38 protein-coding genes and 1 pseudogene (2 of these 39 running past the window's edge) are annotated in these 57671 nt (G+C 31.4%); 29 read left to right on the plus strand and 10 right to left on the minus strand.

What is annotated here, in order from left to right:
• From BFJ87_RS14785 to galE, 7 genes are all read right to left on the minus strand, one after another.
• Positions 1–531 carry the beginning of an efflux RND transporter periplasmic adaptor subunit gene (locus BFJ87_RS14785; protein ID WP_077406325.1) on the minus strand. 600 nt of this gene lie to the left of the window's left edge, so only the first 531 of its 1131 coding nucleotides appear in the window; the start codon lies at positions 529–531; the stop codon falls past the left edge of the window.
• 13 nt (positions 532–544) lie between these two features.
• Positions 545–1036: a GbsR/MarR family transcriptional regulator gene (locus BFJ87_RS14790; RefSeq protein WP_077406328.1), complete on the minus strand. Its 492-nt coding sequence runs from the start codon at positions 1034–1036 to the stop codon at positions 545–547.
• A gap of 366 nt (positions 1037–1402) precedes the next feature.
• Entirely contained in the window at positions 1403–2947 is a 1545-nt protein-coding gene (locus BFJ87_RS14795; protein ID WP_077406331.1) for a RagB/SusD family nutrient uptake outer membrane protein, read from the minus strand.
• Between the two features lie 18 nt (positions 2948–2965).
• On the minus strand, positions 2966–5998 hold the full coding sequence (locus tag BFJ87_RS14800; RefSeq protein ID WP_077406334.1) for a SusC/RagA family TonB-linked outer membrane protein: 3033 nt from the start codon (positions 5996–5998) through the stop codon (positions 2966–2968).
• A 661-nt stretch (positions 5999–6659) separates the two neighbouring features.
• A complete protein-coding gene (locus BFJ87_RS14805; protein ID WP_077406337.1) occupies positions 6660–10793 on the minus strand; it encodes a hybrid sensor histidine kinase/response regulator transcription factor in 4134 nt (1377 codons plus the stop codon).
• Positions 10794–10950: 157 nt separating this feature from the next.
• On the minus strand, positions 10951–11937 hold the full coding sequence (locus tag BFJ87_RS14810; protein ID WP_077406340.1) for a LacI family DNA-binding transcriptional regulator: 987 nt from the start codon (positions 11935–11937) through the stop codon (positions 10951–10953).
• Positions 11937–12968: a UDP-glucose 4-epimerase GalE gene (galE, locus tag BFJ87_RS14815; RefSeq protein WP_077406343.1), complete on the minus strand. Its 1032-nt coding sequence runs from the start codon at positions 12966–12968 to the stop codon at positions 11937–11939. The genes BFJ87_RS14810 and galE overlap by 1 nt, the downstream gene beginning before the upstream one ends.
• Before the next feature lie 117 nt (positions 12969–13085).
• Between galE and BFJ87_RS14820 the strand changes: the two genes are divergently transcribed.
• The 12 genes from BFJ87_RS14820 (at position 13086) to BFJ87_RS14875 (ending at position 34042) form a co-directional block, all read left to right on the plus strand.
• Positions 13086–14084 (plus strand): winged helix-turn-helix domain-containing protein, encoded by a 999-nt coding sequence (locus BFJ87_RS14820; protein ID WP_077406523.1) that lies wholly within the window; start codon positions 13086–13088, stop codon positions 14082–14084.
• A 1-nt stretch (position 14085) separates the two neighbouring features.
• On the plus strand, positions 14086–15234 hold the full coding sequence (gene galK / locus BFJ87_RS14825) for a galactokinase (RefSeq protein WP_077406346.1): 1149 nt from the start codon (positions 14086–14088) through the stop codon (positions 15232–15234).
• 23 nt (positions 15235–15257) lie between these two features.
• On the plus strand, positions 15258–16277 hold the full coding sequence (locus tag BFJ87_RS14830) for a UDP-glucose--hexose-1-phosphate uridylyltransferase (protein ID WP_077406348.1): 1020 nt from the start codon (positions 15258–15260) through the stop codon (positions 16275–16277).
• Positions 16278–16321: 44 nt separating this feature from the next.
• Complete coding sequence (locus tag BFJ87_RS14835) at positions 16322–17083, plus strand: hydroxypyruvate isomerase family protein (protein ID WP_077406351.1); 762 nt, start codon at positions 16322–16324, stop codon at positions 17081–17083.
• A 56-nt stretch (positions 17084–17139) separates the two neighbouring features.
• Positions 17140–21276 (plus strand): hybrid sensor histidine kinase/response regulator transcription factor, encoded by a 4137-nt coding sequence (locus tag BFJ87_RS14840; RefSeq protein ID WP_077406354.1) that lies wholly within the window; start codon positions 17140–17142, stop codon positions 21274–21276.
• A gap of 240 nt (positions 21277–21516) precedes the next feature.
• Positions 21517–24330: a PQQ-binding-like beta-propeller repeat protein gene (locus tag BFJ87_RS14845; protein ID WP_077406357.1), complete on the plus strand. Its 2814-nt coding sequence runs from the start codon at positions 21517–21519 to the stop codon at positions 24328–24330.
• A 126-nt stretch (positions 24331–24456) separates the two neighbouring features.
• Positions 24457–25947, plus strand: a complete 1491-nt coding sequence (locus tag BFJ87_RS14850; RefSeq protein ID WP_077406360.1) for a sulfatase family protein — start codon at positions 24457–24459, stop codon at positions 25945–25947.
• A 19-nt stretch (positions 25948–25966) separates the two neighbouring features.
• Positions 25967–27778, plus strand: coding sequence for a right-handed parallel beta-helix repeat-containing protein (locus tag BFJ87_RS14855; RefSeq protein WP_077406363.1), 1812 nt, complete (start codon positions 25967–25969; stop codon positions 27776–27778).
• Positions 27768–30050: a beta-galactosidase gene (locus BFJ87_RS14860; RefSeq protein ID WP_077406366.1), complete on the plus strand. Its 2283-nt coding sequence runs from the start codon at positions 27768–27770 to the stop codon at positions 30048–30050. Before BFJ87_RS14855 ends, BFJ87_RS14860 begins: the two co-directional genes overlap by 11 nt.
• Positions 30051–30058: 8 nt before the next feature.
• Positions 30059–30928 (plus strand): sialate O-acetylesterase, encoded by an 870-nt coding sequence (locus BFJ87_RS14865; RefSeq protein ID WP_077406368.1) that lies wholly within the window; start codon positions 30059–30061, stop codon positions 30926–30928.
• 6 nt (positions 30929–30934) lie between these two features.
• Complete coding sequence (locus BFJ87_RS14870; RefSeq protein ID WP_077406371.1) at positions 30935–32458, plus strand: sulfatase family protein; 1524 nt, start codon at positions 30935–30937, stop codon at positions 32456–32458.
• A 3-nt stretch (positions 32459–32461) separates the two neighbouring features.
• A complete protein-coding gene (locus BFJ87_RS14875) occupies positions 32462–34042 on the plus strand; it encodes a sulfatase (protein ID WP_077406374.1) in 1581 nt (526 codons plus the stop codon).
• A 67-nt stretch (positions 34043–34109) separates the two neighbouring features.
• Here the strand turns inward: BFJ87_RS14875 and BFJ87_RS14880 are convergent, their stop codons facing one another.
• Complete coding sequence (locus BFJ87_RS14880) at positions 34110–34739, minus strand: chloramphenicol acetyltransferase (RefSeq protein ID WP_077406377.1); 630 nt, start codon at positions 34737–34739, stop codon at positions 34110–34112.
• A 171-nt stretch (positions 34740–34910) separates the two neighbouring features.
• On the opposite strand from BFJ87_RS14880, the gene BFJ87_RS14885 reads away from it, so the two are divergent.
• The 9 genes from BFJ87_RS14885 to BFJ87_RS14925 all read left to right on the plus strand — a co-directional run bounded on the left by BFJ87_RS14885 (position 34911) and on the right by BFJ87_RS14925 (position 48228).
• Positions 34911–36839 carry an FAD-dependent oxidoreductase gene (locus tag BFJ87_RS14885; RefSeq protein WP_077406380.1) on the plus strand — a complete coding sequence of 643 codons (1929 nt, stop codon included), beginning with the start codon at positions 34911–34913 and terminating at the stop codon, positions 36837–36839.
• Positions 36839–37978, plus strand: a complete 1140-nt coding sequence (locus BFJ87_RS14890; protein ID WP_077406383.1) for a hypothetical protein — start codon at positions 36839–36841, stop codon at positions 37976–37978. The genes BFJ87_RS14885 and BFJ87_RS14890 overlap by 1 nt, the downstream gene beginning before the upstream one ends.
• 11 nt (positions 37979–37989) lie before the next feature.
• Entirely contained in the window at positions 37990–39411 is a 1422-nt protein-coding gene (locus tag BFJ87_RS14895; protein ID WP_077406386.1) for a carbon starvation CstA family protein, read from the plus strand.
• A 201-nt stretch (positions 39412–39612) separates the two neighbouring features.
• The gene (locus tag BFJ87_RS14900; RefSeq protein ID WP_077406389.1) at positions 39613–42258 is read left to right on the plus strand and encodes a PQQ-binding-like beta-propeller repeat protein; all 2646 of its coding nucleotides are present in this window, start codon (positions 39613–39615) and stop codon (positions 42256–42258) included.
• A gap of 280 nt (positions 42259–42538) precedes the next feature.
• Positions 42539–44089, plus strand: a complete 1551-nt coding sequence (locus BFJ87_RS14905) for a TlpA family protein disulfide reductase (RefSeq protein WP_077406392.1) — start codon at positions 42539–42541, stop codon at positions 44087–44089.
• Positions 44090–44247: 158 nt separating this feature from the next.
• Entirely contained in the window at positions 44248–45408 is a 1161-nt protein-coding gene (locus tag BFJ87_RS14910; RefSeq protein WP_245799648.1) for a DmpA family aminopeptidase, read from the plus strand.
• A 163-nt stretch (positions 45409–45571) separates the two neighbouring features.
• Positions 45572–46360: a hypothetical protein gene (locus tag BFJ87_RS14915; protein ID WP_077406395.1), complete on the plus strand. Its 789-nt coding sequence runs from the start codon at positions 45572–45574 to the stop codon at positions 46358–46360.
• Between the two features lie 279 nt (positions 46361–46639).
• On the plus strand, positions 46640–47851 hold the full coding sequence (locus BFJ87_RS14920) for a leucine-rich repeat domain-containing protein (RefSeq protein WP_077406398.1): 1212 nt from the start codon (positions 46640–46642) through the stop codon (positions 47849–47851).
• A gap of 188 nt (positions 47852–48039) precedes the next feature.
• Positions 48040–48228 (plus strand): hypothetical protein, encoded by a 189-nt coding sequence (locus tag BFJ87_RS14925; RefSeq protein WP_077406401.1) that lies wholly within the window; start codon positions 48040–48042, stop codon positions 48226–48228.
• 86 nt (positions 48229–48314) lie between these two features.
• Here BFJ87_RS14925 and BFJ87_RS17045 read toward each other — a convergent pair.
• Positions 48315–48560: pseudogene (locus BFJ87_RS17045) on the minus strand (IS110 family transposase); the annotation flags it as partial.
• Positions 48561–48706: 146 nt separating this feature from the next.
• On the opposite strand from BFJ87_RS17045, the gene BFJ87_RS14935 reads away from it, so the two are divergent.
• From BFJ87_RS14935 to BFJ87_RS14965, 7 genes are all read left to right on the plus strand, one after another.
• Positions 48707–49186 (plus strand): hypothetical protein, encoded by a 480-nt coding sequence (locus BFJ87_RS14935; RefSeq protein WP_139344262.1) that lies wholly within the window; start codon positions 48707–48709, stop codon positions 49184–49186.
• Positions 49187–49334: 148 nt separating this feature from the next.
• Entirely contained in the window at positions 49335–49874 is a 540-nt protein-coding gene (locus tag BFJ87_RS14940) for a dihydrofolate reductase family protein (protein WP_077406408.1), read from the plus strand.
• Positions 49875–49965: 91 nt separating this feature from the next.
• Positions 49966–50730, plus strand: a complete 765-nt coding sequence (gene map, locus BFJ87_RS14945) for a type I methionyl aminopeptidase (protein ID WP_077406411.1) — start codon at positions 49966–49968, stop codon at positions 50728–50730.
• A gap of 179 nt (positions 50731–50909) precedes the next feature.
• Entirely contained in the window at positions 50910–51809 is a 900-nt protein-coding gene (locus BFJ87_RS17050; RefSeq protein WP_077406414.1) for an energy transducer TonB, read from the plus strand.
• A gap of 289 nt (positions 51810–52098) precedes the next feature.
• Positions 52099–52662 (plus strand): Crp/Fnr family transcriptional regulator, encoded by a 564-nt coding sequence (locus BFJ87_RS14955; protein WP_077406529.1) that lies wholly within the window; start codon positions 52099–52101, stop codon positions 52660–52662.
• A 94-nt stretch (positions 52663–52756) separates the two neighbouring features.
• Complete coding sequence (locus BFJ87_RS14960; RefSeq protein ID WP_077406417.1) at positions 52757–53146, plus strand: RidA family protein; 390 nt, start codon at positions 52757–52759, stop codon at positions 53144–53146.
• A gap of 160 nt (positions 53147–53306) precedes the next feature.
• Positions 53307–53756 (plus strand): hypothetical protein, encoded by a 450-nt coding sequence (locus BFJ87_RS14965; protein WP_139344263.1) that lies wholly within the window; start codon positions 53307–53309, stop codon positions 53754–53756.
• Between the two features lie 113 nt (positions 53757–53869).
• Here BFJ87_RS14965 and purU read toward each other — a convergent pair whose 3' ends face one another.
• On the minus strand, positions 53870–54715 hold the full coding sequence (gene purU, locus BFJ87_RS14970) for a formyltetrahydrofolate deformylase (RefSeq protein ID WP_077406424.1): 846 nt from the start codon (positions 54713–54715) through the stop codon (positions 53870–53872).
• Between the two features lie 144 nt (positions 54716–54859).
• Here purU and BFJ87_RS14975 point away from each other — a divergent pair, with 144 nt between their 5' ends.
• On the plus strand, positions 54860–57671 hold the 5' portion of the coding sequence (locus tag BFJ87_RS14975) for a methylmalonyl-CoA mutase family protein (RefSeq protein WP_077406427.1). The gene runs 638 nt beyond the window's last position; 2812 of the gene's 3450 nt are visible here — the first part of the coding sequence; its start codon is at positions 54860–54862; its stop codon lies off the right edge, out of view.

Below are 57671 nucleotides of genomic sequence, written 5' to 3' on the forward strand. Positions count from 1 at the left end.
AGCGCCCTCTCTAAAATTTATAGCACCAACGTAGCCGTCTACAGGGCTTTTAATTGTAGCGTAACCAATATTGGCACTTACGCTGCTGTAATTAGCTTTTGCTTGTGCTAAATTAGCTTTTGCAGTTTCTAACTGTACAGGGCTAATAATATTTTTTTCTACTAATGGTATTAATTTGTTAACCTCTACCTGAGCTACATTAATACGTGCTTTAGCAGCACCAGCATCTTGACTTAAAGATTGTGTTTCTAGTCTAAATAGTACCTGACCCTTGCGTACTTTTTGTCCTTCATCTACTAAAACTTTTTGTATATATCCAGAGGTTTTTGCTCTAACGTCACTATTTACTATACCTTCTATGGTAGTAGGATACTCTGCATAACTTGTTACCGTTTTAGGTTGTAATTGTGCAACCGGAAATGGTGATGGTGGTGCCTGTGGAGCTTGTTGTTCTTGCTTGTTTCCACAGCTAACAATGACAAGGAATGCTGCCACTGGAATTATAATTCTACTAATAGTTCTCTTTTTCATCTTTATTTTGTCTTTATAGGTTAATGTTGTCCACGTTTAGTTTTGAGATGGACGTAATTGCTTGGTTTAAAAATTGTATGTAATTGTTATGAAATGTTAAATCAAATTTTTCATTTTCTTGGGTGTTTTCTAAATCATTAATTTCCTTTTTGTAGTCCCTAACTTCCTCGTGTAATTCTCGCTCTACTTCCCATTTCTGAATCATATTAGAAATGTGACTTTTTATTTTATTGGAAGTAATAACGTAGTACTTTTTACGGTCTCCCGTTTTTGTAAAATATTCTATCTCCTTTATATCTGATAAGTAATTTAATTGAGTAGATATTGTGCTTTTACTGGCACATAACAATTGTACTAAGTCTTCAAAAGTGGTTCCTATTTTTCCTGTAAGAATTATATATGCAAGCACCCTAGAGGCTATAGGAGAATATCCGTTGTTAGTCTCTATATGTACTCCTAATTTTTCTACAAGAGCACCTTTTTTACTACACATGTTCTTCTTCATTAGCTATTTTTTAAAAGTTCTTGTTTTTTATATTTTTTGCGATAAAAATAAGTGGCAAAGATACGCTTGGTTCGGTATGTTCCGAACTAAACGAAGTTAATTAATTGTTAAAGCAATATTTTTATTTAAACATCATAAAAACAGCACTTTATATTGTTTAATTGCTAATAAGTGGTCTATTTTTTTGTTAATATTGTGAAGTATAAAACGCTTGTTTTTTATATATTAACCCTTGTATATGCAAAAAAACCGGATAGAGCGTAAAAATTATACTCTATGCGATTTTATGTTAAAATAATTTTAAAAAAAATACGGCGGCATAAGATAACTTATACCGCCGTATTACATGAACTAAAAATCTAACTACTAATAACCAGGATTCTGATCTGCTTGTGTTAATTCAGAATTCTTTTCTATTTCTGTTTCAGGAATAGGGAATAAATCATTTTTAGATGTATAACCTGTACCTGCCAATTCTGTTGCGGCTTTACCCCAACGAACTAGATCCCAAAAACGTTGTCCTTCATGTGCTAGTTCTAAAAACTTTTCGTTAACAATAGCTTCAAACAAATCTTCACCAGCTAAAGATGCATCTACATCTGGTAAGCCAGCTCTATTTCTAACCTTGTTAAGTTCTGTTCTTGCTTCTGCATCTTTATTGTCTTTATTGTAAGCTTCTGCAGCTAATAATAACAATTCTGCGTAACGGTATAACCTATAGTTAGTGCCATAGTTTAATTCTTTTACACCATCAGAACTTGTATCTTCTTCTTTTGTAGCGTATTTAATTCTAATACCACCTTCATAATCCCAAACAGAACCACCAGTAGCAGCACTTTGGTCTACATTACCACCTGCAGCAATAAGTTCTTCTTCTGTCATTACAGTAGCTAATTTACGATCTGTGTCACCAGCAGCTTCAAAAGCATTTAAAAGTTTAGCCGTTGGTAAGTTAAATCCCCAACCATTAATTAAACCAACTGGAGATACATCAAAAATACCATCACCACGTGGTCCCATTAACTGTATGTGTATATTGTTTTCATTTCTTCCGCCCCAAGCAAAGTTACCCCAGTCTCTTCCGGTTGTAGAAATAAAACCAATTTCAAATAAAGATTCTTTTCCAAACTCATGGTTAATACTCCACGCGTCTTCTGGGTTATCTTCTAAATCGTGTGCTGGATTAGAAATTACCGCTTCAAAAAACGGAATGGCTTCTCCGTATAGGCCTTCAAAAACCAATACTTTACCCATTAAAGCTTGTGCGGCACCTTTAGAAACTCTAAAATCTTGAGCTAAAGCAGTCTTGTCTGGTAAGCCAGCAATTGCATCTGTTAAGTCTGCTTTTACTTGTGTGTAAATATCTGCTCTAGGAGATTTAGCAATACCAAACTCATCTGCTGTAGAAGGTATAGTTAGTCTTAAAGGAATATCACCAAACATAGTGGTAAGCTCAAAATAAGACCAAGCTCTTAAAAACTTTGCTTCAGCTAAAGCTAATTCTTTATTACTTAAATCACTTTCTTTAATGTTTTCTATAACTAAGTTAGATAATGAAATTGTTCTGTAAAACAAGTTCCAAACACTTTCTATAGACTGGTTAGATGTAGATACGTTTGCGTAATCATCTATATCTTGTAATTGTGGTTGATCTCCACTGTTACCACCAGCAGCATTCATATCATCACCAGGTAATTGTTTTACTAAAAATGCACTATGCCAGTCTACAGAGTAGGTGTGTTGCATTAAGTCATAAATACCAATTATTGCTGCATCTACGTTTTCTTCTTCAAGAAAAAATGTTTCCAAATCTTCTCCGTCTTCTCGCGGATTTGTTGTAAAATCCTCACTACATGCAGTAACTCCTCCAATAAAAAGGATAGTTACCATTGCGATTATAATTTTTTTCATAATACTATATCTATTTTATTAAAAGTCTAATGATAAACCAAATACTGTTTTAGCAGCTGTTGGATAAAAACCTCTATCTACACCAATAGAATTAAAGCTAAAGTTACCTATTTCAGGATCTAAGCCTTTGTAATCTGTAAATGTAAAGTAGTCATCTAAAGATACATAAAGTCTTAAATTGTTTATTTTTAGTCTTTCTGCAATCTTCTTTGGTAATGTATAACCAAATTGTATTTGTTTAATTCTCATGTAAGAGCCATCTTCTACCATTAAATCTGTGTCATAAGAATCTATGACATTAGCAGCACCAGGAAAAGTAGCTACATCACCAGGTTGTGTCCATCTTTCATTATAAAAGTGTACAGGTTTGTTGGTGATAGGTCTAGATGGTTGGTGGTAGGTAGCAAAAATATCATTACCAATGGTACCTTGAAACTGTAAGTTAAAATCAAAAGCTTTGTAGCCTAATGCAATATTACCACCAAACAATACATCTGGGTGAGGAGAACCTACCTTTACTTTATCTGCATTGTTTACAATAGTATCTCCGTTGGTATCTACTTTAATAACTTCTCCTGTTGCAGGGTCTATACCATCTGTTTTATAACCATAGAAATACCAAGATGGCTGACCTTCTGTAAAACGAGTAACACCATCTGGATTTTGTTGTGCCCCAGCACCAATAATAGAAGCACCTTCAGGAACAAATAATATTTCTGTTACTTCATTTTTTAAGGTAGATAAGTTAGCGTTTATATCATATCTAAATCCGCCGCTAGTTGTATCTCCATAGCCAAGTTCAAACTCCCAACCTTTATTTTCTATAGTACCAGCATTAAATTCATTAGATTGAAAACCAGCAGAACCAGGTGTAATTAAACCACCGTTGTTTACTATGGCATCTTTTGTAGTTTTTTTATAGTAATCTACAGAAAAATTTAACCTGTTTTCAAAAGCTCTAAAGTCTGCACCAAAATCTAATTGCTCAGAAGTTTCCCAAACTAAGTTAGGGTTAGAGTATCCAGAAATTTGAGCGCCTGTTTGTCCTTCGTAATTAATATCTACACCATTAATAGCTCTAATAACATAGGTTTTGTCTGCATTACCTATTAAGTTGCTTCTACTACCATTTTGTCCCCAACTAGCTCTTAATTTAGCATAGTTTAGTTTAGAGTCTTCTTTCCAGAAATCTTCTTTAGATAGTACCCAACCAGCAGAAAAAGCAGGGAATGTACCAGCCTTGTTTGCTTCCGGGAACTTATCAGACTTATCTCTTCTTATTGATGTTTCAAATAAATACTTACCAGCAAAATCATAAGATAATCTACCATACATAGACACCATATTATCTGGTGAAGGTAAAATATCTTTAACCTCTACTGTATACCCAGGTAAATCCAAATCAAAACCAGTAAATTGGTCTATGTCTACAGATCCGTTTCTAGATAAAACAGTCTCAAATCTAGTTTGCTCTGCAGAGTACCCTGCTAATACAGTAAAATTATGATCGTTTAATGACTTTGTATAAGATGCAAAGTTTTCCCATAACCACTTTTTAGTTTCATACTTAGTTTGTGATGTAGTGTACTTTGTGTTTGCAGCTTCAGAAGAAACATAGTAAGGAATTACATTGTTTCTAACTTCAGTTTTTCCGTTTTCATATCCAAATCTAGATGTAAAAGAAAAACCTTCAAATAAATTAAATTTTAAATATGCAGATCCTAAAAACTGATCTGTATCTGTAATTGTTTTATTAATGTCATTAGCAAAGGCTACAGGGTTAATAACCTCACCAGTAGAATAACTTGGGTAACCATATACTCTGCCATTACTAGATGTTAATACAGGAACACCGTTATCTGCAGACCTATCTAAAACAGATTGTGGTACTTGGCCATCTGCATAATAAACAGGAGTTAATGGATCTATAATTAACATATTTTGTATTACACCTCTGGTATCACTATTTTCTTGAATACCGTTTTTATCTGTAATAGAATAAGTAGCGTTAACACCAGCTTCTAACCATTTAGTTATGTCTGCCTTTATGTTAGCTCTAAAAGTAGAGCGCTCAAAAGAAGAATTTCCTTTACCAACAATACCGTCTTGGTTTAGGTTAGATGCAGACATATAGTATGATAATTTTTCTGTTGCACCAGAAAGGTTGATATCATTTCTAAACATTAACGCATTATCAAATGTTTCGTCTATCCAATTAGTATCATAACCATTTAAAGCAACATTGGCTTGTCCGGCTTCATTCATATACTGTACAAACTGTTCAGCATTCATTAATTCCATATCTGTTTTTACAGACTGTATTGCAAGTTGCGAGTTAAAACCAACTTTTAAGCCACCTTGTTTACCTCTTTTTGTTGTAATGATTACAACACCGTTTGCACCTTCTGTACCATAAATAGCTGCAGAAGCGGCATCTTTTAAAATTTCTAAATTAGCAATATCACCAGGAGCAATATCTACAATTGAAGAAGTTTTCATACCATCTACAATATATAAAGGATCTGAATTACCACTAGAGCCAGCACCTCTAATTCTAATTTTTGCTCCAGAACCTGGTGCACCAGAAGAGGAAGAAACAGTTACACCAGAAGTTCTACCTTGTAAAACTTGCTCTACCCTTTGGCCAGATGTGCTTTTTATATCTTCACTATCTATACTAGAAATGGCACCTGTTACCAAGCTCTTTTTCTTAGTTCCGTAACCTACAATTACAACCTCGTCTAAGGCTTGTGCATCTTCTTGCATAGTTACATTTATGGTAGTTTTGCTGCCAACAGTTATAGTTTGTGGTACCATACCAATGTAAGTAAAGTCTAATTTGTCTGTAGATTTAACGTTGTCAATGGTGTAATTCCCATCAAAATCTGTACTGGTCCCATTTGTGGTTCCAGATACAATAACGGTAACACCACCTAATGGTATACCGGCTTGGTCTGTAACAAGACCGCTAACAGTCTTTGTTTGCGCAAATGCTGTTTGTGTAATAATAATTACAAGTGTAGCAATCACGTGTTTTAACCTTATTATCATATTAAAAAGTTTAAGTTAGTAAAATAGTTTTGTGTTAGTTTATTGTGTTAGTATTGTGTTGTTAGTTTTTCATAAATTTTCCTTTCTTTTTTATGTGTTGTTAGTAATTAGTTGCGAGTGTTTTTTTGTTTAAATATATAGTTGTTATTTAAAAAGCTAGAATATGTATATTATAATAAATATGAGCAGTGCAATTATTGCAGCTATTAAGCCTATTTCTACTAGGCGTCTCATTTTAGAGTAGTTAATTTTCATACAACCAAATATACCTACAGTTCTAAATTAGTTGTTAAAACATTTAAAGCGTTCACTACAAAATATGTAGCAAACACTTGTAAACACAGTTATTTGCAACATTTGTTGCATATGGTACAACATACGTTTTATTTCCAGTGGTATTGTTGTAGTATTGTAGTATTTTAAAATGTTAAAGTTTTGCGTAAACCCTATTCTAGTTTGCTATTTTTTGCTTTATATGTTATAGTTAAAAGACTATAAGTTGGTGTTTTTAACTTATAATTTGTAATCTTTATAGCAAACTATGGTTACTTTTTTATGATAAAATTAATAACTATTTGTGCTAGTTATTAATTTAAGGTGGTGATTTCTTTTGTTAAAAAGAGTGCCTTTTGTAGCTTAGTTTAATACATTATTTATACTATTATGCATTAGTAGGTTTAACATCTGTAGGCAGCATATCAAAATAGTTTTTAAAGCATTTTGTAAAGTATGAAGGTGATGAAAAACCAACCTTAAATGATACGTCACTAATGTTTGTATTGCCCATCTCAATAATTTGCTTTGCTTTTTGTAATCTTATATTACGTAAAAACTCGCTAGCTGTTTGGTTGGTTAATGCTTTTATTTTACGGTAAAACTGACTTCTACTTAAATTTAATTCAGATGCTAGAGACTCTACATTTAATTCTGGGTCATCTATATTTTTATTAATATAAACCAATACCTTTTGTATAAATTCTTTATCTAATGATGTAGTGTTTATGTTTTTAGGTACATCATTTATTAAGCTAAAATATTTATTAAATATAAGTTGCCTACTGGTTATTAGTTGTGATACTCTTAGTTTTAAAAGTCGCATATCAAAAGGTTTTACCATATAGGCATCTGCACCAGTTTCTATGCCCTCTATACGGTCATCAATCCTTGCTTTTGCTGTTAACATTAGTAAAGGAATATGGCTAGTTCTAAGGTCGTTTTTAATACTTTTGCAAAATTTATAGCCATTCATTTCTGGCATAATAACGTCTGTAATAATAACATCTGGTAAAGATTCTTTAGCAATTTTTAGTCCCTCGGTACCATTAACAGCGGTTAGTACTTTGTATATGTGTTTAAATTCATTTTTAATGTAGTTTCTTAACTCGGTATTATCTTCTACTACTAAAAGCGTGTGTAGGTTTGTACTATTATCTACATTTTCTGGAGGTAAATTAGTGTCACTAGTATTTTTAACTTTGTTATTGGTAATTGTTGTGCTTGCTATATCTGGTACAATTTCATCTTTAGAAAAGTGTGCATTGCCAGCGGGTAGTATTATTTTAAATTTTGTGCCTTTACCTACAGTACTATTTACTTCTACTTTACCTTTATGTAGTTGTACAAAACTTTTTACCACTTCTAGGCCTATGCCAGTACCGTCATAATACGTTTTATTTAAATTGTCTACTTGATAAAAACGCTCAAAAATACGCTTTACTTGTTCCTTTTTTAATCCAGGACCAGTGTCTGATACTGTTATTTTTATTGCCTTTACAGGTGATATTGGGTTTACTAATGGTAGTATTGTTAGCTTATTTTTTGGCTCTAATTTTATTTTAATTGCACCACCATTTGGCGTAACCTTCATAGCATTAGAAAGAATGTTAAAAATAATTTTTTCTAACTTATTTTCATCTGCCCAAATAGGTAAATCTTCTATAACAGAACTTACCCATAGATTAATGTTTTTAGAGTTAGCCTCATCTGTAAAATGACTAACTATTTCTTTTGTAAAAGCAACTAAGTTTAATTCTCTAACTTTAATATTTACTTTATTCAATTCTAGCTTTCTAAAATCTAAAAGTTCATTAATTAAACGGTAAAGTCTATCTGTATTTTTATGTATTATATTAAGTTTATCTTTTGTACTTGAAGGTAAATTAAGGCTTGTGTCATTTAAAATATCTTTTAGTGGGTTCAAAATTAGCGTTAACGGAGTTCTAAACTCGTGTGATATGTTGGTAAAAAACTGAAATTTTTTCTCGTCTAAATCTTTTTCTTGTAAACGTTTATCTCTTTCGTTATTAATTATTTGCTTTTCTTTAATTCTACTTTGGGTCATTTTATTAAGTATGTAAACCCCTAATAAAAATAATAATATGTAAGCCGTAAGTGCCCAGACGCTTTTCCACCAGGGTGGTAAAATTGTAATTTTTAATTCAAGTGCATTTTCATTCCACACACCATCATTGTTAGATGCCTTTACTTTAAAAGTATAATTTCCTGGATCTAAATTGGTGTAGGTAGCATTTCTGGTGGTACCTACGTAATTCCAGTTTTTTTCGTATCCCTCTAAGTAATACGCATATTCATTTTTTTCTGGCCTTGTATAATTTATGCCAGAATACTCTATAGTAAATACAGATTGTTTATTGGTAAGGCTAATACTATCTGTTTCTGAAATTACTTTTTTTAATGGAGAGTTTAACTGAGTAGGAGTAACTTTTTTATTAAATAGCTTAAAATCTGTTAAATATATAGATGTTAAGTTTTTGTTTGTTTGTATTTTGTTGGGGTCAAAATAATCTACTCCTTTATAGTTACCAAAATATAATTGCCCTTTACTATCTTTAAAAGTAGCATTAATATTAAAATCGTTAGAGAGTAAACCATCATTACTAGTGTAATTAATAATTTTATTGTTATTAATATTTATTTTAGATATGCCAGAATTACCGGTAACCCATATATTACCATCTAAACACTCTATAATACCACAAACATTTTCTTCTGTTAAGCCATTAAACTTATTGTACCAACTAAAAGTGTCTAATTTTGGGTTGTGTTTGCACAAGCCAGCTCCTTTTGTACCTATCCAAATATTTCCTAAACTATCTTCATGAAGAGTTAAAATATGATTTGCACTAGCTTGGTTTTTATATTCGTTAGACATACGGCTAGACATTGGAGTAACTATAAAATTGCCGTTGGTCATTTTTTTTATCCGAAATAATCCTAAGGTAGTCCCTAGCCAAATGTTATTTTGTTTGTCTACTAAAACTTTCCATATATCACTATTGGTTATTCCGTTTTTAATAAATACCTCTGTATTGAGTTGTGATAGTTTTTCGGTTTTAGGATTGTAAGAGTGTAAACCGCCATAAAAAGTACCAATCCAAATTGTGCCTTCAGAGTCCTCATCTATACTTAAAACGGTGTTAGATTCTAATTTGCCACCGGTATTATTAATATTAAAATTAATAAATTTTTTAGCCCCTTTTTTTAGCATATAAATACCATTATCCCAGCTTGCTGCCCAAATGTTTTCTTTGCTGTCTATAAATAGAGCTTCTATATAATCACTAGTTAAACCACTATAAACACTATTATCTTTTTTGTTTATATGAGTAAAGTTATTGGTTGTAGGGTTGTAAATGTCTATACCGCCGCCATCCATACTAATCCAAAGTTTGCCACTTTTGTCTTGTGCAATACCAGTAACAGATCCTAATTGTAATGAGTTAGGTGTGTTGTTAAGACTTTCTATGTTTTTAAATTTATCATACAACTTGTCGTAAACCGCAACTCCAGAGTTGTAATACCCCATCCATATACGATCATTACTGTCTAAAAATAAGGACCAAATAGAGTTGTATAAAATACTTTTTTCATCAGTTTTACTAGATAGATAGTTTTTAATAACGCTGCCGTTGGTGTTAATATGAAAGAGTCCGTTGTTCTCAGTACCCAACATTATAGTATTGTCTGGTAACTGAATCATAGAAAAAATTTTGGTATCAGAAATAGGGTAATTGCGGGTGTTTAATAAATGATCTATTTTATATAAACCATTATCTATAGTGCCCACCCAAATATTGTTGTTTTTATCTACCAACAAGGATTGTATGCCTTCTTTAATAGCAGACGAGTTGTCCTCTGTATTTAGTAAAGACTGTTTAAGTTTATTTGTATTGGCATCATACTCTTGTAAACCAATGCTGGTACCAGCATATATTTTGTTGTTTTTATCAATTTTTAGAGCATAAACATTTACAGGTAAATACTTGTATTGGTTTTCTATTTTTTCTGCTTTTAATGTTTTTAGGTTTAGTTTAAATAATCCTAAATCTACAGTTCCTATAAAAAGGTTACCGTTATTGTCTCCTTCTATACTGCGTATAGGAATATTTATTTTGTTTTCTTTTTCTTCAGTAGTTAGGTATATTTTTTTAAACTGATCATTATCTCTGTCATATAAATTTAAACCTTCCTCGGTACCAAACCATAATCGGTTTGTTTTATCTATGTATGACGAGTATACTAGGCTACTACTTAGTGAGGTTGTATCGTTTAAAATATGCTTGTAATAGGTGTAGTCTATACCATCATAACGGTAAAGACCAACACCGTTTGTACCCATCCAAATAAAGCCGTAATGATCTTGTACAATGGTAGATACACCAACTTTAGAAATACCTTCTTTAATACTAACAAAGTTATACTCTTTAGGTAAGTCTTGTGAATAAGTGGTTGTACAGAAAATTAATAAAAAGAAAAGGGGAATTATTTTCCTCATAAATGTTTGCACAATTTTTTAATAGTACAATTTATAAATTAAAATTTAGTTAATAAAGGATTTAAGCTAATAGCTTAAATTAATATAAATTGGTGATATTTTTAACTAGAATAGTTTATAATTTATAAGATAGAAAATAAAATTAACAACCATTTTGTTAAACAAATTCTGTTGTTATTGTTCTTGTATAAAATTCTTTATTATTTTTTGTTTTTATGCGCTCTAAAACCAATTTGGCGGCCTCTTTCCCCATTTTTTCTGCATTCTGATTTATAATTTTTAAAGCAGTATTCCATCCTGTTTTAGAATTATTGCAAAAACCAGTATATGCAATTTTATTAGTATGTAAGGTGTTACCAATTGTCATAGCCTGTACTAAAGCTAAATCATTAGCACCGTAAATACCATCAGCTTTATTTTGCTGTAATGCAAGTTTTATTTTAGTGGCTAATTCATCTATATTGGCAGCAGCAATAATACTTTTTTCTGTAGGTATGTTGTGTTTTTTTAAAGCATCTATAAAACCGCTTGCTCTTAATTTGCCATGCTCTAACTGGTTTATTAAAGTAACCATTATTGGTTTTTTACACTTTTTATTATTAATTAAATGTTCGGTTGCTTTAAAGGATGCTTTGTAGTCGTCAATAACTACACTATCACATTTTTTTAAATTGCTAATCCTGTCAAACAAAACCAGTGGTGTGCCTTCTGTAATAAGAGTGTTAATATGTTGGTAATTGTTGGTAATTGCAGTTTCTTTAGATACGCAAATAATTACGCCGTCTACATAACCACTGCCTAAAAAACTTAAATAATGAGATTCCTTTTCTGCAGACTCATTGCTAATGCTTGTAAACAGTTTATAATCGTTTTCATCTAAATATTTTTCTATACCAACCAAAACTTTTGCATAAAACGGGTTTAATACACTTGGTATAATTAAACCAATATTTTTAGTATATCCTCTTCTTAAACTGGCGGCAAAACTATTAGGCCTGTAATTACATTTACGAGCAAATTCTTGTACCTTTTGTTTGGTGCTAATACTTATTTCAGGACTATCAGATAACGACTTAGAAATGGTAGAAATAGATAAGTCTAAGGCTTTAGATATTTGTGATAATGTTGGTCTGGTGTGTATCATTATGCTTGTTCTTTTCTAACGTTTTGTTCCCATTTCCATGAAGAGCTAATCATTTCACTAAGTTCTCTAGTAGGCGTCCATTCTAATTTTTTAGCAGCAAGTTTTGTTGCGGCATATAGTTTAGGTACATCACCATCTCTACGGCTAGTAATTTCATAATTAAGTTTAGAGTTGGTGACCTTTTCAAAAGTGTTAATAATATCTAATACAGAGTATCCTACACCAGTACCTAAATTAAAACACTCAAACTGTTTTTCTTGTTTATTTTTTACAAGTCTTTTAACTGCTAATACATGAGCTATTGCCAAATCTACTACATGTATATAATCTCTAATTGGTGTGCCATCTTTAGTAGGGTAGTCGTTACCATAAACCATTAGTTTTTCTCTAATGCCAGCAGCCGTTTGTGTAACGTAAGGCATTAAGTTATTGGGTACACCTGTTGGTAATTCTCCTATTAAGCCAGACTCGTGTGCGCCTATTGGGTTAAAATATCGTAATGATATTGCGGTAAATTTGGTGTTAGCTTTGGTTAGGTCATCTAATATTTCTTCGGCCACCTTTTTGGTGTTACCGTATGGGGAAAAAGGGCGTTTGGTTTTATTTTTTTCTGTAATAGGTAATGTTTTGGGTAAACCGTATACTGTTGCAGAGGAAGAAAATATAAAATTATTAATATTGTTTTTGGTTTGTGCGTTTAATGTGTTTATAAGCGAATAAAAATTATTTTTATAATACTTTAATGGCTCTTGTACAGATTCTCCAACTGCTTTGTGTGCCGCAAAATGTATAACAGCAAATGCATCATTATGTATCGTAAATGCTTTTTCTGTGTCTAACTCATCTTTTAAATCTACATTTACAAAAGTTGGTGTTTTGCCGGTAATTTGTGAAATTCTATCAATTGTTTTTACGCTAGAATTAGATAAGTCGTCTAAAATTACAACTTCAAAATTACTTTCTAGCAGCTCTATAACCGTGTGTGATCCTATATAACCACAGCCTCCAGTTACTATTATCTTATGTTTCATTATCTATAAAATTTAGTTGTATCTAATTTGAAGTAGCTATATTATGAATTTTTTTTGAAAAAACCACACTAGTACCTACTAGTTTGTTTTATGTTGTTTTTATTTTATATTTGTCCTATGAGTATAGTTTCTGTAAAGGGCAATTCTGGAACCCCAAAGTACAAGCAAATAGTGTCTTCTATAGAAGAAGCAGTGTTAAGTGGCGCGTTAAAAAAGGGAGATAAATTACCATCTATAAATAGTATTAGAGATAAACATAAACTCTCTAGAGATACAGTTTTAATGGCTTTTAATGAGTTAAAAACACGTGGCATAGTACAGTCTGTAGCAGGTAAAGGATATTACCTAAATACAGAAGATGTCAATGTAGTGCAAAAAGTGTTTTTGTTATTTGATGAGCTTAATTCTTTTAAGGAAGATTTGTACAATTCTTTTTTAGAGACTTTAGGAGATAATGTACAGGTAGACATCTTTTTTCATCACTTTAATTCTGATATTTTTAGCAAGCTTATATATGATAATATAGGAGCGTACTCTTACTACGTTATTATGCCTGCAAACCTTAAAAACATAGGCCACATTGTAGAAAAATTGCCAAGAGACAAAGTTTACATATTAGACCAAACCAATGCAGAATTGCAAGCGTACCCATCCATTTACCAAAACTTTAAAAAAAATGTTTTAAATGGTTTGTTAGAAAGTGTTTCCTTAATAACTAAGTATCAAAAAATGATATTACTGTTTTCTCATGACAAACAACCACAAGGCATATTAGATGGTTTTAATGCATTTTGTGATACCAAAACAATAGATTGCGAGCAAATTAGTACACTACAAAATAGAGAGCCTATTAAGGGAGAACTATACTTTATTTTGGATGATAGAGCTCTAATTCTGTTATTAAAAAAAATACAAGAACAACAACTTGTTTTGGGTATGGACATAGGAATTATTTGTTACAATGATAGTTTGCTTAAAGAAGTTGTAGAAGGTGGTATTACAACAATATCTACAAATTTTAATACAATGGGAGAACGCTTGGCACAAATGATTTTATCTAATGAAGATAAACAAATAGAAAATCCAAATAGTTTAATTGTTAGAAACTCACTGTAACATGAATAAAAAGTTGATAAAAGAGGTAAAAACTAGTTTTAAACAAACATTTAAAACTAAGCCACTTATGGTTTTTTCTCCAGGTAGAATTAATTTAATTGGTGAGCATACAGATTATAATGATGGTTTTGTTTTTCCGGCAGCAATTAACAAAGGCATTGCCTTAGCTATACAAAAAACAAAAAAAGAAGTATCTACAGTTTATGCTTTGAATAAAGACGAAACATACCAATTTGGATTGCAAAATGTTGCGCCTTTGCAAAACGGAGGTTGGCGTAATTATATTTTGGGTGTAGTTTCAGAAATACAAAAAAGAGGCATAGAATTACAAAATTTTAATATTGTTTTTGCAGGTAATATTCCTGGTGGTGCTGGTTTGTCTTCGTCTGCAGCTTTAGAAAACAGCGTTGTTTATGGTTTAAATAAACTATTTAAACTAGGAATTTCTAAGGAGGAAATGATATTAATTTCACAGCAAGCAGAGCACAATTATGCAGGTGTTAAATGCGGAATAATGGACCAATACGCTAGTATGTTTGGGGTAAAAAATAGTGCTCTTTTGTTAGACTGTAGAACTGTAAAATCTAAATTATTTAAACTTAATTTTAAAGACTATAAGTTGCTTTTAATTAATACAAACGTAAAACATGACTTGTCTGAAAGTGCTTATAATGACAGAAGAGAGGTTTGCGAAAAAGTATCTAAAAAGTTAAATATAAAAGCTTTAAGAGACGCTACAATACAAGATTTAAATACGATAAAAGCAGATATTACAGAAGAAGATTACCAAAAGGCATTATACATTATAGAAGAAAACCAGCGTGTAACTTCTTTTTCTAAAGCTATTAAGGCAGATGATATACAAGAGTTAGGAGCTTTATTATACCAATCTCATAATGGGTTAAGCACACAGTTTAAAGTTAGTTGTAAGGAGTTAGATTTTTTGGTTGATAAAACTAAAAACAATCCCAATATTTTAGGTTCCAGGATGATGGGTGGTGGCTTTGGTGGCTGTACAATTAATTTAATTTTAAAATCTGAAGTAAAGTCTTTTAAAAAAGAAATTGCTAAAGCGTTTAAAAAAGAATTTGGTAACAAGTGCTCTATTTACAACGTAAAACTATCTAACGGCACACAAAAAATAAAATGACACAATCACAATTCTACTATATAATGAATACAGATTTACAAGATTTTTCGCATAAACGTTTTAATATATTAACAGGAGAATGGGTTTTGGTTTCTCCACACAGGGCAAAAAGGCCTTGGCAAGGACAAAACGAGGCGGTATCTAATGAGGTAAGGCCTGCTTATGACCCTAGTTGCTATTTATGTGCTGGTAATACTAGAATTAATGGTGAGGTAAACCCAGACTATAAAGATGTTTTTGTGTTTACTAATGATTTTGCAGCACTACAAACAGATTCTAAAACATTTTCTGTAAATGACGGTTTGTTTAGGGCAGAAAGCGAGCAAGGTATTTGTAAAGTAATTTGCTTTAGTCCAGACCACTCTAAAAGTTTGGCAGATATGGCTGTTGAGGATATTAGTAAAGTAGTAACAACTTGGCAAAAAGAGTATGTAGAGCTTGGTAGTAATGACACTATTAATTATGTTCAAATTTTTGAAAACAAAGGAGCTGTTATGGGTTGTAGTAATCCACACCCACACGGACAAATATGGTCGCAATCTACTTTACCTAATGAGATTATAAAAAAAGAAAAGGAACAAAAAGAATACTACACTAAAAATAAAAGCAGTCTTTTAGGAGATTATTTACAGCAAGAAATAAAAGCTAACGAGCGTATTATTTATAGTAATGATGACTTTGTTGTGCTTATTCCTTTTTGGGCGGTTTGGCCTTTTGAGACTATGATAGTTCCTAAAAAACAAACTCAGGATATAAGTAAATTATCAGCTAAAGAATCTACAGCGTTTGCAGATGCTATTTCTGCAATTACTAAAGCGTATGATAAGTTATTTAATACCTCTTTTCCTTATTCTAGTGGCATACACCAAGCGCCAACAAATGGTAAAAATAATAGTCACTGGCACTGGCATATGAGTTTTTATCCGCCTTTATTACGTAGTGCAACAGTTAAAAAATTTATGGTTGGGTATGAGATGTTTGGGTCTCCACAGAGAGACATAACAGCAGAACAGGCAGCAACAAGGTTAAGAGATTTAATTTAAAAATAAATGCACCAAAAGCTATTTAGCAAGTAAAAATAATTTAAGTGAAAAATAATATTAATCATAGTGTTTGTCAGTGGTGTTTTAATGATACTTCTTTAGAAGATTTTTTAATTACCATTAAAGAGTTAGGGGTAAACGCCATAGATTTAATTGGTCCCAAAGATTGGCCTTTACTTGCTAAACACGGCATACATTGTGCAATGTGTAATGGTGCAGAAATTAGTTTGGAGCAAGGATGGAATAATCCAGAGTATCACAATCAGCTAATTAAAAATTATACAGAGTTAATACCTAAAGTGGCAGAAGCTGGCTATACCAATTTAATTTGTTTTAGTGGTAATTGTAATGGTATTGATGCAGAGACCGGAATGCAAAATTGTGTAGACGGTTTGTTTAAAATTATTCCCTTGGCAGAAAAACATAATGTGGTTTTACAAATGGAATTGTTTAACCAAATAGATCATCCAGATTATATGTGCGACTCTTCTAATTGGGGCGTAGCTTTGTGTAAAAAATTAAATTCACCTAATTTTAAACTCCTTTTTGATATTTATCATATGCAAATACAAGAAGGAGATATTATTAGAACAATACAAAAAAATCATCAATATTTTGGTCATTACCATACCGCTGGTGTTCCTGGGCGTAATGAAATTAATTATACCCAAGAACTTAATTATACCGCTATAATGAAAGCCATTTTAGCAACTGGTTTTACAGGGTATGTGGCACAAGAATTTATACCTTTATCTAAAAACAAAATACAATCGTTAAGAGAATCTTTCTTAATTTGTGATGTATAATTTTTATCTTGTGTGCCATCGTATTTTCAAATAAGAAATTACGCTCTATTTATTATATGATAAAAAAAACATACATACTAACAGTTTTCTTTTTTATGTTTTTTTGTGTGGTAAAAGCACAGGAAAACACCTTGCAGTATTCTCAAAAATTAACAATTACAGAAGGTGTGGCTCATAACGGTGTTACATCAATACTAGAAGATTCTAGAGGTTTTTTATGGTTTGGTACTTATGAGGGGCTTAATATGTACAACGGGTATGAGTTTAATGTATACAAAAATACCTTAGAACAAAACATTTTAACTAGTAACCGTGTTAGAAGCATTAATGAAGATACTAAAGGTAATATTTGGGTTGGTACAGACCACGGAATATCTATATACAATTATAAAAAAGAGAAATTTAATAATATATACACCAATAAGGACTTAAAAAAAGGGAACAACGGTCCTGTAATTCGTAAAATATTAATAAATAAAACGCACAAAAAGGTTTTTTGTGCAACAGAAGGTAATGGGCTATTAATTTTTAATGAAGACTACTCTTTTGTAAATCAGTTTTTTATACCGGGGACAGCTAATGATAAAAGTATTATTTTTTATGATGCTGTTGTTATAGATAAAAATAATTACTTGTTTTCTACAAGTAAAGGTATGGTGTTGTATAACATTTTAAAATCAAAATTTACAAAAGTTTTAAGTAATAATATAAGGTTTAGTAATGCGCTATTAAAATATAATAATACTTCTATTGTGGCAACTTTAAATAACGGAGTTGTTATAATAAACTTTAAAAAAGAAGAAAAAGGTTATTCATTTACAGCAAGCGATAAAAAACTTCAAAACCATCAGTTTAATAGTATTTCTAAAGACAGGTTAGGTTTAATTTGGTTAGGAACTTTAACAAATGGTATTGTTAGAATAAAAAACCCTTCAGAATTTGTAAACAATGAAAATGCCATTACTTCTACCTTTTATTTTAATAAAGGTTTAATGCGAGTAAGTGCAATAGCAGCAGCAACTAGTACTGGCTGTTGGGTAGCAACATTTAATGAAGGTATTTATAAATTTGATGTAGAGGAGAATCCTTTTAAAAGTTACAACACAGAAAAGAATGATACCTACGGAGTTTTGTCTAACAATACATCTTCTATATCTAAAGTAGATGAAAACCGCGTTTACATTACAGCAAGTAGAGGTGGTATTGGACTTTATAACACCAAAACAAACAAATTTGAGGCACTACCATTTAATTTACCTGACGATTTTAAAATAAAAGTAGCAGGTTGTTTTGTAGACTCAAGAAAAAATATCTGGCTGCAAATAAATAAAAAAGGACTTTTTTTAGTTAAAAACGGAGAAAAACAACTGAAAAAAATTAATGTAGGAGATAATACTAGTAATGATTTTATAAGGCCCAGAAGAATAGCAGAAGATAAAAATGGTAATATTTGGATTGTTTTTGTAGATAACGTTATTAAAATTAATTTAAATAAAGATGGCAACTTGGTAAAAGTAGAGTCTTTGTTTGATAATCCTTTTTTTACCAATAATAAGCCCGCTTTGTCTAGAACTGTTTACGTAGATCCATTGTATAATTATGTCTGGATAGGAACAGATTTAGACGGTTTATATAGGATTAATAACGCTAAAGGAGATTTAAAAGATGCACAAATAAAACAATATACACACAATATAAAAGACAGTTTGTCTTTATCTAGCAATTTTGTTACATCTATAATTAGGTTGCCTAATGATGAGTTTTGGATAGGTACAGAAGGTGGTGGTATTTGTAATATGGTAGATAGTAGTACTAATACGCCAAAATTTATACCCTATTCAGAAAAGCAAGGCTTATCTAACAATGTTGTAAAAAGTTTTCAGTTTGATAAAAATAATAACCTATGGATTTCTACTAACATAGGGTTAAATAAATTTAATACTGCTAATAAAGAATTTAGAAGTTTTAATAAATCTGATGGTTTACCTTTTGAAGATTTTTGGTATGCAAGTAATAAACTAGACAATGGCTATATGTTGTTTTCTGGACTAGATGGATTTTGTTATTTTAAACCAGAACAAATCTCTAATCAAGAAATTTTACCAAAGCTACAGTTTACTAATTTTAAAGTTTTTAATAAAAAAATACTTCCTGGAGATACTATTAATAACAGGGTGTTGCTAAAAAAAACAATTAATGAATTATCAGCTTTAAAATTAAAACATAATGAAAACGTATTTTCTATAGAGGCTGCTAGTTTGCATTTTTCTAACACTAAAAATCATAATATAAAATACAGACTTTTACCAATAAATAAAGAGTGGATAGATGTACCATCTCATCAAAAAACAATTTATTACAATGGTTTACAACCCGGTAAATATAAATTAGAAGTAATGGCATCTAACTCATTAAATGAGTGGACACCTACAAGAACTTTAAAAATAGAAATTTTACCTCCTTACTGGAAAACAATTTGGGCTTACCTTTTGTACGCATTAGCTGCAGTTTGTTTTATATTTTTAGTAGTGCGTATAATTTTAAAAATTCAGGCACTAAACCACAAAGTTGAGATTGAAAAAATAGAGAAGAAAAATGTAAGTGAAATTAATGAGGCTAAACTTCGTTTTTTTGCAAATATTTCTCATGAAATAAAAACACCTTTAACACTAATATCTAGGCCTTTGGAGGTCTTAACAGAGAGATTTAGGCATAATGAAGATGTAAATGAAAAATTAAGCTTAATAACACGTCAATCTAAAAAAATACAACAGTTAATAGAACAAGTATTAGATTTTAGAAGGGCAGATGCTAATTTGCTTAAAATGAATTATTCTAGATTTAGTTTTGATGCTTTTGTAAAAGATTTAATAATAGATTTTAATTTTTTAGCAGAAAACGATTCTAAAAAACTTGTTGTAGAAAAAGAAGATTGTAGAATTACTGTTGCTGCAGATAAAGATAAATTAGAAAAAATATTTAACAATCTGCTAAATAATGCATTTAAATATACTAGTTCTAATGATGTAATAACTATATCATACAAAAGTGTAGATAAAGATTTAATAGTTACAGTAAAAGATACCGGTAGAGGTATAGATAGTGTAGATTTAGAGCATATTTTTGAACGTTTTTATCAGTCTCAAAAAGAAGATAATGCGCACATAAGTGGCTCTGGTATAGGCTTGGCATTTTCTAAGCGCTTGGTAGAAATGCACTATGGTTTTATTAAGGCAGATAGTGAAGTTGGTAAGGGTACCGAAATAACCGTAAGATTGCCAATTGTAAAAAATAATTTACCTACAGATAAAGAAGTTCCAGAAGATTTAGATTTACCTAAAGAGAAAGAAGTAACTATAAACAATAAATTAATTCAGGAAAATTCACCATCTAAAATTGTTGCTACAGGAGATTTTTCTGATGCACTTATATTTTATGCCGAAGATAATTTAGAGATGAGAAATTTTGTTTCTAAATTATTATCTAAGTTTTTTAAAGTAAAAACCTTTAGAAACGGAAAAGAATGTTTAGAAGCAATGGAAGATGAGTGGCCAGACATTGTAATTAGTGATGTGCAAATGCCAGAAATGAATGGTTTAGATCTTTGTTTACGTATAAAATCTGACTTAAAAACAAGTCATATACCTGTAATATTACTAACAGCATTAAGTAATATTGAAGACCATTTACAAGGTATAAGAGATGGTGCAGATGCGTACATTAAAAAACCATTTAACGTACAGCGCTTAATAACAAATACAGAAGCATTATTAACAACACGCAAGCAATTAAGGGAACGCTACCAAATTGGTATACCGCTTACAAAGGAGAACAACAAAAACAATAGAAACGATAATGCTTTCTTAGAAAAATTATATAGTTTAATAGAAGAAAATTTAGACAATCAAGAATTTGATTTAAATAGCCTTGCTAAAGAACTGTACTTAAATAGAACGCATTTTTACCAAAAAGTAAAAGTGCTTACAAACCAAACACCTTTTGAGCTTTTAAAAATATACAGACTTAAAAAGGCAGCAGAACTACTTAGTCAAAAAGGACTTGCTGTTAACGAGGTGTATATAATGACAGGTTTTAAGAGTAGAACACATTTTACCAAAGTATTTAAAGAAAAATATAATATTTCTCCAGGGAAATATGCTGCCGAAATTAACAAAAAATATACATCAGACTAACAAGCGTTTTTAAAGAGTTTTTTACTACAAGCTACATTTTATGTATGTTAAAATACACAACATAATATAAACTAAGGTTTCTTTACACTGTGAGTTTTAGTTACGTAGTGCTCACAAAAATTAGTTTTTATTTTGAGTTAATTGTTAAGATATAAGAAGGTGTAAAAGCCTTCTTATCTTTTGTAACGATAAAACCAAAATACATCCTATATGTAATTAATCTGTTTATAATATATAAAAATGAAAAAAGAAATTAGGCTTTTATTGTTGCTATTGGTTTTTGGTTTTTCTTTAATGCAAGGTCAATTAAATAAAGTTAATTTAAAAAGTAAAGGTATTACTAGTTTAGAAACAGGTTATACTATTACTAAAGTTCGTACAGCACAAAATAAAAATAACACATACGTAGTAGCTACTAGTTTTGAAGGCACTGTAATGGGTGTTTCTTTTAGTGGAAAAATACTTTGGAAAAACAAATTGTCTGGTTTTATGAACCACGATATTTGGTGTAGTGACATTAATAATGATACTACTGATGAAATTTTAGTTGCTAACGCAGATGGTACCATTTATTGTTTAGATAATGAAGGTAAATTACTTTGGAAATTTAATAAAAATACGGTTCCAATGTATGCTGTTTGTACCGTTAAAAAAGGATCTAAAAAATATGTAGTTGCTGGTGGTTTTGATAAAAGTATTTATTATTTATCGCCAAACGGAAAAATGCTAAAAGAAATTAAATCATCTACTTACTCTATAGAAAAACCTTGGGCACAGTTTAAAAAAGATTTACCAGAAAGTAATGTTTCTACAGCAAACTTTATAAGACCCATTCCTAAAAAAAACGGAGATGATGTTTTAGCTGTTTTGGGAACAAACAATCATATGAACGTTCCGGGCACTATGTATCTTTTTAACCCTTTAGAAGAACAACCGTACAGAAAAGATAAAATTGCTATAAAAGGCAAAAGAGTTCGTGTAATTGGTCATTTTACTGTAGAAGACAATGTTTCTCCAGAACAACAAATGGTAGTTTTAGGGACATCATCACACACAAACGATAGTGCAATTTTGTTGTATAATCCACAAAACGGAAAACTTACTTATCATAAAAATACAAAATTACCTTTTGGGTATGATGTTACCCATACAGTAACCATAAAGGAAAAAAATAGAACAGTGTTTTTAACGCGTGTTAGAAATCAAATTAAATTATTAGATAGTAATTTAAATGAAAAAACAGCAGAGCGTATTATTGGTAAATATGCGTATTATGATTTGTGGAAAGACACTAAAACGGGTTATATTATATTAGCAAGCTCACAAAGTGGTGGAAGTAGTATTCACATTATTAACACGCAAAACAAGTCTTGGAAAAAAGATTTTAAAGAGCTGAACCCTCCAGGAAAAATACAAACAATTATAGCAAATACTAATCAAGTTAAAGGGCAATTAAATAAATATAAAAGCCTAAAAACAGGAAAAAAACAGTTGCCTGTTTATTTAATGACCGAAAAAATAACTCCGGAGGTAGCACCTTTAAAAAAAGAAATTGAACAAAATTATACTAGTCCAGTTTTTTTAAATTCTAAACATTTACCAAAAGTAGAAAATTGGAATAGGTCTGGTTTAGCTAATGAAAAATATAGAAAAAAGAGAGATCGCAGAAAAAAATATGTTTTAACGCAGCAGCAATCTGTAGATCTTTTAACTAAAGAGTATAACAACGCCCCTGGTTTGGCTTATTGGGCTGGTCACGGTAATGATCCGTATATGTTTAGTTTAGCAACAACAAAAAAAGTTTTGGATGCCGCAAATGGTAAAAAAACTGTTCTTATATATCCAGAAATGGAAGATCATTCTAAAGATTTTGAATTTGTTGTAAATGACTTAATTTACCCTTTAGCAGATTATGCTAAAGATAAAAACACTAACATTTTTTTAAGATCCAAAAATGTATTTTGGTTGGGATCTAATTACCTAAATGCTTGGTCTGGTTTAATGTCTGGTTCCTATGCAAATGTTTTTGTGCCGTCTATGGAAGAAACAACAGATAAAACTATGGAGCTTAGTTTGGCTGGTAGAACCGGTATTTGGGCTAGTGGTGCGGTTAATGGCTGGGGAACACGTGCAGTTCCAGACAATACTGCTTTTGATAGGTCTAGGCAATATGGTGCACAGCAGTTACCTAATCATTTTTTACGAATGTTAATTTTTCATACAGCTAATGGTGCGCAGTACATTAACAACTTTCCTGTAAATCAGGAGTATATTAGTTTGTATTGGGAGTTAATTGCTAAAGGAGTTTTGTACACACCTAAGAGAAATGAAATAGTTAGTTTTTCTCCAGTACATTTAAGTATGAAATCTCCAGATGAGCACTTTTTAGATGATGGTTCTAATGTAAAATGGACCGTTAAATACAATGAAGATTTTGAAAAAAACAACCCTTTTGTTTTTAGTAGAATGAACGGCTCTTGGCCAGGCGCTCCTGTTACAGAATGGGATTTTTCTAGGTATGCAGCAGGTGTAAAAGAGCGTAGACTAAATTTTTTAGCACCTTACAATAATGGTTTGGTTTTAATAACACCACCACAACAAGGAGTGTTTGCAGCTAAAAATGTAGAAAGAGGTTTGTTAAAAAATAATTTACATCCACTTTACAAAAATATATTGCAAGAATATATAACAGATGGGCACTCTTATTTCTCTGCCGATGGTAAACATACATATAGCGCAGATACGTATTATAAAACTATAGAAAGTTCTATTAAGCAAAGTGCAAAATTATTACCCATTTCTGTAGAAGGAGATGTAGCTTGGGTTGTTGCTCAAATTGCACCTAAAAAACTTAGACTTACACTTATAGACAGTGGGTACTTAAATCCATCATCTAAACAAGCAATAATTCATTTTAATACTATAAAGCCAACTAAAATTTTAGATATTTTAACTAAAGAGACTTTTGCAGTGAATAATGCCACTACAACTGTTACTGTGCCACTTGGTTTATTTCGTTTTATAGATGTACAATTAAACAATGAGTTAAAATAGGCTTTACTTATGGTAATTGTATTTTAATTATTTACAAATACATTTTATTTATTTATAAGCACAAAAAAAAAGATAGGCATAACTATGTTTACCATAGGTTATGCCTAAATTTTAATATATAAGTGAATGAAAACTATTTTTAAAAATATTTCTGTAATTGCTTTCTGTACTATAGTATTATTAAGCTGTAATACTAATAAGCAGCCTAAAAATGTAGTTGATGGTAAGAAAACAAGTCTTACTAAAATATCTTCTCCTAACATAATATTATTTGTTGCAGATGACCATGGTTTAGATGCTTTAGGAGCTTATGGAAACCCTGTAATAAAAACACCAAATTTAGATAAATTAGCCGCAGAAGGCACAAAATATACTAATGCATATTGTACCAGTGCCAGCTGTGCGGCAAGTAGATCTGTAATATTATCAGGTAAGTTTGGTCATGCAACAGGCTCTTACGGTCACGTTCATGATTACCATCATTTTAGTACGTATGACTCTATTACATCTTTACCTGTTTTATTAAGCAAGGCAGGTTATGAAACTGCCAGAATAGGGAAGTACCACGTAGCACCGGAAAAAGTATATCATTTTAATACAGTACTAGAAGCAGACCCTAGAAATACGGTAGAAATGGCTAATAAATGTGAAAGTGTTCTAAAGTCAGATAAACCTTTTTTTCTGTATTTCTGTACAGATGATCCGCACCGTGGACACCCTTTTACACCAGAGGAATGGGACACTCCTAATAGCTTTGGAAACAAAAAAGAAGGATATAACGATGTAAACACAGTAACTTATAATCCAAACGATGTTTTAGTGCCTTCCTTTTTGCCCAACACGAAACAGACTAGAGAAGAAATAGCACAATATTACCAGAGTGTATCTAGAATAGACCAAGGGTTTGGAAAACTAATGAAAATGCTAAGGGCAGAGGGCAAAGATAAAAACACTATAGTAATTTATATCTCAGATAACGGAATGGCTTTTCCAGGAGCAAAAACATCTGTAGATGAACCTGGTATTAAATTGCCTTGTATAATAAAAGACCCTAGTGTAAAAGTCACAGGCGTTACTAGTGAAGCTATGGTTTCATGGGTAGACCTTACACCAACTATTTTAGATATGGCTAAAGTAGATTACAACAAAAATAAGTTTCATGGTACATCTTTTAAAGAAACTGTAGGTACAGAAAAAAAAGGAAATTTTACAGAAATATACGCATCACATACCTTTCATGAAATTACAATGTACTACCCAATGCGTGTGGTTAGGAGCGGTAATTATAAACTAATTTGGAATATTGCTTACCGTTTAGAGTATCCTTTTGCATCAGACCTTTGGGCTTCATCTACATGGCAAAGTATTTACAGAACTAATCAACCATATTTTGGACCTAAAAAAGTACAAGACTTTTTATTTAGACCAGAATTTGAGTTGTATGATTTAGATAAAGATCCTAACGAACTTAATAATCTGGCAAACAAACAAGAGTTTAAAAATAAACTTGAAAATTTAAAAGAAAAGCTTAAAGAATTTCAGACAAAAACAGCAGATCCTTGGAAAATTATGTGGAACCATGATGCATCATTACAAGGAGCAGGAGTTAATCTTTAAAAATACCTAACAAAACAAAATGAGTAAATTATCTAAATTAATATTAATATGTGTTTTAGCATTTAGCCATAGTTATGCATCTGAAATTATACATATTAAACATGCAGAAGGAGACATGTCTTATGCAGTAAGGCAGGCTATAGAAAATGCAAAGGATAAAGATATAGAGTTGGTTTTTGAAAAAGGTACCTATACTTTTTTAACCAAGTATGCATTGGGTAAATATTTATATGTAACCAACCATGGTAACGGATTTAAAAAAATCATTTTTAATTTTAATGGTTTTAATTCGGTTGTTATAAATGGTAATGGCGCCGAGTTTATTTTTAATGGACAAACTGCACCTTTTGTTTTTGAAGGGTGTAAAAAAATAGATATAAAAAATGTTACCCTAGATTGGGATATTCCTTTTAGTTTTCAGGGAGATGTTGTTGCTTTTAACAAAAAAGAGCATTGGTATGAGCTTAAGCCATATACCAAAGGTTTTTCATGGAAACTAGAAAAAGGAAGGGTTGTATTTCCCGGAATTAATAATTTTAATTTTTCATCATTAGGGAGTTCTCTCCCTCATAATAAAGAAACCAAAGCTGTAGATTATGGAGCTTGGGATGTATCATTAAATTCTAATTTTGTTGAAAAAAGAGAAAACGGAATTCTTCGATTTTATCAATACGACTTAAAAAAAATTCCAAGAGTTGGTAGTGTTTTACAGTCTAAAGGAGATAAAAAAAATAACCGTTATGCACCAGCATTTTTAGTGCGTAATTCTAAGGATATTGTATTTGATAATGTTGTAATTCATCACGCCTTAGGTATGGGTTTTTTGTTTGAAAGGTCAGAAAATATAAAAATACTAAACAGTGGTATTTATATAAAAGAAGGATCGGATCGTGTAATGTCTATAGTTGCAGACGCTACTCATTTTGCCAATTGTAAAGGTGATATTTTAATAGAAAATTGCCGTTTTGAGGGTATGTATGATGATGGAACAAACGTACACGGTACCTATGTAGAAGTTGACAAAATTATAAATTCTAAAACTGTACGCGTAGCATTAAAACACAACCAACAATATGGTTTTGAGTTTGCAGGTGTTGGAGATGAGGTTTGGTTTATAAAAGCACCAAGTCCTGCTAGAAAAGAAACCAATACTGTAACTAGGGTAAAGGTTATTAATGATTATTATACAGATCTTACGTTTAAAACTGATGTTGCCAAAGATCTTAAAGTTGGTGATGTTTTAGAAAACAAAACTTGGAACCCAAGTTTTACTATGCGTGGCAATACAATACAAGACCATAGGGCAAGAAATATAATTATAAAAACACCTAAAAAAATAGTAATAGAAAACAACAACCTATCTTCTATGATGTCTTCTATTATGTTACGTGGCGAAACATTTTATTGGTTTGAGTCTGGTAATGTAGAGGACGTAATTATAAAAAATAATCATTTTAAAGATTGTGCATATTCAGGATCAGAGCACGCAATTTTAAAAGTATCTCCTAGGTTAGGAGCTGCGTTTAGTGCAACAGATTTGTATGATAGAAACATTGTGTTTGAAAACAATACTATAGAAACTTTTGATAGTAGAATTGTTTGGGCAGACCGTGTAGATGGTTTAATTATAAAAAATAACACTATTAAACAAACTCAAACATTTAAACCATTGTTCCCAAACGCTTATATGTTTGATCTTATTAATTGTAACAATGTAGAAATTAAGAATAATACGTATAACGGTACAGTTACTAATGGTGTTAGGGCAGATGAAGCATCAAAAAAAACAGTAAGCGTAAAGAAAAATAAGGGGTTCACATATGAAAAATAGAAAAAGCTTATTGGTAGTGTTTTTGTTTGTTATTGTAACAGCAGTAAAAGCCCAATCTTTAGAAGATTTGGCAAAAACAAAAATGGTTGAGCTTAGTGCTTTAATGCAAAAAGCAAAAATGCAAGGTATAGATGTTTTAAAAGAAGAAACCACAATTAGAACAGCAGAAGTATTTTTAAAATATGCCAATTGGGATCAGCAGAATGTTAAGGCTAATAAAGATGCATTTTTACTTGTAAAAATTTATGAAAAAGATGCAGAAGAAATGGCTAATAAATTGCCAGATTTTGAGCGTGAAGACGTTATAAAAATGTTAGATGAGGCTACAGGCTACTTAAAGCTACTTATAAATAAGGAGGTGTTTAGAGCTCCAAGCCCTAAAATAGATTGGTCTAAAATAACAGTAAATAATGATGAGTTATTGTATAATAATAAACCTGTTTTTTTAGCGGACTATACTTGGAAACCTAATACAGCAGAACTAAATGAATACCACGGAAACCAAGATGGTTTTTTTATAACTCCGTCTTATGTTGTTAAAGAAGATGGCACTATAAATGCCTCTAAAAAACAAGAACTAAGTACTAAGCCAACAGGTAATGCAGGTTTTATATTTTTTAACCACAAAACAATGCCTAAATGGGCAAAAAAGAAGTACGGAGATAATTTTATTATGCGTACCAATACCTATACCGCTTATGATATAGATAACCCAGGAGCCATTGATGTACAAAAAAAATTAATAAAAGGGTTAGTGCCTACTATGGCAGGTAAAAATTATACTGCTTTGGGGTATATGTTGTGTAATGAACCTCATTTTTTCACACAAAAAACAGGTGAAAAACTAGCTTGGGCTTCTGGTCCTGTTTCTAATTTTACAATAGATAAATTTAAAGTATGGCTAAAAAGGAAACATAAATCTATAAAAGCATTAAACAGCTTATGGCACACTAATTTTAAAAACTTTAATAGCGTAGAAATACAAATACCAATAGACACAAGTTTAAGAGGTACACCTATATGGTATGATTGGTCTTTGTTTAATATGCATAGGGTTACAGAATGGTATACTTTTTTAAAAGAAGAAATTTTAAAGTATGATGCAGCAGCAAAAGTTCATTTAAAAATTATGCCAAATTTATGGACAGATAATAAAAGAGTACACGGTATAGATTTAGAGGCTTTAACAGATTTAAGCGGAATTATTGGTAACGATTCTGGTGCAGAAAATAACCATATGTGGGGACCAAAAGAGGAATGGGAGCACCATTATGCGCTTAATTGGAGAGAGCTTTGTATGGGGTTCGATTTTATGAAATCTGTGAGTCCGTCTAAACTAAATTTTAATTCTGAGTTACATTATTTATCTACAACAAAATCTAGAGATTTATACCAAGATCCTAAGTATGTAAGAGCAGCTTTTTGGTTGGCACATACCTATGGCATGACGGCAAGCCAAATATGGTACTGGCCTAGGGAAGCAAATGGAGCCATATCACAAAAAGCAATAAATGATAAAGGTTACGCAGGTAGTAACAATCAGCAACCTAGAGTAACTAATGAGGTAGCTACAACTTTAATAGATTTAAATACTTTTTCAGAACATATAATGGCTATGCAACGTATGCAAAAGCCGTTACGTATTTTTTATTCTAAAACATCTGCCATAAATAAAACAAAACATATGGATGATGTTTTTAAATTATACGAATCTCTTCATTTTAATGGGGTGTCTCTTGGTTTTGCAACTCAGGATATTCTTAACAAACAAAAACAAAAAAACTGGGAAGCTGTTTTAATTTATAAAACTCAATTTATCACATCAGAAGAACAAAAGGTATTACAAAATTACTTAGATAATGGAGGAACAATTTTTACAGACGCAGTTAGTCTTAAAAAAGATGAATATGGAAATGCTCTTCCTAAGCTTACACAAAGCAAAGGTGTTTTGGTTGTTTGTAATTCTTTGCAAGAGCTAAATACTAAAGCAATGAAGCATTTAGCAACTAACAATAAATTGCCGGAAGTAACAGTAACAGAAACAAATAAATTAGGGGTTAAAACCTGTGCTTGGAAGGTTATAAAGAATAAAGAAGGTAACCATATTTTATCTGTAGTTAACCTAGGTAAAACAGACGCAACTTTAAAAATAAAATTAAAAGATGCAAAAAAAACTGTTTGCAAAGACCTTTTAAAAGGCATAAAAGTAACAGCTAACCCAACACTAAAGCCTTACGAGGTTTTTTATGTAACTGTTTTAGAAGATAAATAATAGATATAATGAAGAATTTTAAAATTATAATATGTTTTCTACTTTATTTTGGTGCCGTAGGAGCGCAAGATAATGTTCAGGTTGTGCTACTAGCAGGGCAATCTAATATGGCAGGCGCAGGTAATTATGGTCTTTTAGATGCTATTACAAAAAATAGAATTGCAAAAGCATCCAAAACAGTATTGCTAAGTTTTAATGGAGAAGATGCCAAACCGTTATCGTATTACGATAATAAACCAACAGAAAAATACAATTTTAAAAAACGTTTTGGTCCAGAGCTTTTATTAGGCGTAACCTTAGCAGAAAAATACCCAAATAAGAAGTTTGTTCTTGTAAAAAGGTCTAAAGGAGGTACTTCTTTATATGGCGCTTGGAGCCCTAATTGGTCTTTAGAAAAAAGTAAAGCTGTAGAAAAAGGAGAAGAAAAGCAACAAGCCAAATTGTATAGTATGCATATACAAGACATACAAAGAATAGTAACTTCAATAACCCAAAAAGGAAATACATATAATATTATGGGCTTATGTTGGATGCAAGGTGAAAATGATGCGGCTAAAGAGGTTGCTGCAAGTAGTTATAAAACAAACTTAAAAGAATTATACAATGCTTATAAAAAAGATTTAAACGTAGAAAAATTGCCCTTTGTTATAGGACAAATTAACTCAACCTATGGTAGGTTTAAAGAAGGTCCAGAAATGGTTAGACAAGCAATGATAGATTTTTGTAAAGAAAACAATAGTGCTATTCTTTTAAAAACAACCACAAACAGAAAATGGAAAGATTACCCTAAGCATACAGACAATGTGCATTACAACGCAGAGGGCCAAAAACGTTTGGGTATTGCTTTTGGTAAAAAACTGATTGAATTAAATAAATAAAAAAAAATGAAAAAAATAATTTTATCACTTTATTTATTAGGGGTTATATGTTTATTTGGAAGCAAATCTAAAGAGCAGATTGCTGTAAAAAAACCAAATATACTTTGGATAGTTGCAGAAGACTTGTCTCCATTTATGGGGTGTTATGGCGATTCTATTAATATTGGACATACACCTGTAATAGATAAATTTGCAAAAGACGGAGTATTATTTACTCGTGCATATGCCACAGCTCCAGTATGTTCTGCAAGTAGATCTGCCTTAATTACTGGTGTCATGCAAACAACTACAGGAACACATAACCATAGATCTAGCAGAACTACCGATGGAGAAGTTGTGCCAGAAGAACTTAGAATTAATTTACCAGAAGGAATGAAGACTATTCCGGAGTTAATGAAAGATGCTGGATATTTTGTTTTTAATTCTGGTAAAGACGATTATAATTTTCATTACAATCGTAAAGCCTTGTATGCAGTAGGTAATGAAAAGGATTATAAACCAGGAATGAACGGCTGGCAAGGAAACAAAGCAGTTAATTACATGTCTGTTACCGATGGAGTTTGGAGTGCAAGAAAAGATAAAAACCAACCATGGTTTGGACAGGTACAAATAATGGGAGGAAAAAAAGATGCTAAATATGTGCGCGATGGTGAAAAGCTGGCAGATAATGATGTGCCTCTACCGCCTTATTTTCCGGATATTCCTTCGCAGAGAAAAGCTTGGACAGAACATTATAATGCCAATAGGGGATCTGATGTTACTGTAGAAAATATTTTAAAACAGTTGGAAAAAGATGGAGAATTGGAGAATACAATTATATTTTTCTTTTCCGATCACGGAAGTAATTCTTCTTTACGTCACAAACAATTTTGTTACGAAGGCGGAATGCTAGTACCATTAATGATTAAAGGTAACCATCCTGCAATAGATGCTGGTACAGTTAGTAATGACTTAGTTTCACTTTTAGATGTATCTGCAACTACCCTTGCTATGGGAGGAGTTTCTTTGCCAAAATATTTAGATGGGCAAGATTTATTCGCAAAAGATTACAATGCCCCAGAATATGTTATTGGAGCAAGAGATAGATGTGATTATACTATAGATAGGATAAGAACCGTAGTATCTAAAGACTTTAGATATATTCGTAATTATTTCCCAGAAAGACCAATGTTACAAGCGGGTTATAGAGATAATAAACCAATAGTAAAAGATTTTAAAAAACTACATAAAGAAGGTAAATTAACCCCATATCAAGAAGAACATTGGTTTGGTATACGCCCAAAGGAAGAGTTGTATAATTTAAAACAGGATCCGCACCAGATGAATAATTTAGCTGAAAAATTAGAATACGCAGCTGTTCTTGCAGAACTCAGAACTGAATTAGAAAATTGGATACAAAATACAGACGATAAGGGGCAATACCCAGAAGATGTTAATCAGTTAAAAGCAACCTATAATTTATGGAAGGATAGACCAAGGTTTAGAGATGCTAAAGTAAATCCTGAATATGATCAATTTAAATTAAAATAATATATGATAGAGATACATTTAAAAAAAAATGTTTTTAGACATCCCATTGTAGCCTGCTTTTTTATTACTTTTTTAGCTTTTTCTTGCAAAGAAAAACCTGAAACTAAAGGCGAAAAGGTAGCACAACAAACAGAAGTTAAAAAACCAAACATAGTATTTATTCTGGTTGATGATTTAGGGTATGCAGATGTTGGCTTTAATGGGTCTACTTATTATGAAACCCCTAATTTAGATGCGCTTGCTAAAGAAAGTTTGGTATTAGATAATGCTTATATGTACCCAACGTGTTCACCATCTAGAACGGCAATTTTTACAGGTAAGCAATCTTTTAGAACAGGGGTGTATACTGTACCTGTTTTAGAAAAAGGTACAGCAGAAGAAAACATCTTTTCTAGGTGGACAGTGGGTAAGGAGCATACCATTTTTGCAGAGCCTTTAGCAGATGCTGGCTACAAGGCAATACACATAGGTAAATGGCACATTGTTGGGCCTTACCCAGAAAAAGAAAAGAAAATGACTTTCCCTATACAACAGAAACTGACACAACCAGATCCGGGAGATTATAGTTGGGTAGCAAAACATAAAACACCAGAAATACACCAATATTACCCAGAGGGTCGTGGTTTTATAAAAAACGTTGCAGGTACATACCGTGGAGACCCTGCTTTAGAACCAGGTGGCTATAAAAGTGTAGGTGGTGGTTATATAGCACCATTTAGCAATCCGTTTATAGAGCAAAAACCAACAGATGAATGGCTTACAGATAGGTTAACAGATGAAGCTATTGAGTTTATAGGAGATCATAAAAATGAACCTTTCTTTATTAATTTAGATTATTATGCGGTACACGCACCTGTTAGAAAACGTAATGAAGAACTATACCAAAAATACTTAAATAAAGAGGTAGACTCTATTACCGGACAAGGTATTGCAGAAAAAATAAAAAGAAAAGAACATTATGCTGGTTATGCATCTATGGTAGAGTCTGTAGATACTAATGTTGCCAGAATTGTTAAGTATTTAGATGATAACGGTCTTAGAGAAAATACAATGATAATTTTAACTTCAGATAACGGGTATAATGGCGGACAAAGTAAAAACGATTTACTACGTGGTGCTAAGGGGTATATTTATGAAGGCGGAATAAAAGTACCTGCACTGGTAAATTGGCCAGGTAAAGTACAGGCAAGAAGAAGTAAAGAAGCCATAACTGCGTTAGATTTTTTCCCTACGTTTTTAGATGTTGCAGGTATAAAAAATTATAGCGGTGAGTTAGATGGTAATTCTATTACTCCAATGTTTACTAAAGACAATGAGCAATTTACAAATCGCCCTTTGTTTTGGCATATAGCTAGCCAATGGAAACACGGTACGTGTTCTGTAATCAGAAAAAACAACTACAAGTTAATTCAGTTTTTAGCAGATGGTAAGTTAGAGTTGTACAACTTAAACGAAGATCCGTCTGAGTCTACAAACTTAGTAGAAACCAATAAAGATATTGCCAATACAATGTTAGCAGAATTGGTACAATGGCGCAAACAAAATAAGGTTCCATTACCGCCTAATTCGGTTTTAGAGTTTTAAAATATTTTTATAGATAGATAAAAGTAAAACCTTGTTAAGGCAGTAAAATGCCATAACAAGGTTTTTTTTATTTGTTTAATAAAGCCTGAAACTTATCTACAAAAAGACCAACGTGGTAGCCATCTACTAGACCATGATGCGCGTGTATAGAAACAGACATTGTTTTAGTATTGTCTGTGGTCATTATTTTTCCAAAAGATATTTTAGGACAACTATCTGGGTATTTATAATTTCTAGCGTGAGACATACTAGTAAAGTTTAACCAAGGCAAAGCAGAAAAGTGTATAACGTTTATTTTATCTTCCTCCTCAGGAAACAAACTTGTAGATTCTTGTACTTTTTTAATTACTTTTTTAGCGTCTGCAATAAAACTAACTTCGTCTTCATTATAATTTATAAAAGAAAAGCCAAACGTATTGTCTGGTCTGTTTATAGTTGGCGATGCGTTAATGGTATCAAATAAATACACCTTATCATCTATAATTCTATATTTAAAATTTTCAATTTGGTTTGCAGCTTCTAATGCACGGTATAAATAATAAAGAAAAAACGAAGTATTGTTCTCTTTTGCTTTTTTGTATGCCACAGTACAATCAACTGTAACTGTAATTCCAAAAAATGGTTCATCAAACTTTGAAAAAAAATTAAAGTGATCTTTTCTGTTCCAATTTTCAATCCTAACCAAAGTTTTACTCATATAAATAGTTTTTATCAAAAATAGTAAAGATAAAGGGAGTGAAGTGTATTGCTTAAAAAATAAACGTAAGTACTGAGAGGTACAATTAAATTACTGAGCAAAACATTTATTTTATACCTACTTAGTAAATTGTCCTAATAAATAATACATACCACATTTTAGCTTTATATAATGGAAAGAAGAAAGTTTTTTAAAACAAGTACAAAAGGAGTTTTAGCTGTAAGTATGTTACCCATAGTAGGTGAGCTAACAGCGCAAAATAAAAACACAGAAACTGTTGCAACTCCTAATTGGAATACCAATGCAGACGGACAACAATTTCATTTAAATAGGAAAAAAGTAATTACTGCAGATGTTGTGGTTGTTGGTGCAGGTATGGCAGGTATATGTGCTGCAGTATCTTCTGCAAGAATGGGTAATAAAACAGTTTTAATACAAGATAGGCCAGTGCTTGGTGGTAATGCCTCTAGTGAAATTAGGGTTACTGTAAACGGAGTACAGAGTTTAAAAAACAAACATATTGTAGAAAGAGAAACAGGTGTTTTAGAAGAAATGCTTATAGAAAATTGGCATTTTAATGAGCAAGAGTCTTACCCTGTATGGGACCACGTTTTGTATGATTTTGTTACAAGACAAAACAATTTAGAATTATTTTTAAATACACAAGCTTATGACGTGGTTAAAGATGGCGATAAAATAAAATCTGTTATTGCAAGACAAACCACTACAGAAATGGCATATACATTTAACGCAGATGTTTTTATAGATTCTTCTGGAGATGGTTTAATGGCTGCAATGGCTGGTGCGGAGTACAGAATTGGTAGAGAAGGCAAAGAGGAGTTTGGAGAGTCCTTTGCTCCAGATGTGCCAGACAATTGGGTAATGGGAGACTGTATTATGATGATTACAAAAGATATGGGTAGACCAATAAAGTTTAATCCGCCTTCTTACGCAATTCCTTTTGATGCCGAAACTGCTTTTAAAGACAAGCACCGTAAAATTAAACAAGTAAAAGAAGGTTTTTGGTGGGTAGAAATTGGTAGTAATAATGATATTATTGGCGAGAGAGAAGATATAAAACACAAATTACTAGCACGTTTTTACGGTGTTTGGGACCATATTAAAAATTCGGGTAATTTTCCTGAAGCAGAAAATATAGCTTTAGATTGGATAGGTTCTGTGCCAGGCCGTAGAGAGTCTCGAAGGTTTATGGGAGATTATATTTTAACCCAACCAGATATGGAAGAATACCGTCATTTTACAGATACTGTTGCTTATGGTGGCTGGTCTTTAGATGAGCATTGCCCAGGTGGTATTGAAAATTTAACCGAGCCAGCTAGTTATTTTCATTCTAGGTTTAAGCAGGTTTATGAAATTCCTTTTCGTTGTTTGTACTCTAAAAATGTAAGTAATTTAATGCTGGCTGGGCGTAACGTAAGTGTATCACATATGGCATTATCGTCATCCCGTATTATTGCTACTTGCGCTCTAATGGGGCAAGCAGTAGGTACGGCATCTGCATTGTGTATACAACATAAAGTTACACCTAGAGAAATAGGTAAAAAGTATATAAACGACTTGCAAGAACAGTTGTTAAGAGACGACTCTTACCTGCCAAGCAGACCAGCAAATGATAAAAACGATAAAGCTAGGCAGGCAAGTGTAATTTTTGGTTCTTCTACAATATCTGGGGATGTAAAAAATTTAATTGATGGTGTTGGCAGAGATGAGGTAGAAAAAATACACCATTGGCAAGCAGACGGTTTACAAGCAGAATTGCAGTTAGAGTGGAAAAAGAATATAGACTTATCAGCTGTAGAGTTAAAGTTTGACACTAATTTGCAGCGTAAAATGATGATGCATAAGAATCCGGCTAAAAACAAAGGACAGGTTATTGGTATACCGCCAGAGCTGGTAAAATCTTTTAAAGTTGAAGCAAGAGAAAAAGGAAGCTGGAAAACCATTGCAGAGGTAACGGATAACAGAACACGTTTGGTAAAAGTTAATTTTAAAACCATAAAAACTAATGCAATACGTGTTACTTTTAATGATACCTATGGCGATCCTAATATTAAGCTTTTTGAAGTTCGTTGTTACTAATGTTTATAAGATATACCTACATAATTACGGTTGTTTTTTTAGCACTTTTATTTACCGATAAAAGTGCTAAAAGACACTTAGTACAATCTAATAACGAAATAAAGCACCATATAAAAGTTCATCATCCTGGTAAAGGGCAAAATAATATTGAAGATGCCGTACTTGTAGAAGTAAAAGGCAAAAACAACTTGCCAGTATCTTATTATATGGATGTAGAATCTGTTATTTGTTATGAGAACTTGTGTAAAATTGTTCCTGTCCGTATTATTTGGAACACCATTGGCGAATATCAAAAATATGAATTAGCAAAAGGTGTAGCCTTAGAAAAGTATGAGGGAGAACCATATACAGAAGAGGATTATAGTAAAACGCAAAAAATACTTTTAGATGTTGACTCGCCTTTTAAGAGCATTAGAATTGATGAAATTTTAACCACTGTAAAATCTCATGATATTGTAGATGCTGTTGCTGGTGAAACTTTGTTAGAGTTAAATGAAGATGATACTGTAGATGGTGCATCTTTAACATGTTATACGCTTTGGCACTGGGCGCACGGCGCAGTAGTAGAAAAAATAAAAGAGGTTACGGCTTCTAACTTTTCAAGCAAAAATTATATTGCTTATTTAAATAGTGATAATCTTCAAAAACAATTGTTTGCTATAACGTATGTAAATCTTCAAAAAAAATACGAAAAAGATGTAGTAGCCGCGGTAACGCAAAACACATTAAAAAATAACAATCTAGTACGTAATGCTATTCTCTACGCAGAAAACGGAAGTGAAGATACCTATTTATCTACCTTAAAAACGTTTATAACCAAAGGAAATACTAAACTTAAAATAGCTGCATTAAACTCTTTGTTAAACACTAATACTAGGTTAAATAGTAATTACGTAACAGATTTAAGTTTGGTAGTTAGTAAAAACATTACTTATCATGAAACAGCTTTGTTTTTACGTATACTACAACAAAACAAACAAGCAGTAACCAGTAATTTAATAAGTAACTTAATGCCTTTGTTACAAAAAGATATTGTAATCTCTAGAAATGTATATTGGTTTTTAAAAGGAGAGAACCTAACAACTTTACAACAAAAAGTACTTAATAATTTTGCTAAAAAACATAAAAACCAACTTTAAATAAAAAGAGTATGATTTCTTTATTAATTTGTGTGGTAATCCTTGTTGTTGGTTATTTTGTTTATGGTACCTATGTAGAAAAGCAATTTGGTATAGATACAAACCGTAAAACGCCAGCTATAACCAAACAAGATGGTGTAGATTTTGTACCTCTTAAGTTGGGTAAAATATTTTTAATTCAGTTTTTAAACATAGCAGGTTTAGGTCCTATTTTTGGAGCAATATCTGGTGCGCTTTGGGGTCCAGTGGCTTTTTTATGGATTACTTTTGGGTGTATTTTTGGTGGCATTGTGCATGATTACTTTTCCGGAATGTTGTCTATACGTCATGGTGGGCAAAGTATACCAGAAATAGTAGGCAAATATTTGGGCAATGGTGTAAAGCATTTTATGAGAATTTTTGCCGTAGTATTATTGGTTTTAGTAGGTGTAGTATTTGTAAAAGGACCAGCTAGTATACTACAAGAGCTTACAGGAGTTAGTGCAGCTACAATGGTTATAGTTATATTTTTATATTACATTTTAGCCACTATGATTCCTATAGACAAGCTAATTGGTAAAATATATCCTTTATTTGGACTTTGTTTACTGCTAATGGCTTTTGGGTTGTTTGGCGCCTTACTTTTTCAAGACTATACCATACCAGAGTTTAGTATTAGCACTTTACGCAATTTGCATTCTAACCCCCATACTTTTCCAGTTTTTCCGTTGGTATTTGTTACCATTGCTTGTGGTGCTATATCTGGTTTTCATGCAACGCAATCGCCATTAATGGCACGCTGTATATCTAATGAGGCAGATGGCAAAAAGGTATTTGCTGGTGCAATGTTTACAGAGGGTATTATAGCATTAATTTGGGCAGCCGTTTCTATGTCTTTTTTTGGAGGTGTTAGTCAGCTTGGAGAGGCAATGGCACAAGATGGCCATAACGCAGCTTGGGTGGTAAATATAATTTGTAATACTATGCTAGGTAAATTAGGTGGAATTTTAGCTGTATTTGGCGTAGTTGCTGCACCAATAACATCTGGTGATACAGCCTTTAGAAGTGCACGTTTAACCATAGCAGATTCGTTTAACATAAATCAGTCTAAATTATTAAAAAGACTTTTGGTAACTATTCCGCTTTTTGTAATAGCAATAATACTTACTAAAGTAGATTTTGCCATAATTTGGAGGTACTTTGGATGGTCTAATCAAGTAATGGCTACCATTGTTTTATGGGCATCGGCCGTGTATATGAAAAAACAAGGTAAAAAAACGTGGTTTATTATTTTTCCAGCAGCTTTTATGACCACAGTTGTAGTTACCTATATATTAGTTGCGCCAGAAGGTTTTAAGGTAAACTACACCATATCTTATAGTGTAGGTATATTGGTGTCACTACTTGTAACTATTTGGTTTTTATATACTAAAAAGTTACTTAGAACAACATAAATACTTATTGCTATAAATAAAATTTATGTATAGTGGTAACTAATTAATTTTTAGGTGTTTGTACTTAAGTAGACATCGTATTTACCATTGGCTACAAAAAAAAGTACAAAGACAATATCTTCGACAATGCAAATAACATCTAAATAACAATTGTTGTTTACAGATGTGTGATTTTTTAAACAGCTAAAACTTTAAAAAAAAATGAAAAACCAATTTACATATATGCTAGTATTTATTGTAATGCTAGGCACTGCACACGCACAAAACTTTACAACAGAGGGCAATGGCATACGTAATGCTATTGTTGCCAATAATAATAAAGACCAAATACTATATGTGTCTGAGTTAGATGGTGCTTTGGCTGCATACACACTTTCTGGAGAAAAAATATGGAGTAAACCAGCAATTAACCCAGCTGTAGTATTTAATATAGTTGCAGCAGATATTACAAATAATGGTAAAGATGAACTTATTGCAGCAAGTGCTAATGGTACTATTTATTGTTATACCAGTACTGGTAAACAATTGTGGAGCTATACACCTAAACATAAAGTGCGTTTTAGTGAAGTAGCTGTAGTAAATAACGGCAAGCCACAAATATTTGCAGGAGGTAACGACTATAATTTGTATGAGTTAAATGCAAAAGGAGACTTGGTGTCTACTACCAAGATAGATGGTGTAGTACGTAAATTAATGACTGGTAATTTTATAGAAAAAGACAAGCAAAGCCTTTTTGTAATGACCTATGTTCATGATAAATTTAGATGGGATTTTTTAGGATTTATAAACCCAGTAACCAAGCAAGTTATAAAACGCTTAGAGTATAAAGACAATAAACTTAAACAGTTTGGTAAAACTATGATTACAGATTTTGCTGTGGCAGATATTAATAATGATGGTTTACATGATATTTTGTTTTTTGCAGATTTATCCTTTAAATCTTTTTTTATAGCCCTGGATAGTAATTTTAACACATTAGCAACATTTAATGGTAGTTCTAAAGATGCTCAGAGGTATGCACATAGTAAAGGAGCGTATTTGCCAAAAAGTAAACAAATTATGTTTCAGCACGGTAGTATAATTTATGTGTTAGATACCAAGGGTAATCTTGTAGCAAAAGAAGGCAAAAGATTTACTGCAAAAGTGTATAGTGATATTACCTATATACCCAGCAAAAATAGCTTATTTGCTGCGGGCGAAGTAGATGGTGGCAATGCAGTTTATGTTTATAATTTAGACCATAAAAATTGGTGGAGCACAAAACAGCCAAAACAGGGCAGAATGTTAGAGGTAGAAAATAACCTAGCAAAACTATACCAACAAACGTTAGACTTTAAATTACCAGAATACCAGCAAAAATCTGACGAGGATTGGGTAATGATTACCTCTAAAAAAATTAATGAAGATGTAAAAAAGCTAACTGCAAATAATGTAAAATTTGTAATACAGAAATCGCCAAAAGAAAGTACAGAGCGCTCTACAATGGTTAAAGCTATGGGTAAAATAGCCCTTAAAAAAGACAAACGTGGTAAATACCAAGACTCTAGAGAAGACATTGTGCAAATGGCAAAAGATTTTGAGGCTAAAGGGCAACCATTTACGTTTTGGGCAGGCCACGGTAACGATCCTTTTTACATACAAATAGAAACACTAGAAAAAATATTAGAAGTTGCACCAACCACATGTTATGGTTTTGTATATGCAGAAATGGCTAATGTAGAAGATGCTAGAGTACAGTATTTTGTAAAAGAATATATGCCTAGATTGGCAAAAGCAATCAGAAAAAATAATAGAGCCAAATTGTATTTTAGGTACAAAAATATGTTTTGGGCAGCAACATCTCATTTGCCATTATGGAAAGAAATGTTTTTCTCTAATAAATACAACGATATTTTAGTGCCAGCCTCCGAGGATACCAGTAACAGAACTCAAGACCTTAATTTAGTCGGCCGCGTAGGTATGCAGTCTAGCGGATATGTAAACGATTTTGCTATGCGTTTAATAGATGATAACCCAACAAGTTGGCGACCACTTTCGCCAGGTGGTCAGCGTTCTATTTCTCCTTATTTAAGGCAAGGTACTTTAATGGCAGCTTATGGCGCAAGGTACGGTATAGTGTCAAACAACTCATTTACAGAAGAACCAGGTTTAAACATTTTATTTGCGTTAATGAAATCTGGTGTGTTACCCGTAGTAAAACCAGAAAATATAACCTCTATAGGTTCATGGCATTTAATACAAAACGTAGACGAAAAACTAATACACACCGTAGATACACACCATAATTTAAAACAATACAGCACAACAGATGATGATGCCGTATTTTCATATGCGCAAATGCATTGGGCAGGAGTAGACCTACCAGAACACGATTTTTCTAGCGTTGCCCTAGGCGTAAAATACAGATGGTTAAACTATATGCCAATTATGCCATACGGTATGGTAGCAGTAGCACCAGTAGAAGCCAAAACTACAATAGAAAAACTAAGCAAACCTTATTTTGTATCTACAGCCAAAGTAGGTATTAAAGATGGCGTTAAAGTACCCGCAAAAGAGTTTGGTGCAGTTATAAAAGCAACAGTAGCAAAAGGTGCAAAGCAGTTACCAATTGTAGTCTCGGGTGCATCATGGAGTGCTATAAAATTAGATGACAACCACACACGTTTAATTTTAATAGACCCAAATTACATAAACCCACAAAACACAAAAGTTACCGTAACATTTGCGTACAAAACGCCCAAACAAATAGTAGATATTTTATCTAAAGAAGAGCTAACGGCAACCAACAATAAAATAGAAATAACAGTACCAGCAGGTGCTATGCGTTTTATAGACGTAGCGTATTAAGTGCCTAACATTTATTTATGTTCTCCTTTTATACTAGTACCTACAAACTAGTGTAAAAGGAGATTCTTTTTTAAAACCGTGTACCGTAAACTATAACCCAATTACTACCATTTATAAATTATTTTTATACAATTACACATATCTGTAATTGCACAACAAAAAATGTTTTTATATTGTAAGAAAATTAAGCGCTAAAAATTGAAATGTGCGTTTATTACACCAATATGGGTGAATAAACGCAATGAATTGCGTTTATTTATAGTTGGCAACAAGCTGAAAAATGAAACACAGATTAACCATTCTACTTCTGATTTTAACTTTTATATCTTGTAAGAACACGAGTGAAAAGAAAACGGAGGAAATATTAAAAGATAAACCAAAACAAATTGTTTTAATTTCAAAATACGCACCAGAATCATATAAACACTATTTAAAGCAGGATAGTATAGGACAGCAATCGAATGAAAAAACTGGTCCTTATTCACCTATCGAAAGTCCGACTTTTGCTTATTATGATTCACAAAACAATATCAGTATTTGGAAACCTAAAGTGAACGAAATAGACACTTTAACAATACCGTATTATAGAGATTATTTGGAAATAAGTACTCGTAATACTTACTCTTCCATACCTAATACTTATCTCATAAAAAATGGAGACACAATTATTATTAAGTATGAAAATAAATTACCAATCGCTAAAATTACGAATCGTCAGGTTAATGATATTGAACTAAACTATAATAATTATAGATTAAAAGAATTATTTGACAACAAATACCCAAGTCATCACAAAATATTTCTTGGTTTCTTATTAAGTAAAGAGAAATCAATGGAAGAAACTACAATTGATTTTTACCAACAAGCAGTTAAAGATGGAGAAAGAGAAACTGTATTTTTAGATTCATTACAAAAAGAAAAACTGATTTCAGAAGACAATTATTCTTACCGCAAAGAAATTTTAACTGGTTTATTAGAAAAACACAAAAACCTCAAAACAATAAAAGAATGGCTAGAAAAAAACAAATCTTTTTCAAATAAAGAAAATATCGAAACTATTTATGGTTTAGATTTATCAAAGACAGACTCTTTAATGAATTTTTCATATTTCAGAGATTACTTAAACAATATTTCCAAATATAATCTTTCTTTTATTCAAGAGAACAATATGAACTCTGGAGCATTTTATATAGATTCAAGAGTTCGATTTGATTCTATTTTAAATGACAAAAGGTTTAACCAAACTGCTAAAAATTTTCTCTTACCTATAACTTATAATGGAATTGGTCAAAATTTTAGAGTTAAAGACAAAGAAGAATATTTCAACAAATTAATTAAAAACACTACCAATCAAAGAAAAATAAAAGAAATTCAAGAAAAATACAACTTGGATTTTAGTAAGTCTGACAAATTGATTTTGACTACAATTAAAAATGATACAATCACTTTTTCTGAAATTATAAATAATAATAAAGGAAAATGGCTTTACATTGATTTTTGGGCAAGTTGGTGCAAGCCTTGTAGAGAAACAATGCCAAAATCTGTAATACTTAAAAAAGAATTTGAAAAAGAAAATATTGAGTTTATCTATTTGAGCTTGAACGACAAAAAAGAAAATTGGAAATTAGCAATGGAATCGGATGGAATCTCAAAAAGTCAGAATTACTTTATCGAAAATGGTAATGTTTCTAAAGTAATTGAAGATTTAGGAATAAAAACAATTCCTCACTTTTTGATTTATAATCCAAATGGAGAATTAATCAACGGATTTGCAAATCGACCAGGAGAAGGTGCGAAAAAACAATTGAAGAAATTTCTAACTGAAAAATAAAGCCTGTTGCCAACACCGTATATAATTTATTGCTAATTCTTGCCTACTTGCGAAAGTCCTCGCGGACTTTCTTTGTCCGTAATTATTTATTAAATTAGTTGCTTGAAACACGCAACAAACCATATACAACAACGTTGTACCTCATTAAAACCAAGATTTTGAAAAACACATTAACGATAATATTTCTTGCTCTTTCTATTTTAATTTATGCTCAAAAACCAAGAGCACGAGATTTAGGAATTCAATTTGAGGGAACTACAGGAAAATATAATGCAATAACAGATGTTAAAGGTGTTTCAGTTGGACATTCTACCATTATTTCAGGAAACGGAAAGAATGAATTAGGAAAAGGACCAATCCGAACTGGAGTAACTGCTATATTTCCAAGTGGAAAAAAGAAGAAACCTTTGTATGCAAATTGGTATAGTCTAAATGGAAACGGAGAAATGACCGGAACAACTTGGATTACAGAATCTGGTTTTTTAGAAACACCAATAATGCTGACTAATACATTTAGCGTCGGAACTGTTAGACAAGCAACTTTGAAATGGATGGTTGACACTTCTTGGAGTGATGAAGATTGGTGGTGGGCTTTTCCAGTTGTTGCTGAAACTTATGACGGATTTTTGAATGACATTTACGGATTTCAAGTACAAGAAAAAAATGTTTTAGAAGCAATTGAAAATACTACTACCGAAGAAGTTGAAGAAGGCAATGTAGGTGGCGGAACTGGAATGATGAGCTTTGGATTTAAAGGCGGTATTGGAACTTCTTCTCGAGTTTTAAAATTTCCAGATACAACCTATACAGTTGGTGTGCTAGTTCAATCAAATTACGGAGACAAAAGAAGGTTTAGAGTTGATGGAGTGCCTGTTGGAAAAGAATTAAAAGACACCTTAAACCCTAAATACATAGCATCACCAAAATCAAGAAGACAAAATGGAGATGGTTCTATTATTGTTGTTGTTGCTACTGACGTACCATTACTTCCTTATCAATTAAAAAGAATTTCCCAACGAGTACCAATTGGAATTGGAAAATTAGGCGGAATTGGAGCAAATGGTTCAGGAGACATATTTATTGCTTTTTCGACTGCGAACCAAGAAGCGTATATTCGAGAAGGTAAAACTACAGTTCAAACAGTATCGAATGACTGGATGAATGATATTTTTGATGCCACAATTCAAGCTGTTGAAGAAGCAATTATAAATGCTATGGTAGCAGCTGAAACAATGGAAGGAATTAACGGAAATAAGGTTTATGCGTTACCACACAATAAACTGATTGAGATAATGAAAAAATATAATCGAATAAAATAACGAGGTACAACAATATATAACCGCAATTACGGGGGATGCAACTACGTCCAAATCCACTCTGTAATTGCTAACGTCAGTGCTAAACCGAAAAACATTAACTTTAATCCCGTAACTGACGGTTATACGAGACCGTTAGCTTTAATTACAAAAAGAGAAATAAATTATGATTCAAAAAATATTTTTTATAATATTATTTATTTACACTCACTTTTCTTTTTCACAAACCATAAATAAATCAGAGAGTACTTATTTAAACTCAAAAGAACTATTTTATAATACAGAATATTATAATATTGAACAATATTACTTTCCATTAGACTTTAAACAATCTAAATATAAAAAGCTGTCTTTTATTGACAAAAGGTGGTCATCTGAAAATAAAGAATGGCATAGATATACTTATGAAGAATACTATCCTTTAAAAAAAGAACAAGTAATTTACGATTCTAAATCTAGAATAATATCTCTGAGCTTATTAAGTAGTAATTTCAAAACATTATATAAATATGATAAAAAAAATAGAATTACTTCAAAGAGTTCGGCTGTTTATGATAAAATTACAAATGTTTTTAGCTATAAATATCCTGATAAAAGAACAACTGTAGTAAATGATAGTTTATTAATTAAAACTTATGATGAATCAAATAGAATTATTAAAAGTGTAAAAAAACAAAGAAAAGATCTTATTGTTACCTATGATTTTTATTATACTAAAAATAATCTACCTAATATGATTAAAAGAACTTTTAAATCATTGAATAATGTTGATCATAGCTTTAGTCTTAAATATCTTTTTGCTGAGCATTTGAATTGGGATTATACCGAATTATATATGCACCTTACCTATAAATTAAATGAGTATGGTGATTGGACAGAAATTTATATAACCAAAAGTGATTCTATTAATTCCGAAAAGATACCATACAGATTAATTCAAAGAAAATTTGAATAGCTAAAATAACTTAAAAACAGTTTTTTATTTAGTTTATTTTAAATAAAATAGAGTAAAAAAACTAAAGCTAACATTGGCTATAATTAATGCGGGTTTTGGAGCTTAACCCAAAGTTTAGAGCTTTTAACGAAGTCCGCCAAATCTTTTGATTTGGTATTAAAAGAGAAAAATTAAAAAAAAACAAAAGATTTGGCTTGTGGTTAAACCGAAACGTATCGCCTATCTGCTGCCCTACGTTTCATACACAAGACCGTTGTGTGTAATTAATAATAACTAATTATGAATAAACCTTTTATACAGTTTTGTCTATTAACATTAATTGTTATATCAAGCTCCTGTGAATTTGGTACTAGAAATAAGTTGTCTGATTACAGTTCTAAAAAATTAACAAGTATTAAAGAATTACATATTAGGCTATCTAATAAAAATAAAATCCCTACTGATTTATCTGAAGCTGTTAATCTTAAATACTTATACCTTTATAATGCTACTAAATTTGATATAGAATTACTAATTCAATATTCGCCTAAAATTGAATTCTTATGGATTGAATCATATAAAGACGCGGAATTACCTAATTCTATTTTCACTTTAACATCACTAACCGATTTTATAATAATAAAAAATAATTTGAAGTTTATTCCTATCGAAATTGAAAAGCTCACAAACCTAGAGGGACTTATTATTAACAATACTTTAATAGAAAAAATTCCAGAAGAAATCTGCAACCTTACCAATCTTGTAAAATTAGATTTAAGCAGTAATAGCATTATTAAATTACCAAAAAAAATATCTAATTTAACTAACCTAAAATATTTATTAATTGAAGACAATCATATAGAAGAAATACCAAACATTAGCAGCCTAAAAAAATTGGAAAGCTTATTTATTTCTGAAAATGATTTTGATTCAATTCCTGAAGAAATTTATAATTATTCAAGTGTAAAATACTTACGTTTAATTGACCATAAAATGAAGGGAAAAATTGAGTTTAATAAATTTAATAAAAACAATAATCTCACTCAATTAATTTTAAGTTGCAATCTATTTAAAGCAAATACCAACTCAATCAAAAATATTCCCAACTTAAAACTAGTCCGTTTAACTGGTATAGAAAGTAAATTCCAAAATTATATCTTTTATGAAAGAATTGCCCAATTATTAAACATAGATATTTTAACAAATTCAGAAACTAAAATTGAACCCAATAAATCTACTCCTAGTGGTTATTATTATTTATCAAGTAATGGTGAAAAAGAAAAACATTTAGTTTCATTTGATTCAAAATCTAACATTTCAACATGGAAAAATTTAATATCGCAAAAAACAGAATCATATTCATACTCTATTGAAAATGATATTTTGAAAATTGACAACGAATTCGAAGATTTTGAATTATATACATTATCAAATAAAAATTTTGGTTTATTAAAAAAAGACTCATATTACTTGTTAACTAAAACTACACACAATAACGTATATAAAAAATAGCGGTTAAACAGCTTAATTAGAAGAAAATGAATAAATTGAAGGTCATTTATGAACCAAAATTTTAGTACTTAAAACCCGCAACTGTTCATAGCCTAAACCGTAAGTAATTAACCAAAACGTACGAAACTAAAAACTGAATGTAACAAATACTTTAATTGAGATACTAATTATTTAAAATCTAAAATCAAATGAAAAAAATAACTAAAAGAAGAGCATTAATTTTATTATCAATTGGAATGTTTGTAATTGCAACTTCACAAATTTTATCTCACTTTTTTCAATTACCTGATTTTGCAAAGGGTTCTTTTATCGGTATTGGGATAGGACTTTTACTTACTTCTTTAATTTTCGGAAATTTCAAAACTGTTCGTAATTAGAATAGAACAAGAGCGGAATTTCATAAAATAGGCGGAAAGAGTATACCTTTTTAAAAATTATATTGTCCAAAATCAAACAGACACAATTAAATATTAGCACAAAAATAATTTAAAGAACTATTTTCGGAATCTGAATTTGATGAATTAATTGAAAATGCTTGTTTTAGTAGTTTATTACACACTGCAATTAAAGCTAATTTTTTACTCTTTCCTTTGGCTAACAACCTTTCATACAAAGCTCGGCAAGTGGTATTAAAATTACAGGCATTAAAACTGTATATAAATAGTAGACTTCTCAGTTTTGCATTGCCCATTTTACTAATTTTACTTCGTGTAAAATTATTTGCTAGTACAGGCCTACTTACAAAAATTCAAGCAGATTTTCTATTCGGTTTAATTTGCTAAATTAGGTGCTTAACCACGCAACAAACCATATACAAACACGTTGGCAACAATATCCGAACTGAACGCAAAACAAATGGAAAAGAAATTAAAACAAAGTATTCTGACTTCCTATCTGATTGGAGCACCAATCGGAATTTTAACTGTAATCGCTACGATTTGGATTCCTTTATTGCTAACTGGAGAAGGACTTTTGACAATTGTTATTCTTGGAACATATGGAATTTCAACAATCGGACTTGTTGTTGCTTTTTTGATTGCTCTGTGGATTGGCGGAAAATTGGCTTATAAAAATATAAAAAACGGAAAATCATTACTTCTGACTTCCTTTAAATACTCAACTGTTGTGAATTTAATTATCTGGACAACTTTTTGTTTGATTGTCGGACTAACAGTTACCGAGGAAAAATTTCTAATGATGATTCCACCAATTATCGCTTTTGTTGTTTGTACGATTCTGACAACATTTACAATCGGACTTTTGATTTCTTATGTAATTAGGCGAATTAATAATAAACCGACTGAATTAAAAAATACTGTTGCCAACACCGTATAAAAATAATTGCTACATTAGTGCTTAATCAAAGGTCGTTGCGCTTTTGTTACGTCTGATTTTCCTTCGGAAAATCCTCGCACACAAAAACGCAACTATTCTTATACAAACACGTTGGCATTCATATTGACATACAGAACCCAAAAGAAAAATGAGTAAAAAGAATAGCGTATTTATCGCAACAAGTTTAGACGGATATATTGCTGACAAAAATGGCGGAATTGATTGGTTATATACTATTCCGAACCCAGATAATAACGATATGGGATACGTGGAATTCAATAACGGAATTGACGCACTTGTTATGGGACGAACAACATTTGAAACCGTACTTGGATTTGATGTTGAATGGCCATATGATAAACCTGTCTTTGTCTTGAGTAATAAATTAAAAGAAATACCTGAAAGTCACAAAGGAAAAGCGTTTTTGGTCAAAGGAACGTTGACTGAAATTTTAGACCAAATTCACGAAAAAGGATTTCATCGGTTATATGTAGATGGAGGAACCACAATTCGGAACTTTTTGAAAGCGGACTTGATAGATGAAATGGTACTTACAACAATTCCGATTTTATTAGGTGGTGGTTCTTCATTATTTACGGAACTACCAAACGAACTGAATTTTGAACTGATTGGAACAAAAACCTATCTGAATCAAATAACACAGAATCACTATAAACGGAAAAAATAAAATACGAAATGCCAACAAAGTACTGTGGTAAAAAACAAGTAAAAACTAACCAACTATAAGTAAACTCTTCTAACTTATTAAAATAAGGAAAATGTCTATAACAACAGAATCAGAATTACTAGGAATGAAAAAAGTTAGTGAAGTTGTTGGAACTACACTAAAATTAATGAAAGAGTATGCTAAAATTGGGATGTCTACTAAAGAGTTAGATGCTTATGGCGGAGAAATATTAAAGCGTTATGGCGCTAAGTCTGCTCCTTATGAAACCTATGGTTTTCCTGGTTACGCTTGTATAAGTGTAAATAAAGAAGCTGCTCACGGTATACCATCTAAAAATAAAATACTAAAAGAAGGAGATTTAATAAATATTGATGTTTCTGCTGAGTTAAATGGATTTTGGTCAGACAATGGCGGTTCTTTTGTTCTTGGTGAGGATATTCATAATCACCAACCACTTGTAGATGCCTCTAAAAATATTTTACACAAAGCAATTACCAATATAAAAGGAGGAGTAAAAATAGCAGACATTGGACATTTAATAGAGTCTGAAGCTAAAAAATCTGGATTTAAAGTGATTAAAAATTTAGCAGGTCACGGAGTTGGTAGAAGTTTACATGAAGAACCAGAAAATATTTTAAATTACAGAGTTAGGACAAATAGAGAACGGTTTAAAAAAAATACTACAGTAGCAATAGAGACTTTTATTTCTACAAAATCTACTATTGCAGTAGAACTTAATGATGGTTGGACTTTAGTTGGTAACAAAGGAGGATACGTAACACAACACGAGCAAACAATATTAATTACAGATAACACACCAATAATTTTAACAGAATCTAATGGTATGTGGAATTAAAAAAACTGCTAAAAACACAATCAATATAAAAGCTGAACAAAAAGCATATTCTTATTTATCTCTTCTAATTACATTTTTAATATCAAATATTAACTAATAGCTAGCAAATATATGTTGGTGGTTACATTAGTCCTAAAAGTTTTTAATATTTGAATTGTAAACTATACAATACAATTATTATGAAACTAAAATTAAAAATAGCATTTAATACCTTATTTGCAACTTTGTTATTTACACTTACCTTAAGTGCACAATACTACCAGACGCACGGAGATGGTATAGAAATAACCTCATACAGACCGTTTGAAGAAGTTACCGATTATGCCAATTTTAGTAACTGTACAGCTAACGGCCCAGGAGAACAAAATATTTGCTTTACAAGTAAAATAGAAGAACTATTTAATAAGAATTTAAAAGTGCCAAAAGATTCTATTTCTCAGAATTTTAATGGAAAAGTATATTTTAACTTTTTTACAGACGCTAAAGGAAAACTAGAATCTACAGAGATTTATAGTAGGCCAGAAACTAAATTTATTGAAAAAAAAATAGATGGGGTTCTAAAAAAACTCCCTACACTAAAAGTGGCTACAATAAAAGATACGGCAGTTAGTACTGGTTATGTGTTGTATGCAAAATTTAACCCAGGAGAACCTATTCGTTTAAAAGTTATAGATATTAAAGTAAGTAAAGAAAGTTTAAAAGAAGAAGAAAAAGAAGCTGAAGATGATGTACCCTTTGTAGTTGTAGACGATGTTCCTCTATTTCCTGGTTGCGAAGATATGGCCAAAAGTAGCTGGAGATCTTGTTTTCAAAAAAAAATAAATAAACATATTGTTAAAAATTTTAGCTACCCAGAGGAAGCTAAAAACTTAGGGGTAGGCGGTAGAATAAACATTATGTTTGTTATTGATAAAGATGGCTCTGTAAAAAACATAAGAACCAGAGGACCACACCCATTATTAGAATTAGAAGGTAGAAGAATTATTGCAAAACTACCACTTATGACTCCTGGTAAAGTAAAAGGAAAAGCTGTAAGAGTACCTTTTAGTATACCTATAACTTTTAGAAACGTATTTTAGATATAACAAACAGTAGAATTCCATAATAGGGCTTTAGAATACTTTTCTTTTACTTAAATTAGCTATTAAAATTTACTTTTTATAGTACAAACACCTAAGCCCTATTATGAAAAAAACCTTTTTAAGCCTAAATTTTAGAGAGAGCAGAAATACCTACTTCTTACTAATGAAATGACTAATTTTATAAATACATTGCAGGGAAAAACTAATGAATTTAAAATTATTACCAATATTAAGGAGTAGTACTTTACAATACTAATTACCGCTTAAAAAAAGTATGTATTACCCAATGCAGGAAAAACTAAAAGAACATATTACAAAATTAGTCCCTTTTTCTAATGAAGAGTTTGGTTTTTTACTATCTCATTTTGAACATAAAAAATATAAAAAAAACGATTTTATTATTAAAGAGGGGAAAGATGTAAATAATTGTTATTACGTTATTAGTGGCCTTCTAAAATTAGTGTTTAATGATGCAAATGGCAAGCAACATATAGTGTCTTTTGCAATGGAAGATTGGTGGGAGAGTGATTTTTTTGCATACTTTAACCAAACAAAGGCAAAAATGTCGTTACAATGTATTGAAGACACTGAAGTATATTCAATAAGCCTTAAGAATTACAACAAATTATCTTTAGAAATGCCTAAGATGGAGCGTTTTTTTCTTAAAAAATCTCACTCTGGACACATAGCATCACAAAACAGAATTTTATCTTTTTTAACTTCAAACGCAAAGGAACGCTATTTGCAATTGCTACAGCAGCAACCACTCTTGTTTCAAAGAGTTCCTAAGACTCTTTTGGCTGCATATTTAGGTGTATCCCGAGAAACACTTAGTAGGTTATCTTCCTAAATTTTTTTATTACTCGCATTTGTGATGTTTGTCACGCATTTTTTATCATAGTTTTTAAATTTTTGTGGTATAAACAAAAATTATACTAAGACTAATGAAAAAACAAATTATTAACCCGTGGGAATGGCAAAATGAAAGAAGTTATGTGCAAGCTATAGAAGTAACTAATGCAAAAGGTACTTTGTATGTCTCTGGGCAAACTGCAATTAATTCTAATGGAAAATCTAGTACAGATGATATGGATGTTCAACTAAGTATGGCTATTAAAAATTTAGAAAAGGTAATTAAAGAAGCTGGTTACGAGTGTAAAAATATTGTAAGACTAAATATCTTTACAACATCATCGCAAGAACTTTTTTCTTGTTTTAATATTTTTCAAAATTGGATAGCCAAACATAATATACAACAAGCTAGTACTTTGTTAGAGGTAAAAAGTCTTTTTGAAACATTAAAAGTAGAATTAGAGGCTACTGTAGTAAGGTAACTTTTAGAGAGCTAACAGCATTTTAACCTTAATAAATTAATAGCTAATTTATTAAGGTTAAATACTTAAGGTTTTTTTTGTAAAATATTTACTACATTTAATGAGTGTTATTTTTAAAATAACGTATACAAATACTACTAATTATTTAAAGCAAAATTTTATGAATATGAATAGGCAGTTGGGCAAAAGTATTTTTGTATCTTATATATTAGGCGCTCCTATTGTGCTACTTACAGTAATTGCAACTATTTTAATACCTGTTATTTATGTAGGTAAAGGCTTAAGCTCAATGTCTATAGTTTTAGGTAGTGGCTTTCAAACAATTGGGTTTGTTTTAACGTTTTTAATAGCATTTTGGTTAGGAGGAAAACTAGCTTATACAGATACAAAAAACAACAATTCGTTAATTTCAACTTCATTTAAATACTCTGTATTAGTGAATTTAGTAATTTGGATTGTCTTTTGTTTAATTATTGGCGACTCTACAGGTAACTCTAATTTCTTATTTACAACACCTGCAATAATAGCTCTTATTGTAAGTACAACAATTACAACATTTACAATTGGACTTCTTATTTCTTACCTAATTAAAAAAATTAACAACTTGTAATAAACACCGTGTTTTTAATTTATTAAATAATTTTATTGGTGTAGCTAAATGGCTAAAAATGCTACAGCTATAAAAACTTTATAATAAGATTTTGTATTCTAGAACACATCAACTTATATAAAAACAATAGTCTTATTATTAAATACCATTGTTTTGCGTTCTATATGTAGTTTTACACCTCTTGCCAATACAATTTTTTCTAAGTCTCTACCTTTTGCAATTAAATCTTTAATGCTGTGTGTATGAGATACCGTGGTAACATCTTGTTCAATTATAGGTCCTTCGTCTAAATCTGCTGTTACATAGTGGCTTGTTGCTCCAATAATTTTAACACCTCTTTTATAGGCTGCGTGGTACGGTTTTGCACCTGCAAATGCTGGTAAAAATGAGTGGTGTATATTTATTATTTTATTAGGATATTGGTCTATTACAGTCTGGCTCACAATTTGCATATACCTTGCCAAAACAATAAAATCTACCTTATATTCTGCCAACAAGGCAAGTTGTTTTTCTTCGGCTTCTTTTTTAGTTTCTTTTGTTACTGGTATATGGTAAAACGGAATATTAAATTGGTTAGCAATACTTTCTGCTTTATTATGGTTGCTAATAATTAAAGGGATGTCTACAGCTAATTCTCCAGAGCTATGTCTACTTAATAAATCATACAAACAATGATCATACTTGCTAACAAAAATTGCCATTTTAGGCACGGTAACTTCTTTGTGTATCTCCCATTTCATTTGGTAAGTAGGCGCTAAAGTTTTAAAACCACTTTTAAACTCATTAAAGGTAAGCGCATTACTAAATTCACTCTCTAACCGCATAAAAAAAGTAGCACTTTCTTTATCTACATATTGGTCTATATATACAATATTACCGCCTTTAGTATGTATAAAATTTGTTACTGTGCTTATAATACCAGCTTGGTCTGGGCAATTAATAAGTATGGTTAGCTTCATAAATAATAAAATTAAGCTAACTAATTTAGGGTATTATCAAATAAGCACCCTAGCTTTCTTATATTTTTATAATATTGAATGTTTTTGATGTAGATTTTTGCAATTTTCGTAAATTGCAAGTCTAAAATTAGCTATTTAATACGAATGGAACAACAGAAACCATATACACCAAAACATAAAATTAGGATTGTTACAGCAGCAGCTTTGTTTGATGGGCACGATGCAGCAATTAATATTATGCGCCGTATTATACAATCTACAGGCGTAGAGGTAATTCACTTAGGTCATGACCGTAGTGTTGCAGAGGTAGTAGATTGTGCCATACAAGAAGATGTAAATGCAATTGCAATAACATCTTACCAAGGTGGACATAACGAGTATTTTAAATATATGTATGATTTGCTTCAGGAACGTGGGGCTACTCATATTAAAATATTTGGCGGCGGTGGCGGCGTAATTTTGCCTGAGGAAATAAAAGAATTAATGGACCACGGTATTACTAAAATTTATGCGCCAGACGATGGCCGTAAATTAGGGTTACAAGGTATGATTAATGACTTGGTAGAAAAGAGCGATTTTCCGGTGCCAGCTTTAAAATTACCAGAAAGTACAACGGTTTCAGACTCTTTAAAAAACAAAGACATAAACACTATTGCACGTTTAATTAGTCTTGCAGAAAACAGACATGAAGAGTTTGTAGAGTACTTCTCTAAGGTAGAAAAATCTACAAAAAATGTGCCTGTACTTGGTATAACTGGTACTGGTGGAGCTGGTAAATCTAGTTTGGTAGATGAGTTGGTTAGGCGTTTTCTTTTAGATTTCCCTGACAAAAAAATAGGGCTAGTTTCTGTAGATCCGTCTAAAAGAAAAACTGGTGGTGCACTTTTAGGAGACCGTATACGTATGAATGCTATTAATAATGAGCGTGTGTATATGCGCTCTTTAGCAACAAGGCAGTCTAACCTTGCTTTGTCTAAGTATGTAGAGGAAGCTGTAGAAGTTTTAAAAGCTGCCGAGTACGATTTAATTGTGTTAGAAACATCTGGTATTGGACAGTCTGATACTGAAATTATTGAACACAGTAACGTATCATTATATGTAATGACACCAGAATTTGGTGCTGCTACGCAATTAGAAAAAATTGATATGCTAGACTTTGCAGATTTAGTAGCTATTAATAAGTTTGATAAACGCGGTGCTTTAGATGCAATTAGAGATGTAAAAAAACAATACATGCGTAACCATAATTTATGGGATACGCCACAAGAAGATATGCCAATTTTTGGTACAATGGCTAGCCAGTTTAATGACCCTGGTATGAACAGGTTGTACACAAAAATAATGGATACATTAGCTACAAAAGCTAATGCAAATTTAAAGTCTACTTTTAAATTTGGTAACGAAATAGAAGAAAAGGTGTTTGTTATACCACCTGCTCGCACACGTTATTTATCAGAAATTGCAGAAAATAATAGAGGGTATGATGCTACTGTAGCTGTGCAAACTAAAGTTGCTCAGCGTTTGTATGGTGTTTACCAAACAATATTATCGGTTTCTAATACACCAAAAACAGCGGCAGATTTACTGCTTAAAAATGGCTTAGATACAGCTGTAATTTTAGAAGGGGTAAAAGAAGATGCAGATAAAGACTTTTTAAATTTACTATTTAAGGAGTTTGATAGAGTAAAAATGGATTTAGACCCTTACAACTGGGAAGTTATTATAACTTGGGATGCCAAAGTAAATAAATACAAGCAACCTGTTTATAGCTTTAAAGTAAGAGATAAAGAAATTAAGATAGATACATATACAGAGTCCTTATCTCATTCACAAATACCAAAAGTAGCTTTGCCTAAGTACCAAGCTTGGGGAGATATTTTAGGATGGTGTTTGCAAGAAAATGTACCAGGAGAATTTCCATATGCATCTGGTTTATATCCTTTTAAAAGAACTGGTGAAGACCCAACCCGTATGTTTGCTGGTGAAGGCGGACCAGAACGTACCAACAGACGTTTTCACTACGTAAGTTTAGGTATGCCAGCAAAAAGGCTTTCTACTGCTTTTGATTCGGTTACTTTGTATGGTAATGATCCAGATCACAGACCAGATATTTATGGTAAAATTGGTAACGCAGGGGTTTCTATATGTTGTTTAGATGATGCCAAAAAATTATATTCTGGGTTTGATTTAAGTCATCCAATGACATCGGTTTCTATGACTATTAATGGTCCGGCTCCTATGTTGTTAGGTTTCTTTATGAACGCCGCAATAGATCAAAATTGTGAAAAATACATTAAAGAAAATGGCTTAGAGGCACAGGTAGAAGCTAAATTTAAAGAAGTATACGATAACAAAGGATTAAGCAGACCTGTATATAATGGAGATTTACCAGAGGGTAATGACGGTTTAGGTCTTATGTTACTTGGTTTAACTGGTGATATGGTTTTACCTGCAGAGGTTTACGCAGAAATAAAAGCTACTACTTTAGCGCAAGTACGTGGTACAGTACAAGCAGATATTTTAAAAGAAGACCAAGCGCAAAATACGTGTATTTTCTCAACAGAATTTGCACTGCGTTTAATGGGAGACGTACAAGAATATTTTATACAAAAACAAGTCAGAAATTTTTATTCGGTTTCTATTTCTGGCTATCATATTGCAGAAGCTGGCGCAAATCCAATAACACAATTGGCATTTACATTAGCAAATGGTTTTACATATGTAGAGTATTACTTAAGTAGAGGTATGGATATCAATAAATTTGGTCCAAACTTATCTTTCTTTTTCTCTAACGGTATAGATCCAGAATATGCAGTTATTGGTAGGGTTGCACGTAAAATATGGGCAAAAGCACTAAAATTAAAGTATGGTGCAGATCCAAGAGCGCAAATGCTAAAGTATCATATACAAACATCTGGCCGTAGTTTACACGCACAAGAGATAGATTTTAATGATA

It is taken from the genome of Cellulophaga omnivescoria, assembly GCF_001999725.1.
GTDB classification, from domain to species: Bacteria; Bacteroidota; Bacteroidia; order Flavobacteriales; family Flavobacteriaceae; genus Cellulophaga; species Cellulophaga omnivescoria.

Bases quoted from the DNA above. Each gene is read 5' to 3' on its own strand.
- BFJ87_RS14790 (WP_077406328.1), bottom strand. From the start codon at position 1,036: ATGAAGAAGAACATGTGTAGTAAAAAAGGTGCTCTTGTAGAAAAATTA.
- BFJ87_RS14795 (WP_077406331.1), bottom strand. From the start codon at position 2,947: ATGAAAAAAATTATAATCGCAATGGTAACTATCCTTTTTATTGGAGGA.
- BFJ87_RS14800 (WP_077406334.1), bottom strand. From the start codon at position 5,998: ATGATAATAAGGTTAAAACACGTGATTGCTACACTTGTAATTATTATT.
- BFJ87_RS14805 (WP_077406337.1), bottom strand. From the start codon at position 10,793: ATGAGGAAAATAATTCCCCTTTTCTTTTTATTAATTTTCTGTACAACC.
- BFJ87_RS14810 (WP_077406340.1), bottom strand. From the start codon at position 11,937: ATGATACACACCAGACCAACATTATCACAAATATCTAAAGCCTTAGAC.
- galE (WP_077406343.1), bottom strand. From the start codon at position 12,968: ATGAAACATAAGATAATAGTAACTGGAGGCTGTGGTTATATAGGATCA.
- BFJ87_RS14820 (WP_077406523.1), top strand. From the start codon at position 13,086: ATGAGTATAGTTTCTGTAAAGGGCAATTCTGGAACCCCAAAGTACAAG.
- galK (WP_077406346.1), top strand. From the start codon at position 14,086: ATGAATAAAAAGTTGATAAAAGAGGTAAAAACTAGTTTTAAACAAACA.
- BFJ87_RS14830 (WP_077406348.1), top strand. From the start codon at position 15,258: ATGAATACAGATTTACAAGATTTTTCGCATAAACGTTTTAATATATTA.
- BFJ87_RS14840 (WP_077406354.1), top strand. From the start codon at position 17,140: ATGATAAAAAAAACATACATACTAACAGTTTTCTTTTTTATGTTTTTT.
- BFJ87_RS14845 (WP_077406357.1), top strand. From the start codon at position 21,517: ATGAAAAAAGAAATTAGGCTTTTATTGTTGCTATTGGTTTTTGGTTTT.
- BFJ87_RS14850 (WP_077406360.1), top strand. From the start codon at position 24,457: ATGAAAACTATTTTTAAAAATATTTCTGTAATTGCTTTCTGTACTATA.
- BFJ87_RS14855 (WP_077406363.1), top strand. From the start codon at position 25,967: ATGAGTAAATTATCTAAATTAATATTAATATGTGTTTTAGCATTTAGC.
- BFJ87_RS14860 (WP_077406366.1), top strand. From the start codon at position 27,768: ATGAAAAATAGAAAAAGCTTATTGGTAGTGTTTTTGTTTGTTATTGTA.
- BFJ87_RS14865 (WP_077406368.1), top strand. From the start codon at position 30,059: ATGAAGAATTTTAAAATTATAATATGTTTTCTACTTTATTTTGGTGCC.
- BFJ87_RS14870 (WP_077406371.1), top strand. From the start codon at position 30,935: ATGAAAAAAATAATTTTATCACTTTATTTATTAGGGGTTATATGTTTA.
- BFJ87_RS14875 (WP_077406374.1), top strand. From the start codon at position 32,462: ATGATAGAGATACATTTAAAAAAAAATGTTTTTAGACATCCCATTGTA.
- BFJ87_RS14880 (WP_077406377.1), bottom strand. From the start codon at position 34,739: ATGAGTAAAACTTTGGTTAGGATTGAAAATTGGAACAGAAAAGATCAC.
- BFJ87_RS14885 (WP_077406380.1), top strand. From the start codon at position 34,911: ATGGAAAGAAGAAAGTTTTTTAAAACAAGTACAAAAGGAGTTTTAGCT.
- BFJ87_RS14890 (WP_077406383.1), top strand. From the start codon at position 36,839: ATGTTTATAAGATATACCTACATAATTACGGTTGTTTTTTTAGCACTT.
- BFJ87_RS14895 (WP_077406386.1), top strand. From the start codon at position 37,990: ATGATTTCTTTATTAATTTGTGTGGTAATCCTTGTTGTTGGTTATTTT.
- BFJ87_RS14900 (WP_077406389.1), top strand. From the start codon at position 39,613: ATGAAAAACCAATTTACATATATGCTAGTATTTATTGTAATGCTAGGC.
- BFJ87_RS14905 (WP_077406392.1), top strand. From the start codon at position 42,539: ATGAAACACAGATTAACCATTCTACTTCTGATTTTAACTTTTATATCT.
- BFJ87_RS14915 (WP_077406395.1), top strand. From the start codon at position 45,572: ATGATTCAAAAAATATTTTTTATAATATTATTTATTTACACTCACTTT.
- BFJ87_RS14920 (WP_077406398.1), top strand. From the start codon at position 46,640: ATGAATAAACCTTTTATACAGTTTTGTCTATTAACATTAATTGTTATA.
- BFJ87_RS14925 (WP_077406401.1), top strand. From the start codon at position 48,040: ATGAAAAAAATAACTAAAAGAAGAGCATTAATTTTATTATCAATTGGA.
- BFJ87_RS14935 (WP_139344262.1), top strand. From the start codon at position 48,707: ATGGAAAAGAAATTAAAACAAAGTATTCTGACTTCCTATCTGATTGGA.
- BFJ87_RS14940 (WP_077406408.1), top strand. From the start codon at position 49,335: ATGAGTAAAAAGAATAGCGTATTTATCGCAACAAGTTTAGACGGATAT.
- map (WP_077406411.1), top strand. From the start codon at position 49,966: ATGTCTATAACAACAGAATCAGAATTACTAGGAATGAAAAAAGTTAGT.
- BFJ87_RS17050 (WP_077406414.1), top strand. From the start codon at position 50,910: ATGAAACTAAAATTAAAAATAGCATTTAATACCTTATTTGCAACTTTG.
- BFJ87_RS14955 (WP_077406529.1), top strand. From the start codon at position 52,099: ATGCAGGAAAAACTAAAAGAACATATTACAAAATTAGTCCCTTTTTCT.
- BFJ87_RS14960 (WP_077406417.1), top strand. From the start codon at position 52,757: ATGAAAAAACAAATTATTAACCCGTGGGAATGGCAAAATGAAAGAAGT.
- BFJ87_RS14965 (WP_139344263.1), top strand. From the start codon at position 53,307: ATGAATATGAATAGGCAGTTGGGCAAAAGTATTTTTGTATCTTATATA.
- purU (WP_077406424.1), bottom strand. From the start codon at position 54,715: ATGAAGCTAACCATACTTATTAATTGCCCAGACCAAGCTGGTATTATA.